60 protein-coding genes, 1 tRNA gene and 1 other RNA gene (1 of these 62 running past the window's edge) are annotated in these 57,671 nt (G+C 34.8%); 9 read left to right on the forward strand and 53 right to left on the reverse strand.

The features are described 5' to 3' along the window. Positions 1-197: 197 nt before the first annotated feature. Positions 198-704 (reverse strand): thiol peroxidase, encoded by a 507-nt coding sequence (tpx, locus tag LF845_RS06945; RefSeq protein ID WP_242820285.1) that lies wholly within the window; start codon positions 702-704, stop codon positions 198-200. A 108-nt stretch (positions 705-812) separates the two neighbouring features. On the opposite strand from tpx, the gene LF845_RS06950 reads away from it, so the two are divergent. Both LF845_RS06950 and LF845_RS06955 read left to right on the forward strand, forming a co-directional pair. Further along, positions 813-1,097, forward strand: a complete 285-nt coding sequence (locus LF845_RS06950) for a hypothetical protein (protein ID WP_242820286.1) — start codon at positions 813-815, stop codon at positions 1,095-1,097. A 347-nt stretch (positions 1,098-1,444) separates the two neighbouring features. After that, positions 1,445-2,758, forward strand: coding sequence for an OmpP1/FadL family transporter (locus LF845_RS06955; protein ID WP_242820287.1), 1,314 nt, complete (start codon positions 1,445-1,447; stop codon positions 2,756-2,758). A gap of 29 nt (positions 2,759-2,787) precedes the next feature. On the opposite strand, the gene LF845_RS06960 is transcribed toward LF845_RS06955, so the two are convergent. From LF845_RS06960 to LF845_RS07130, 35 genes are all read right to left on the reverse strand, one after another. Continuing rightward, on the reverse strand, positions 2,788-3,570 hold the full coding sequence (locus LF845_RS06960) for an RnfABCDGE type electron transport complex subunit B (RefSeq protein ID WP_242820288.1): 783 nt from the start codon (positions 3,568-3,570) through the stop codon (positions 2,788-2,790). Between the two features lie 15 nt (positions 3,571-3,585). Further along, on the reverse strand, positions 3,586-4,164 hold the full coding sequence (gene rsxA / locus LF845_RS06965) for an electron transport complex subunit RsxA (RefSeq protein WP_242820289.1): 579 nt from the start codon (positions 4,162-4,164) through the stop codon (positions 3,586-3,588). A gap of 4 nt (positions 4,165-4,168) precedes the next feature. Then, on the reverse strand, positions 4,169-4,798 hold the full coding sequence (locus LF845_RS06970) for an RnfABCDGE type electron transport complex subunit E (protein WP_242820290.1): 630 nt from the start codon (positions 4,796-4,798) through the stop codon (positions 4,169-4,171). A 1-nt stretch (position 4,799) separates the two neighbouring features. Next, positions 4,800-5,351: an RnfABCDGE type electron transport complex subunit G gene (locus LF845_RS06975; RefSeq protein WP_242820291.1), complete on the reverse strand. Its 552-nt coding sequence runs from the start codon at positions 5,349-5,351 to the stop codon at positions 4,800-4,802. Continuing rightward, on the reverse strand, positions 5,344-6,336 hold the full coding sequence (locus tag LF845_RS06980; protein WP_242820292.1) for an RnfABCDGE type electron transport complex subunit D: 993 nt from the start codon (positions 6,334-6,336) through the stop codon (positions 5,344-5,346). Before LF845_RS06980 ends, LF845_RS06975 begins: the two co-directional genes overlap by 8 nt. Continuing rightward, entirely contained in the window at positions 6,323-7,633 is a 1,311-nt protein-coding gene (gene rsxC, locus LF845_RS06985; RefSeq protein ID WP_242820293.1) for an electron transport complex subunit RsxC, read from the reverse strand. Before rsxC ends, LF845_RS06980 begins: the two co-directional genes overlap by 14 nt. A gap of 15 nt (positions 7,634-7,648) precedes the next feature. Further along, a complete protein-coding gene (locus tag LF845_RS06990; RefSeq protein ID WP_242820294.1) occupies positions 7,649-8,086 on the reverse strand; it encodes a deoxycytidylate deaminase in 438 nt (145 codons plus the stop codon). Continuing rightward, complete coding sequence (glyA, locus tag LF845_RS06995; protein ID WP_242820295.1) at positions 8,083-9,339, reverse strand: serine hydroxymethyltransferase; 1,257 nt, start codon at positions 9,337-9,339, stop codon at positions 8,083-8,085. Before glyA ends, LF845_RS06990 begins: the two co-directional genes overlap by 4 nt. Positions 9,340-9,348: 9 nt before the next feature. Next, positions 9,349-9,810 (reverse strand): ribose 5-phosphate isomerase B, encoded by a 462-nt coding sequence (gene rpiB / locus LF845_RS07000; RefSeq protein ID WP_242820296.1) that lies wholly within the window; start codon positions 9,808-9,810, stop codon positions 9,349-9,351. 147 nt (positions 9,811-9,957) lie between these two features. Next, the gene (gene nadA / locus LF845_RS07005) at positions 9,958-10,866 is read right to left on the reverse strand and encodes a quinolinate synthase NadA (RefSeq protein WP_242820297.1); all 909 of its coding nucleotides are present in this window, start codon (positions 10,864-10,866) and stop codon (positions 9,958-9,960) included. Between the two features lie 4 nt (positions 10,867-10,870). Further along, a complete protein-coding gene (locus tag LF845_RS07010; RefSeq protein WP_242820298.1) occupies positions 10,871-11,671 on the reverse strand; it encodes a TIGR00282 family metallophosphoesterase in 801 nt (266 codons plus the stop codon). Further along, complete coding sequence (rny, locus tag LF845_RS07015) at positions 11,655-13,211, reverse strand: ribonuclease Y (protein ID WP_242820299.1); 1,557 nt, start codon at positions 13,209-13,211, stop codon at positions 11,655-11,657. Before rny ends, LF845_RS07010 begins: the two co-directional genes overlap by 17 nt. Then, a complete protein-coding gene (locus tag LF845_RS07020; RefSeq protein WP_242820300.1) occupies positions 13,211-13,777 on the reverse strand; it encodes a 5-formyltetrahydrofolate cyclo-ligase in 567 nt (188 codons plus the stop codon). The genes rny and LF845_RS07020 overlap by 1 nt, the downstream gene beginning before the upstream one ends. Before the next feature lies 1 nt (position 13,778). Next, complete coding sequence (locus LF845_RS07025; protein WP_242820301.1) at positions 13,779-14,972, reverse strand: AAA family ATPase; 1,194 nt, start codon at positions 14,970-14,972, stop codon at positions 13,779-13,781. 18 nt (positions 14,973-14,990) lie between these two features. Next, positions 14,991-15,174: non-coding RNA, 6S RNA (ssrS, locus tag LF845_RS07030), on the reverse strand. After that, positions 15,172-15,441: a cell division protein ZapA gene (locus LF845_RS07035; RefSeq protein WP_242820302.1), complete on the reverse strand. Its 270-nt coding sequence runs from the start codon at positions 15,439-15,441 to the stop codon at positions 15,172-15,174. Before LF845_RS07035 ends, ssrS begins: the two co-directional genes overlap by 3 nt. An 11-nt stretch (positions 15,442-15,452) precedes the next feature. Beyond that, complete coding sequence (gene zapB / locus LF845_RS07040; RefSeq protein ID WP_242820303.1) at positions 15,453-15,647, reverse strand: cell division protein ZapB; 195 nt, start codon at positions 15,645-15,647, stop codon at positions 15,453-15,455. Positions 15,648-15,757: 110 nt separating this feature from the next. Beyond that, complete coding sequence (locus tag LF845_RS07045) at positions 15,758-17,434, reverse strand: chemotaxis protein CheW (protein ID WP_242820304.1); 1,677 nt, start codon at positions 17,432-17,434, stop codon at positions 15,758-15,760. 9 nt (positions 17,435-17,443) lie between these two features. Then, positions 17,444-18,328 carry a nucleotide-binding protein gene (locus LF845_RS07050; protein ID WP_242820305.1) on the reverse strand — a complete coding sequence of 295 codons (885 nt, stop codon included), beginning with the start codon at positions 18,326-18,328 and terminating at the stop codon, positions 17,444-17,446. Next, entirely contained in the window at positions 18,321-18,758 is a 438-nt protein-coding gene (locus tag LF845_RS07055) for a DUF2062 domain-containing protein (protein WP_242820351.1), read from the reverse strand. The genes LF845_RS07050 and LF845_RS07055 overlap by 8 nt, the downstream gene beginning before the upstream one ends. Positions 18,759-18,768: 10 nt before the next feature. Further along, on the reverse strand, positions 18,769-21,093 hold the full coding sequence (gene lon / locus LF845_RS07060) for an endopeptidase La (RefSeq protein ID WP_242820306.1): 2,325 nt from the start codon (positions 21,091-21,093) through the stop codon (positions 18,769-18,771). A gap of 23 nt (positions 21,094-21,116) precedes the next feature. Next, a complete protein-coding gene (locus LF845_RS07065; protein WP_242820307.1) occupies positions 21,117-21,506 on the reverse strand; it encodes an Hsp20/alpha crystallin family protein in 390 nt (129 codons plus the stop codon). A 1-nt stretch (position 21,507) separates the two neighbouring features. Further along, the gene (gene galU / locus LF845_RS07070) at positions 21,508-22,368 is read right to left on the reverse strand and encodes a UTP--glucose-1-phosphate uridylyltransferase GalU (protein ID WP_242820308.1); all 861 of its coding nucleotides are present in this window, start codon (positions 22,366-22,368) and stop codon (positions 21,508-21,510) included. 11 nt (positions 22,369-22,379) lie between these two features. Next, positions 22,380-23,174, reverse strand: a complete 795-nt coding sequence (gene amrB, locus LF845_RS07075; protein WP_242820309.1) for an AmmeMemoRadiSam system protein B — start codon at positions 23,172-23,174, stop codon at positions 22,380-22,382. Then, a complete protein-coding gene (locus LF845_RS07080; RefSeq protein WP_242820310.1) occupies positions 23,156-23,944 on the reverse strand; it encodes a hypothetical protein in 789 nt (262 codons plus the stop codon). The genes amrB and LF845_RS07080 overlap by 19 nt, the downstream gene beginning before the upstream one ends. Continuing rightward, positions 23,925-24,932 carry an aminofutalosine synthase MqnE gene (mqnE, locus tag LF845_RS07085; protein WP_242820311.1) on the reverse strand — a complete coding sequence of 336 codons (1,008 nt, stop codon included), beginning with the start codon at positions 24,930-24,932 and terminating at the stop codon, positions 23,925-23,927. The genes LF845_RS07080 and mqnE overlap by 20 nt, the downstream gene beginning before the upstream one ends. 12 nt (positions 24,933-24,944) lie before the next feature. Then, complete coding sequence (locus LF845_RS07090; RefSeq protein WP_242820312.1) at positions 24,945-26,354, reverse strand: HD domain-containing phosphohydrolase; 1,410 nt, start codon at positions 26,352-26,354, stop codon at positions 24,945-24,947. A 155-nt stretch (positions 26,355-26,509) separates the two neighbouring features. Beyond that, positions 26,510-28,885, reverse strand: a complete 2,376-nt coding sequence (gene pheT, locus LF845_RS07095; protein WP_242820313.1) for a phenylalanine--tRNA ligase subunit beta — start codon at positions 28,883-28,885, stop codon at positions 26,510-26,512. Positions 28,886-28,894: 9 nt separating this feature from the next. Further along, positions 28,895-29,905: a phenylalanine--tRNA ligase subunit alpha gene (gene pheS, locus LF845_RS07100; RefSeq protein ID WP_242820314.1), complete on the reverse strand. Its 1,011-nt coding sequence runs from the start codon at positions 29,903-29,905 to the stop codon at positions 28,895-28,897. 87 nt (positions 29,906-29,992) lie between these two features. Next, a complete protein-coding gene (gene rplT, locus LF845_RS07105; RefSeq protein WP_242820315.1) occupies positions 29,993-30,340 on the reverse strand; it encodes a 50S ribosomal protein L20 in 348 nt (115 codons plus the stop codon). A gap of 19 nt (positions 30,341-30,359) precedes the next feature. Then, positions 30,360-30,557 (reverse strand): 50S ribosomal protein L35, encoded by a 198-nt coding sequence (rpmI, locus tag LF845_RS07110; RefSeq protein WP_242820316.1) that lies wholly within the window; start codon positions 30,555-30,557, stop codon positions 30,360-30,362. A gap of 13 nt (positions 30,558-30,570) precedes the next feature. Further along, positions 30,571-31,098, reverse strand: a complete 528-nt coding sequence (gene infC / locus LF845_RS07115) for a translation initiation factor IF-3 (RefSeq protein ID WP_341352899.1) — start codon at positions 31,096-31,098, stop codon at positions 30,571-30,573. 3 nt (positions 31,099-31,101) lie between these two features. Beyond that, complete coding sequence (gene thrS / locus LF845_RS07120) at positions 31,102-33,024, reverse strand: threonine--tRNA ligase (protein WP_242820317.1); 1,923 nt, start codon at positions 33,022-33,024, stop codon at positions 31,102-31,104. Positions 33,025-33,048: 24 nt separating this feature from the next. Beyond that, positions 33,049-33,121, reverse strand: a tRNA-Ala gene (locus LF845_RS07125). A gap of 59 nt (positions 33,122-33,180) precedes the next feature. Beyond that, positions 33,181-33,585: a hypothetical protein gene (locus tag LF845_RS07130; protein ID WP_242820318.1), complete on the reverse strand. Its 405-nt coding sequence runs from the start codon at positions 33,583-33,585 to the stop codon at positions 33,181-33,183. An 84-nt stretch (positions 33,586-33,669) separates the two neighbouring features. On the opposite strand from LF845_RS07130, the gene LF845_RS07135 reads away from it, so the two are divergent. Both LF845_RS07135 and LF845_RS07140 read left to right on the forward strand, forming a co-directional pair. Next, positions 33,670-34,431, forward strand: coding sequence for a bacteriohemerythrin (locus LF845_RS07135; protein WP_242820319.1), 762 nt, complete (start codon positions 33,670-33,672; stop codon positions 34,429-34,431). Further along, complete coding sequence (locus LF845_RS07140; RefSeq protein WP_242820320.1) at positions 34,421-35,155, forward strand: acyl-[acyl-carrier-protein] thioesterase; 735 nt, start codon at positions 34,421-34,423, stop codon at positions 35,153-35,155. Before LF845_RS07135 ends, LF845_RS07140 begins: the two co-directional genes overlap by 11 nt. Positions 35,156-35,172: 17 nt before the next feature. Here LF845_RS07140 and lysA read toward each other — a convergent pair whose 3' ends face one another. The 3 genes from lysA to LF845_RS07155 all read right to left on the reverse strand — a co-directional run bounded on the left by lysA (position 35,173) and on the right by LF845_RS07155 (position 37,642). Next, the gene (gene lysA / locus LF845_RS07145) at positions 35,173-36,423 is read right to left on the reverse strand and encodes a diaminopimelate decarboxylase (protein ID WP_242820321.1); all 1,251 of its coding nucleotides are present in this window, start codon (positions 36,421-36,423) and stop codon (positions 35,173-35,175) included. A gap of 62 nt (positions 36,424-36,485) precedes the next feature. Beyond that, a complete protein-coding gene (locus tag LF845_RS07150) occupies positions 36,486-37,292 on the reverse strand; it encodes a ZIP family metal transporter (RefSeq protein WP_242820322.1) in 807 nt (268 codons plus the stop codon). Positions 37,293-37,294: 2 nt separating this feature from the next. After that, positions 37,295-37,642, reverse strand: coding sequence for a cupin domain-containing protein (locus tag LF845_RS07155; protein ID WP_242820323.1), 348 nt, complete (start codon positions 37,640-37,642; stop codon positions 37,295-37,297). 82 nt (positions 37,643-37,724) lie between these two features. Between LF845_RS07155 and LF845_RS07160 the strand changes: the two genes are divergently transcribed. Continuing rightward, positions 37,725-38,708, forward strand: coding sequence for a YhdH/YhfP family quinone oxidoreductase (locus tag LF845_RS07160; RefSeq protein ID WP_242820324.1), 984 nt, complete (start codon positions 37,725-37,727; stop codon positions 38,706-38,708). Positions 38,709-38,736: 28 nt separating this feature from the next. Here LF845_RS07160 and rpsT read toward each other — a convergent pair whose 3' ends face one another. Both rpsT and LF845_RS07170 read right to left on the reverse strand, forming a co-directional pair. Beyond that, positions 38,737-39,006, reverse strand: a complete 270-nt coding sequence (gene rpsT, locus LF845_RS07165; RefSeq protein WP_242820325.1) for a 30S ribosomal protein S20 — start codon at positions 39,004-39,006, stop codon at positions 38,737-38,739. Positions 39,007-39,111: 105 nt separating this feature from the next. Next, positions 39,112-39,765, reverse strand: coding sequence for an acetate uptake transporter (locus LF845_RS07170; protein ID WP_242820326.1), 654 nt, complete (start codon positions 39,763-39,765; stop codon positions 39,112-39,114). Positions 39,766-40,003: 238 nt separating this feature from the next. Between LF845_RS07170 and LF845_RS07175 the strand changes: the two genes are divergently transcribed. Then, positions 40,004-40,519, forward strand: a complete 516-nt coding sequence (locus LF845_RS07175) for a nitroreductase family protein (protein ID WP_242820327.1) — start codon at positions 40,004-40,006, stop codon at positions 40,517-40,519. A gap of 24 nt (positions 40,520-40,543) precedes the next feature. On the opposite strand, the gene LF845_RS07180 is transcribed toward LF845_RS07175, so the two are convergent. Both LF845_RS07180 and LF845_RS07185 read right to left on the reverse strand, forming a co-directional pair. Then, the gene (locus LF845_RS07180; RefSeq protein ID WP_242820328.1) at positions 40,544-41,365 is read right to left on the reverse strand and encodes a nitroreductase family protein; all 822 of its coding nucleotides are present in this window, start codon (positions 41,363-41,365) and stop codon (positions 40,544-40,546) included. 2 nt (positions 41,366-41,367) lie between these two features. After that, positions 41,368-42,747 carry a class II fumarate hydratase gene (locus LF845_RS07185; RefSeq protein WP_242820329.1) on the reverse strand — a complete coding sequence of 460 codons (1,380 nt, stop codon included), beginning with the start codon at positions 42,745-42,747 and terminating at the stop codon, positions 41,368-41,370. Positions 42,748-42,822: 75 nt separating this feature from the next. Between LF845_RS07185 and LF845_RS07190 the strand changes: the two genes are divergently transcribed. Beyond that, positions 42,823-43,305 carry a cyclic nucleotide-binding domain-containing protein gene (locus LF845_RS07190; protein WP_242820330.1) on the forward strand — a complete coding sequence of 161 codons (483 nt, stop codon included), beginning with the start codon at positions 42,823-42,825 and terminating at the stop codon, positions 43,303-43,305. Here LF845_RS07190 and LF845_RS07195 read toward each other — a convergent pair. The 10 genes from LF845_RS07195 to LF845_RS07240 form a co-directional block, all read right to left on the reverse strand. Then, positions 43,298-44,173 (reverse strand): hypothetical protein, encoded by an 876-nt coding sequence (locus LF845_RS07195; RefSeq protein ID WP_242820331.1) that lies wholly within the window; start codon positions 44,171-44,173, stop codon positions 43,298-43,300. The genes LF845_RS07190 and LF845_RS07195 overlap by 8 nt on opposite strands. Continuing rightward, positions 44,163-45,545 (reverse strand): argininosuccinate lyase, encoded by a 1,383-nt coding sequence (argH, locus tag LF845_RS07200; protein WP_242820332.1) that lies wholly within the window; start codon positions 45,543-45,545, stop codon positions 44,163-44,165. Before argH ends, LF845_RS07195 begins: the two co-directional genes overlap by 11 nt. 1 nt (position 45,546) lies before the next feature. Further along, a complete protein-coding gene (locus tag LF845_RS07205) occupies positions 45,547-46,866 on the reverse strand; it encodes a sigma-54-dependent transcriptional regulator (protein WP_242820333.1) in 1,320 nt (439 codons plus the stop codon). Further along, complete coding sequence (locus LF845_RS07210) at positions 46,859-48,115, reverse strand: sensor histidine kinase (RefSeq protein ID WP_242820334.1); 1,257 nt, start codon at positions 48,113-48,115, stop codon at positions 46,859-46,861. The genes LF845_RS07205 and LF845_RS07210 overlap by 8 nt, the downstream gene beginning before the upstream one ends. Continuing rightward, positions 48,116-49,231, reverse strand: a complete 1,116-nt coding sequence (gene dnaJ / locus LF845_RS07215; protein ID WP_242820335.1) for a molecular chaperone DnaJ — start codon at positions 49,229-49,231, stop codon at positions 48,116-48,118. Between the two features lie 98 nt (positions 49,232-49,329). Beyond that, positions 49,330-51,264, reverse strand: a complete 1,935-nt coding sequence (dnaK, locus tag LF845_RS07220) for a molecular chaperone DnaK (RefSeq protein ID WP_242820336.1) — start codon at positions 51,262-51,264, stop codon at positions 49,330-49,332. Next, complete coding sequence (gene grpE, locus LF845_RS07225; protein ID WP_242820337.1) at positions 51,257-51,859, reverse strand: nucleotide exchange factor GrpE; 603 nt, start codon at positions 51,857-51,859, stop codon at positions 51,257-51,259. The genes dnaK and grpE overlap by 8 nt, the downstream gene beginning before the upstream one ends. Further along, positions 51,852-52,883, reverse strand: coding sequence for a heat-inducible transcriptional repressor HrcA (hrcA, locus tag LF845_RS07230; RefSeq protein WP_242820338.1), 1,032 nt, complete (start codon positions 52,881-52,883; stop codon positions 51,852-51,854). Before hrcA ends, grpE begins: the two co-directional genes overlap by 8 nt. 196 nt (positions 52,884-53,079) lie before the next feature. Further along, the gene (locus LF845_RS07235) at positions 53,080-53,280 is read right to left on the reverse strand and encodes a cold-shock protein (RefSeq protein ID WP_242820339.1); all 201 of its coding nucleotides are present in this window, start codon (positions 53,278-53,280) and stop codon (positions 53,080-53,082) included. A 245-nt stretch (positions 53,281-53,525) separates the two neighbouring features. Further along, positions 53,526-55,406: an ABC-F family ATP-binding cassette domain-containing protein gene (locus LF845_RS07240; RefSeq protein WP_242820340.1), complete on the reverse strand. Its 1,881-nt coding sequence runs from the start codon at positions 55,404-55,406 to the stop codon at positions 53,526-53,528. A 117-nt stretch (positions 55,407-55,523) separates the two neighbouring features. Here LF845_RS07240 and LF845_RS07245 point away from each other — a divergent pair, with 117 nt between their 5' ends. Both LF845_RS07245 and fdhF read left to right on the forward strand, forming a co-directional pair. Further along, complete coding sequence (locus tag LF845_RS07245) at positions 55,524-57,020, forward strand: NADH-ubiquinone oxidoreductase-F iron-sulfur binding region domain-containing protein (RefSeq protein ID WP_242820341.1); 1,497 nt, start codon at positions 55,524-55,526, stop codon at positions 57,018-57,020. Next, positions 57,013-57,671: the beginning of a formate dehydrogenase subunit alpha gene (gene fdhF, locus LF845_RS07250; protein ID WP_242820342.1), read on the forward strand. Its footprint extends 2,056 nt past the window's final position; 659 of the gene's 2,715 nt are visible here — the first part of the coding sequence; its start codon is at positions 57,013-57,015; its stop codon lies beyond the right edge, outside the window. The genes LF845_RS07245 and fdhF overlap by 8 nt, the downstream gene beginning before the upstream one ends.

Consider the following 57,671-nt stretch of genomic DNA (forward strand, 5'->3'; position numbering starts at 1 on the left):
TAAAAACATATTTTATTTTAATATCCATTTACATTAATCTATATAAATATTTTTAATTTTCAATAAAATTAATCAAAACTCTATGAGATTTTATAAATATACTTTTTGGTATTCAGAATTAACGCAACATAGAAGAGTCTAATCAAAAAAATATTTTATTATGAGGTCAAAGACGGGGCAAGCTGCCCCATAACAATTTAAAGATTATCCAAAAAAGCAAACAATTTTTCATAATCAGGATGCTCAGTTACCTCTTTTACAAGTTCATAGTAAACAATTTTATCATCTTTATCTATCACCAATACCGCTCTTGCAAGTAACCTGAGCTCTTTAATAAGCAGCCCATAGTTTTGGCCAAAACTTGCATCCTTATAATCAGAAAGCCCTACCACATTTTCAATCCCTGCAGTCGTACAAAATCTTTTTATCGCAAACGGCAAGTCCATACTGATATTAAGCACCACAGCATCTTTATATTTGGATGCTTTTTCATTAAACGTCCTCATCTGCATATCGCATACAGGGGTATCAAGTGAAGGGGTAACACTAATTATCTTCAGTTTACCACTATAGTCCTGCAAGGATTTAGGAGCAAGCCCCATATCTACAACATTAAAGTCCGGAGCATTGTCTCCCACTTTGACTTCATTCCCAAAAAGTGTAACAGGATTGCCTTTCATAGTTATCAAACCTTTTCTTTCCATATTTACCTCCACCAAATTTGATGATATATTTTAGCATCATTTACAAAAATTAAAAACATTATTTGAAATTATTTTTTCATTTTGGTAAAATTAAACAAGAGGTGCAAAATGAAAAGGACATTGATAATCGACGATAATGTTAGCGAAGGTAAATTTCCAAATGCAATAATTATTTCAAGAAAAGACGCTTTCAAAATTATAAATCTTAAAGACGGAGAGGAAATTGAACTTTCCGGGAAATATACTACAAAAGCAAAGCTTGACGGCAATAAATACATTTTCTCCGGGCTGACATTTGAATATATTGAAATTGAAAAGGAAAAGGCAGATGCTATAATCAATAAATTTTATTACATCGGACAAAAACTTGCACCGGATAAACCCAAAAAATAACTTAAAGTACTACTCCAATATATAATGTTTAAACCAAAAACAGGATTAAATATCATATTGTTAGACAATACAAATAATCTAACAACAAATAAGTCTTATATCCCGTGCCCTACAGGTGCGCACGCATTTTATATATAATAAAATATTCAACAAATAAAATAGAATTTAATTACAAAAATATCTTAACGGTTAAATCATAAAATAATCCAACAAAATTAAAAATTAGACTTATTTTACAAAAGGTTGAATAGTCATTCATATCAAAACATAATTTTATAATTAAAAAATAAATCTTGCATTATTAAAAATTATATATTATAAAGTGCTATAATTTTGAAGGAGGTCATATGAAAAAATCATTTTTTCACAAACTGTTTTTACTTTTTACTTTAATTACCCTTCCTGCATTGGTTTTTGCAAACGGTTTTCAAATCAATGAACAGGGTGTAAAATCACTTGGGATGGGTGGAGCTTTTGTTGCTCAGGCTGATAACCCTGATGCTGTTTATTATAACCCTGCCGGAATCACTCAACTTGAAGGTGCTCAAATTTCTCTTGGTCTTTCTCCTATCACACCTACTGTAACATTTGACAGTGACCAAACTGGAAAGTCAACAGATGCAAAAAAACAAACTTTTTATATCCCCATTTTTTATGCTACACTTAAGGCTACCGACAGAGTTAGCGTTGGATTTGGAACTTTTTCCAACTATGGTCTTGCTACCGAATGGCCAAGCGACTGGGAAGGTAGATACATCACAGGTGGTACAAAGGCTGAAATCGTAACCCTTACACTAAACCCGAACCTGGCAGTTAAAGTAACAGATAAATTAAGCCTTGCTGTGGGTGTGGATATACAAAAGATGGAAGTTACACTGGAAAACAAGTTAAAAATAGTTCCATATGAAGAAGGATATATCTTACTTAATGGTGACGGTGATTCACAATTGAAAGCTGATGACTGGGCATACGGTTATAATGTTGCCTTACATTATAGTATTACAAAAAACTGGAAAGCTGGTATATCATATAGAAGTAAGATTAAGCACGAAATTAAAGATGGAACTGCATCTATTTCTTTACCTAGCGGAAATTTATATAATTCAACTTTTACAGGTATTCTTAGTTCAACTCCTGCAATGAGCATTCAAAAGACCGGATCAACTGATATAACGCTTCCAGATATACTTTACATTGGAACATCTTATAAATTAGGTAAATTTACTTTTGAACTTGATGGACAGTGGACAGGTTGGTCTTCATACGACAAGCTTGAAGTAACTTTTGAAGATGGTAGTGTTCAAAGCAAGCCTAAAGATTGGGATGATGTATGGGCTATTAGATTCGGTATGCAGTATAAAGTAAACGACATGCTTGATTTAAGAGCAGGATTAATAAGAGATTACTCTCCTATTCCTGATGAGACTCTTGACCCACTTGTATCATCTGGAGACAGATGGCTTTATGCACTTGGATTTGGCCTGAATTTTGAAAACTTAAGTATTGATTTTGCTTACAACTATCTTGATGACGAAAACAGAACATTTAACAACAAGGTTGGTAGCGAAGCTCCTTATGATGAAAATAATCCAATGACAGGTGAGTTTAAAAGTGCTGACGCTCATATTTTCGGAATCAGTGTAACTTATAGATTCAAATAAAATAAAAGCCGGTCTTTGGGCCGGCTTTTTTAATATCTATTTATTGCCTTCGTCGGACAAACTTCTTCACATTTTCCGCAATTAACACACTTTTCAGGATTAATTTTGGCAACATTACCATCCATATCAATTGCATTTTCTGGGCAATTTTTGATACATAACCTGCAGGCAATACAACCTACTGAGCATGCTTTTTTCGTATCTGCTCCTTTATCCATTGACCTGCAGTTTACAACAAATTTTTTATCAACAGGCAAAAGCTCAATCAAATTTCTTGGACAAGCTTTCACACACATTCCGCAGGCAGTGCATTTATCTTCAATAACGACAGGGATTTTATCATCCCCCATATAGATTGCATCAAAACTGCAAGCTTTCACACAACTGCCGCCGCCAACGCATCCAAAAGTACACTGTTTTATTCCACCTGCCAGAAGGGTAATACTATGGCAGTCAGAAGGTCCATAATAATCATATTTTTCAAGGCATTTATCCTTACCACCGCGACATCTGACCCTTGCAACATTTTTTACCGTAGCTCCAACTTCCACACCCAGAATTACGGCTATTTTTGCAGCAAGCTCTGCACCACCTACGGGGCAAGATGTCGGCTTAGCCTTGCCACTTGCAATAGCATCCGCAAGGGCTGAGCATCCAGGTAGTCCACATCCGCCACAATTTGCCCCAGGCAAAATTTCATTTATCTCCTGAACCTTTGGGTCTTTTTCCACAGCAAATTTTTTTGATGCGTATAAAAGACCAAGACCTGCAACAAAACCGGTTGTACCCAACGTAACCAAAGCTTCTATCATCTTATTTACCTCTTCCTATTTTACAAGTCCGCTAAAGCCCATAAAGGCAAGTGCAAGTATACCAGCAGTTATAAACGCCACGGGCAAACCTCTGAAATATTTAGGAACATCTGACAGGTCTACCCTTTCTCTGATACCTGCAAATAGAATCAGAGCAAGACCAAAGCCAATGGATGAACCTATTGTAAATACCAACATTTGAATAAAAGTATATTGAAGCTGTATATTCAAAAGAGCAGCACCAAGTATTGCACAGTTAGTGGTAATTAGCGGCAAAAATATACCAAGGCTAGCATATAGACCAGGTGAAGTTTTTTCAATAACCATCTCAACCAGCTGTACCAAAGCTGCTATAACAAGAATGAAAACAATTGTCTGCAAATAAATTAATCCGAATGGGTTAAGCACGGTATATTGAATTATCCATGTTACAATACCTGCAACAGTCATTACAAATGTAACAGCCATACTCATCCCGATGGCTGTCTCGAGCTGTTTTGAAACACCAAAAAATGGACATATACCTAAAAATCTGCTTAAGACAAAGTTATTAACCAATACCGCGCTGATAAATATTAATATTAGCCCTGTCATGATTCTACCCTACTGAACAATGCTCTTTTGGAGCATTTTTTATTTTTCTTCTATCTTCAATATAATTTATTGCAAACATTATAAATCCCAGTGCAATAAATGCCCCTGGAGGCAAAATCATAACAATTGCCGGCTTAAACCATTCACCTGTAACAGTAAAACCAAGAATTGAGCCATTGCCCAATATCTCCCTCACACTTCCAAGAATAAAAAGTGCAAAAGTGAAACCTAATCCAATACCTATACCGTCAAAAATAGACTTCACAACAGAATTCTTTGATGCAAAACTTTCAGCCCTTCCCAAAATCATACAGTTAACAACAATTAATGGAATAAAAAGTCCAAGTACTTTATGGATATCATGAAGATAAGCATTCATTACCAAGTCAATTACTGTCACAAAACTTGCAATAATTACAATATAGGCAGGAATCCTTACTTTTGAAGGAATGTAATCCTTTACAATTGAGACCACAATATTTGAACATATAAGCACAGCGGTAGACGCTAAACCCATAGCAATGCCATTAATTGCAGATGTTGTAACAGCAAGAGCAGGACACATACCCAAAACCTGCTTAAAAACAGCATTATTTTTCCACAATCCCTCTTTAAATATTTTAATTAGCGACATTTTACTTCCCCAAAATTTTGTCATCTATAAATTTCAGTCCATTTGCAACAGCCTCGCTGACCGCTCTTGGACTGATGGTTGCTCCACTGAACTGGTCTATAATCCCACCATCTTTTTTTACAGCAATATTATCTTTTGCTGTTAGCCCTTTGAAAAGGTTTTTAAACCACTCATCCTCAATTTTATCACCAAGTCCTGGTGTTTCTGCGTGTCTTAAAATTTCAATACCTGTGATTTTACCATCAGTAGAAACAGCTATAAGTACATCTATGTCTCCACCATAGCCCTTACTGCTCGTCGATTTGATTGCATATCCAACAACTTTATCATTCATTTTAGCAATATATATATTTTGACCATCGACAATATTAATATCTTTGTCGGGCTCATTGTTATAATTTGGAAAAACTTTTACCAGAGCCCTCAAAAATTCCTGTCTGTAAGCCTCTGCTATTTTATCTTTGGTTGAAGAATATACAAAAGATAACACAAAAGCAGCTATTGCAGCAATTACAGTAAGTACTATCACCATTTTAAAGTTATTATCACGCATTGGTAGCCTCGCCAAAACTTTTATGTCTTATATAAAAATCAATTATAGGCACAAAAGCATTCATTATCAAAATCGCAAATGAAACCCCTTCAGGATAACCGCCAAATAGCCTGATTACTGCCGTAAGTACCCCGCAACCTATACCAAAAATAATTTGCCCTTTTTTAGTAACAGGGCTTGTTACCATATCAGTGGCCATATAAAATGCACCTAACATAAGTCCACCAGTAAAAAGGTGCACCATGGGATTTAATGTCTTGTCAGGATTTATTATCCAGTAAGGCACAATTATGATAAGAAAAGAAATGATATAGCTAAAAGGCGTATGCCATGAAATAATCCTTTTATACATCAAAAAAGCTGCACCCAAAATAAGCGCAATCGCTGAAATCTCCCCCATTGAGCCACTCATAAAGCCTATAAAATAGTCGGATACATCGCTAAAATTACTTATAATTTTACCGCTCATCAAAACTTCAGTTTTTGACTGACCAAGCGGAGTGGCGGTAGAGACTGTATCAAAAATAAAGCCTGTTGTAATAGGGTTTGGCTTTACCCAATATGTCATCTGAGCTGGCCAGGAAATAAGTAAAAATACCCTTGCAACCAATGCCGGATTAAATGGATTTTGTCCAAGTCCGCCATAAACCTGTTTCCCCACAACAATTGCAATAAAACTGCCTATTAAAATAAGCCACCATGGACTTACCGGAGGCAAATTCATTGCAAGCAATATTGCAGTTACCAGCGCACTGTTGTCAGAAAGTGTAATTGGCTTTTTCCTTATTTTCTGAAACAATGCCTCAAAGCCAAGTGTAAAAACAGCCGTTAAAATATATGTTTTAAGAGCATAATAACCAAAAAAGTAAATCGACACCGCTACTGCCGGTAAAAGCGAATATACAACATACATCATGACTTTATCAGTCATAAGATTTTCTCTTTCGTGAGGAGAAAAAGTAACTAAATATCTATTTTCCTGCATTTTGCTCTCTCTGTTTTAATATTTTCATAACTTCTCTTTTTGCTGTTTTAAAATAACCGACCAAAGGTCTCCTTGCCGGACAGACATAACTACAACATCCGCATTCAATACAATTTAGCACATGCCAGTCAAGTACTTTTTCATACATCTCATTTAAAGTAAATTGCTCCATAATTGCAGGAACAAGACCCATAGGGCATGCACTAACACACCTTCCGCATCTGATACAATTTGTCATCTTCAAATCGGGCAAATCTTCTTCCCTGTAAACAAGTACACCGCTTGTGCCTTTCATCACAGGTGTTTTAAGAGAAGTAACTGCAAACCCCATCATTGGGCCACCCATTACAATTTTCTTAGGGGTACCTATAAACCCTCCGCATTCTTCGATAAGTTTACCTATAGGGGTTCCTATTTTTACATGTAAATTCTTTGGATTTTTGACTGCACCTGTCACCGTCACCACTCTTTCAATTAACGGCTTTTTCAGGTAAATGGCCTCATATACCGCCAGGGCTGTGCCAACATTCTGGACGACGCACCCAACCTCAAGAGGGAGTTTTCCTTCGGGAACAACTCTGTTTACAGTAGCTTTAATAAGTTGCTTTTCACCACCCTGTGGGTATTTTACTTCAAGGGGTATAATTTCAATATTATTATCTGAAAATTTTCTAAATTTTTCAATAGCGTCAGGCTTATTTTCTTCAATACCTATTATAAGTTTAACATCTTCTCCAAGATTTTCTCTGATTATTTGTGCACCCTTCAATATCTCCTCTGTCTTTTCCACCATAAGTCTGTGATCACAAGTCAGGTATGGTTCGCACTCTGCACCGTTTATAATTAGGTAATCTATTTTTTTTGGAGGCGAAAGTTTCACATGTGTAGGAAAAGTTGCTCCTCCCATCCCAACAATACCAGCTTCAAGAATAACCTCCTGAAATTTCTTATTCGCAGTGATTGGCTCAAAATTGTTGTCAGTTTCAGTAATCTTAATATGCACAGCATCGGTTTTGCCGGAAATAGGATGAGGCACTTTCACAATACCCAATACTTCACCAGTAACAGATGAGTGTACGGAGCTGCTGATAAAACCTGCCGGAGCCCCTATTAGCTGCCCTCTTTTAACTACATCTTTTTTGTTAACAAGAGGTTTTGCAGGTGCCCCAATATGCTGGGAAAGAGGTATAAAAACCTCATCGTCTGCTTTTAGATCAAGAACTTCCACAGATTTGTCACTGGTCAAACCTTTGTTATAACGGGGATGAATCCCGCCGGAAAAACCATAAAAACCCATAATTACACTTCCTGATTAAATTTTTACTAATTCAATGTCTGTTTCAGCCAAAAGCTCATCTGCAAGCTTGTCTGTATAATCAATCTGATAAACTATTCTTTTTATTCCTGCATTTATTATCATTTTGGTGCAAATGGAGCAAGGCTTTGTGTTTGTATATAAAGTAGCATCTTTGATGCTTACACCATGAAGTGCTGCCTGAATAATTGCATTTTGTTCCGCGTGCAACCCTCTGCAAAGCTCATGTCTTTCACCTGAAGGGACTTTCAACTTTTCTCTCAGACATCCAACCTCTGAGCAATGAGTTATCTTTGTCGGAACACCATTATAACCTGTGGACAGAATATGGTTGTCCTTAACAATAATAGCGCCTACCTGCCTTCTTAGACAGGTAGAGCGTTTTTTTACCACGTCAGTAAGTTCCAAGAAATAGCTATCCCAATCTGGCCTCAATACAGTTTACCCTTGTAAAGTGGAAATTTTGAGCAAAGCTCAAGAACCTTTTTCTTTGTATCAGTTATAACACTTTCGTTGTTTATATTATCAAGCACGTCGGCAATGTACTCACCAACAAGGTTCATTTCCTGCTCTTTCATTCCTCGTGTAGTCAGAGCAGGTGTACCTATCCTTATTCCGCTTGTTACAAAAGGGCTTCTTGTTTCAAAAGGGATTGTATTTTTATTAACGGTAATATTTGCCATCCCAAGAGCATGTTCGGCATCTTTTCCGGTAATATCCTGTTTTGTAAGGTCAACAAGCATAAGATGATTATCTGTCCCGCCGGAAACTAACCTGTAACCTCTTGATGAAAGTTTTTCTGCCAGCGCTTTTGCATTTTTTACTATCTGTTTCTGATACTCTTTAAATTCTTCGCCAAGAGCCTCTTTAAAAGCAACTGCCTTTGCAGCTATAACGTGCATCAAAGGACCTCCCTGGATACCAGGGAATATATTTGAATTGACAGCTTTGGCAAACTCCCCTCTACAAAGAATCATACCACCCCTTGGCCCTCTCAATGTTTTGTGAGTAGTAGTGGTAACAAATTCGGCATAGGGGACGGGATTTGGATGAACGCCAGCAGCAACAAGCCCTGCAATATGTGCCATATCAACCATTACGTATGCACCCACTTTATCAGCTATTCTTCTGAACTCTTTGAAATCTATCTCTCTTGGATACGCACTTGCACCAACAACAATCATCTTAGGCTTATTTTCTACAGCAAGTCTTTCAACCTCATCAAAATCTATTGTTTCAGTCTCTTTGTTTACTCCATAAGGGATTACATTAAAAAATTTACCGGAAAAATTTACAGGACTTCCGTGAGTAAGGTGACCCCCATGAGAAAGATTCATCCCCAAAATAGTATCACCGGGGTTCAAAACGGAAAAATATACAGCCATATTAGCTTGACTGCCTGAGTGTGGTTGAACATTTGCATGATCAGCGCCAAAAAGCTTTTTGGCACGTTGTATTGCAAGTTCTTCTGCAATATCTACAAACTCACAGCCGCCATAATACCTCTTTGACGGATAACCTTCCGCATATTTGTTTGTCAAAACAGAGCCTTGGGCTTCCAAAACTGCCGGACTTACAAAATTTTCGCTTGCAATAAGCTCAAGATGGGTTTCCTGCCTCTCAAGCTCTTTTTGCAAAGCATCATAAACTTCCCTATCAACTTTTTTAACTGTTTCATATAAAGACATAGACATCCCCTATTTTATATTATTCCAATACTCTTTAGCTAAAGAATCTATTTTATCAATTCTTCTTTGATGCCTGCCACCTTCAAAATCGTAAGATAGCCATGTCTCAACAATCTCTTTTGCAAGCTCGGGACCAATTATCCTGCCCCCCATTGCAAGTATATTTGCATCATTGTGCAACCTGCTCATTTTGGCAGTATATGAATCCCAGCACAAAGCTGCCCTTATCCCTGGGAATTTATTCGCAGATATAGATATTCCAATCCCCGAACCACACATGATAATAGCTCTATCAACTTCTTTATTAAGTATGCCAAGAACTGCTTCTTTAGCATAATCCGGGTAATCAACAGATTCGCCACCATTTGATGTGCCATAGTCTACTAATTCTAAACCTTTCTCTTGAAGAAATTTCTTGATGATTTCTTTTAATTCGAAACCGCCGTGATCCGAAGCTAAACCTATTTTCACTACAAACCACCTCAATTTATTTAAGAGGTCTTATAAGAAATAAAACACTCTTAGTCAATATCGAACTTGTTGCTCACCACCACAAATATTTAGATGCAATCTCCTATTAAGAGTTGTCCATATATTTAGGAAAATTTTAGCTTTAATTTAATAGTTTCTCGGTACTTGTAGCATCCTTTCAATAGACAATACAGCTTTTTTTCTTATATCTTCCTCAACTTTAATTTCATATTTTTCTTCTACAAGTGAATCATACACTTTTTTTAACGTTGTCTTCTTCATATTCTTGCATTGAAACGGAGAGTAGGCAAAATAAAATTCTTTATCAGGATTCTCTTTTCTCAATCTGTAACCAACCCCTCTTTCAGTACCAATTATAAACTTTTTATGCTTGCTCTCTTTGCAAAATGTATAAACTCCTGAAGTAGAGCAAACGTGATCGGCTAATTCTATAACATCAGGCGGACATTCGGGGTGCAATACCACTATTGCATCAGGATGTTCACTTTTAAGCATTTCTAAATCTCGTCTCGTGACTCTTTCGTGAATAGGACAAAAACCGTTCCACAAAATTATCTCCTTGTCTACAAAACGAGAAACATAATGTCCGAGGTTTCTATCAGGCACAAAAATAACCCTGTCACTGTCAATAGATTTTACCACATTAACCGCATTGGCTGATGTACAGCAAATATCAGATTCTGCCTTAACTTCTGCAGAAGAGTTTACATAACACACTACCGGGACTCCTGGATATTTGGCCTTAAACTCTCTTAATTCCTCAGCTGTAACCATATCAGCCATTGGACACCCTGCGTCAATTTCCGGCAAAAGTACTTTTTTATTTGGTGAAAGCATATACGCTGTTTCAGCCATAAAATGAACACCGGCAAAAACAATAATATCTTCCTTAACTCTAGAAGCCTCAATGCTGAGTCCTAAAGAATCACCCGTAAAATCTGCTATTTCTTGAATATCGTCAATTTGATAATTATGCGCCAGCAAAACTGCATTTTTCTCTTTTAAAAGTTTTCTAATCTCTTGTTTTAAGTCCATAACACTATTCCCCGCAAATATTATAAATTTTTTCAAATTTAACTATTTTTTTTGTGTCTGTATCAATGCTAAAAAACACTGCATTAAATAACATCTTACCTTTTTTTTCAACATCAAATTTTATAGGCACGGATGTTAAAAATTTTTCAATGGAATTTTCCTTAACAACACCAATACAAGAGTCAAGTGCACCACACATCCCTGCATCAGTTATATAAAATGTACCGTTTGGCAACAAACGGTCATCATTGGTCTGCACATGGGTATGAGTCCCGATAACAGCTAAGGCTTTTCCATCAAAATTGTAGGCAAATGCATTTTTTTCACTGGTTGCTTCACCGTGAAAATCTACAATTGGAAGACAGTCAGGGTATTCACTCAATATCTTTTCAAAAGTCTGAAAAGGGCAATCTGATAAAGGCATAAATACCCTGCCCAATAAATTTACAATTAAAAACCTTACCCCTTTCTTTTCTACCACCACAAAACCTTTTCCGGGAGCCTTTGATGGTAAATTGGCAGGTCTTATCAATTTGTCCAGATTATCTAAATAGCCAACAATTTCCTTTTTGTCATATATATGATTTCCGGAAGTGCAAATATCTATTCCAAAACCTAAAAGCTCTTTATAAACATTTAATGTAATTCCAAATCCGCTGGCAGAATTTTCTGCATTTGCGATAATCAGGTCCAAACTAAGCTCTTCTTTTAGTCGAGAGATGGCCGACTTTACAGTTTTTCGACCACCTCTGCCAACTATATCACCTATAAAAAGTATATTTACGGTATTATTTTGCGTATTCAACAGCCCTTGACTCTCTTAAAACATTTACTTTTATGTTTCCAGGATAAGTAAGCTCTTCTTCTATCTTTTTAGCAATATCTCTCGCCAAAGTTATGAGCGCTTCCTCACTTACCACTTCAGGCTCAACCACTATCCTCACTTCCCTTCCTGCTTGAATAGCATATGTCTTTGATACACCCTCAAAACTTGAAGCAATAGCCTCAAGATTTTCAAGCCTTTTAATATATGATTCTAAAACTTCCCTTCTAGCACCAGGCCTTGAAGCAGATATAGCATCAGCTGCCTGAACAAGGACAGATTCAACATATTTAAACTCTTCTTCTCCGTGATGTGATAATATTGCATTGATAACTTGAGGCGCTTCATTGTATTTTTTCATTAAATCCACACCAATTTCTGTGTGAGAGCCTTCAACTTCATAATCTATTGCCTTACCAATATCATGAAGCAAGCCCATCCTTTTTGCCATCTTCTCATCAGCCCCAATTTCTGCCGCCATAATACCTGCTATCCTTGCAACTTCAATAGAATGGCCAAGAACATTTTGCCCATAACTTGTCCTGTATTTCAAACGACCAACTAGTTTAACAATATCCTTGTGAATATCATGTAGCCCCAAATTAAATACTGCTTCTTCACCAACTTCTACAATATGCTTTTCAAGCTCTTCTTTACTCTTCTCATATAATTCTTCGATTCTGGCTGGATGAATTCTACCATCAGAAATAAGTTTTTCCAAAGTCATTTTAGCAATTTCACGTCTGAATGGATCATAAGATGATAATATTACAGCCTCAGGGGTATCATCAACTATTATATCCACACCGGTAACACTTTCAAATGTCCTAATATTTCTACCTTCTCGACCTATAATTCTACCTTTCATCTCATCACTTGGAAGATTTACAACAGATACCGCTATTTCACCAACATATTCAGAAGCACACCTTTGAATAGAAGTAGCTATTACACTCCTTGCTTTTTTATCAGCTTCGTTTTTCAACTCCTCTTCAATCTCTTTAATCTGACGTGCAGCATCTACTTTTGCCTCACTAACCATCTGTTGAACAAGCATATTCTTAGCTTCTTCCCTTGTCATAGAGGCTACTTTTTCAATTTCAAGAAGCAAAGCATCTTTTTTCTTTTCAAGCTCAACATTTAACTCTTCATTAGCTTTTATTTTTTCATCAAGCTCTTTTGTCCTCTTTGATAACATCTCCTCTTTTGAATCAATGAGCTCAATCTTTTTATCAAGACTTTCCTCTTTGCTTATAAGCCTTTTTTCCTGCAGCTGAAGCTCTTTTCTCCTCTCCTTAGCTTCTTTTTCAAGCTCTTGCTTTGTTTTGTAAATTATCTCTTTCGATTCAATTTTTGCTTCTTTTAAAATTTCTTCAGCTTCCCTTTTAGCTCTGCTTATTATGTCTGTTGCCTGTTTATTAAGCTTCTGATTTTCTGCTTCTACTTTTTTCTTTTGAAAAAGGATACCAACTATAAGACCAACTGCCAAACCAGCAATCGCCAATAAAACTGTCAAAATCATCAATTCCTCCTGTAAATATTTTTTTCAGTAATCACAATGTCCATAGGGATGTCAAAATACTCTGTAACAAGTTCATCAACAACTTGAAACTCATAAGCAAACCCAACAATATTCTCACATTTGACTTTAGGTAGAAATCTATCATAGTATCCTACCCCAAAACCAAGACGGTTGCACTTTTTGTCAAAAGCCACACCCGGCACAACAACCACATCAAAATTGCTGCGTTCAAAATAATCAACAGGCTCAAATATTTGATACCTGTTTTTTTCAAGTAGACTTAAATCACTTACCTTGCCAACTTTCAAATCATTGCCAACCAACTTTGGGGCATACACTTCTTTATTTTCTTTAAGCAACTGCTCGGCAAGATAAAAAGTCTGTACCTCATTATCAAAACTAAAATATAAAAGAAAAAACTTCATCTCTTCAAACAAACTCAAAAAATCCTTTACAATTTTCTCGCTTCTTTTTTGGACCTCCTCAAAATCCATTTTTTTTCTTTCAGTCATCATCTTTTTTCTCAAAACTTCTTTACTTAAAACCTCTTTGTCAAACTTTTCCATATTACCCCCAAAGCCTTTTGAGCCTTTCTTTTATTTTAGACTCAAAGCCATATTCTGAAGGGATATAAAATTTTTCATCACCATCAAAATAATTTTGCTTAACAAATTCGCCACTATCAAATGGGTATTTATAACCATTAGAGTTATGGCAAATATTTATCGGGGGATATGGATCATTTTTTTGAAGGTAATCCTTAACCTTCTTGTAAGCAAGATAACTTTTATTGCTCTTAGGGCAACTTGCCAAAAAAGTGACAGCATGTGCCAAAATTATATATCCTTCCGGGACTCCCACATTTAAAAATGCATTAAATGCGGAATTCACGAAAATAACGGCATCAGGATACGCGTTACCGATATCTTCAGATGCCGAAACAAACAAACGCCTAAAAATATCCTCAACGGCAAAACCACAGTTTACAAGCTTAAAACACCAGACAAGAGCAGCATCAGGGTCACTTCCCCTAATACTCTTAATCATAGCGGAAAGTAAATCATAGTGCTCATCACGGGAATAAACAAGATTATGCACCAATTCATCAATATCATTAAGACTTATAATTAACTTTCTATCCTCAATTTTACCTAACTGTGCAGCAGTATCTAAAAATTTTATTAATCGCCTGCCATCCCCACCGGACAGCTGTATAAGCTTATCTTTTTCTAAAAAAGATATCTCTTTAACTCCATATTTTTCCCTTAATACATTGTATGCTCGTTCAATAAGTATTAGCATTGCCTCATTATTTAACGGCTTGAATTCAAAAAGGAAACTCCTTGAGCGCATTGCAGGGGTAAGGCTGAAGTAAGGGTTCTCGGTAGAAGCCCCGATTACAAAAGAGTGTTTTTCATCTATAACTTTAAGAAGCAAATCTTGTTGTGTCTTGTTAAATCTATGGATTTCATCAATAAATATAATAGAAGGTCTGCCGTAATGCTTTGAAACTTCAGCAATATTCTTAATTTCATTTACACTTGTAGCAGCGCCATGAAGGCGATGAAAAGGGAGTGAAAGTTTTTTACCTATAAGTTTTGCAAGAGTTGTTTTGCCTGTACCGGGAGGACCGACAAAAATTATCGATTCAAATTCCCCGCTTTCAATAATTTTTGACAAAGGGGTATTGTCACCCAGCAGGTGCTCCTGACCTACAATATCTTCTATCTTCTGAGGTTCAATAAGCTCATATAATCTCATTTTACTCTAACCAAACAAAAAGCCCCCGAATTGCCGTGTCCATAGTCCATTTGCAGCCCTGGCTAACCAGGTTCTTTGGGAATCACAGGTGCTTTAGGCTTCCTACTACAAGGTAGGCCTGCACACCACACCTCGTATCATCCCATATTTTAGAGGTGTTGGCTCCAAATTTCCTATTTCATCACGAACAATTCAGGGGCTACCCTTTTAATATACTATCTATTTTGTTCTCTATTTCACTAATTTTATCAATGCTCTTATCAATATCCTTTTTTAGTATCAAATATTCAGCAGCAATATCAAAAGCAGCCATAACAGCTATCTTAGAAGTAGTCAACACATTCATACTATCTTGCATCTCACGCATCTTTTTATCGACAAAATTAGCAATGGAAGCAACTGTCTCGCTATCCATATCAGTTTTAAGCCTGTATTTATTCCCGTAAATGTAAACATCAGAAATTTGCAAAAGCCAACTCCCTAAGGTAAACGCTCTAAAATTTTTTCAATCCTTTCAGCAACTTCCTCTCTTTCTTTAATTAATTGTTCCAACTTATCTTTCAGTTCTTTTTGCTCTGACCTTAATTCTTCGTTTTCATTACTCAGTCTTTCATTTTCCATTATAAGTCTATCAATTTTTTCTTCCAAACTAGTCAAAATATCATAAAGTTCCATGAAGTTAATCTACAGTATTATGACTTTTATGTCAATACCGCACTTTCAAAATTAATATTAAATTACTTTTGGCAATAAATAGTTAAATAAAAAGATTAAACAATAATCCCCTATCCGAGTCCAAACTCTCCTAACAACTTATCAATCTCTTCTTGAGATGATGTGTCTTCACTGATAGAATCTGCTGCCTGTATTTTAGCGTAACCTAAAATAGTTCCAAGTCTTACCCCTATTTCCTCAATCTTCTTAATCACTTTTCTTGCTTTCTGCTCTGTAATATCCTGAAATTCCAATGCTTGCAATATATTAAACCCAAGCTCCTCAGCACTTTTCAATTTATCTTCCACACTATCAATAAGTTCATCAAATTTTTCGACATCACCCTTTTGTATTACCTTTTCGATATTTCCCATCTTTTCATTAAGCTCAGCGAAAAAATTAGACATTTTATCCGCTGCTTCCATCAAATTAATAGTAGCTTCTTCTGTATACTCGTTAACATTTTCAAGAGATTTGGCAATATGAGGTACATCCTTATTTGAATCTGCCACGGAAGGTTCAACATTGTCTATTTTTTGTTTTGTTTCAAAAATAAGTTTTAAAAGCTCCCCAATCTCACCTTTGATATTAATATCTATCTCTTTTGCTTCCCCTCTAATTATCTTATTTGCAAGAGATTTTAACTCCTGCAATGAATCTCTTTCAATAATAATTTCATTCTTTTGACTATCGGCACTTTCATTTTCTACAAGCTGCTCTTGAGCAACGGTTGAGACATCCTCCTCACCGACATCAATTATCTTTTTTTTTTCCTCTTCTTTTTTTCGTTTAAGAAGCTCTTCAGTTTCTTTTTCTCTTTTGGCAAGCTCTTCTGCAATAAGTCTGTCAAGGTCATCCTGGTCAACGTGAGTTGCTTCAGGCGATATAGTAGAGTTTGCTTGCGTCAAAGCATCATTTAAAATATCTTCTACGTCATTATTTGAACTATTTAACTTTTCCTCTTTTTTCTTTTTTAATAGCTCTTCTGTCTCTTTTTCCCTTTTTTCAAGCTCCATTGCAATCAGCTTATCAATATCATCAATCATATCTGTCTGATTTTCTTCTTCAGAATCGACAGATTCGCTCGCCACACTTATCTCTTCTTCCTCTTTTTCTATTTCACTATTTACTTCAGAAACAGCACTTAATTCACTAGCTTCAACAGTATCAGAGACTTCAGTAAAATTTTCGTCAGACTCTTCATACTCGTTTAAATCTTCAACCTGTCCCTGAGATTTAACTATTTTCTTCCTTAGGTCACTGGTCAAGTTATCATCGTTATAAACAACTCTATCTATATCAAGAAGAATAATAAGTCTTTTCAAATATTTACATATACCAAGAATATATTCTTGCCCCACCGCACCAACCAATGGGGGTGTAGGCTCAACAATGCTCTTATCTATTCTGATTACTTCAGTAACCTCATCAACAACAAAACCAATATTTTCCTTTTCAAACTTAACAACAATTATCCGTGTTTTTTTATCAAAATCAGACTTATCAAGCTCAAACCTTACTCGCAAATCAACAACAGGAATGACTTTACCTCTTAAATTAATAACACCAAGTATATAAGAATCCATCCTAGGGACAGATGTAATCTCGATAAGTCTTATAATCTCTTGAATCTTCAACACATCAATTGCATACTCCTCATCACCAAGCTTGAAGCCTACAAGCTGAATGCTATCCTCATCTTTAAGCTCTTGTACATCTTCAATGTAAAGATTCTGTTCATTATTCATAAATAACTCCTAAAGTTTTTCAAATACGCAATCTCTAACATCATCAAAAAAATCTCTATAATTCTTATCAACAACATTATTGTAATATGGAAGCAACCTTTTCAAATTATCACTCACACCAATATCATACGGTATAAAACCGATTTTTTCAATAGATATGCCCAAGTACTTCTTAGATACATTTTCAAAACCGTAAAAAATATTTAATTCCTTTTTAAATTTTAACATATTTAAAACAATACCTACTTTGTAATTGCCGATCAAATGCCCTACCTTGTCTTTGACAGCCGTATCTATCTGTCCCAAATCATCCAATATATCAAAAACCTTTTGATAGTTCATACTTCTACTTCTCAATTTCTTGCAAATATTTTCAAACCTCTTGTCACCCATAAGGTATTTTTCTATTTTTCTGTATATGGAAACCTTTAAAAAACCATACGAATTTTCAATAGATGTAGGTTCGCTTGTCATAATTAACAGTTTTTTTTCGGAAAAATTAAAAAAATCTATCATATTGTAACTTGTACCTGCTCCAAGATCTAAAACTACAAACCTATATTTGGTTCTTTTAAGATAATTTAAAATTTTCAACTTTTCAAAATTATTTATATGGGCCATCCCTAAAACGTCACCCGCACCACCAACAAAGTCAACATTGGCAGGAGTTTTTAATATCACATCTTCTATGGGAAGTTTCTCTCTGATAAAATTATACAGACTCTTTCCCGGAGCTTTTAAACCCACAAAATTATGAAGATTTGCTCCGCCCAAGTCACCATCTACAAGTAAAACGCTCTCACCCTTATTTGCTATAGACATAGCAAGATTTGCAGCAAAAAAACTTTTGCCAACGCCACCTTTTCCGCTTGCAATAGCAATAATCTCAGCCAACCACTGCCCCTCTGTATCTCTTAATTATAAAGTAAACAGCAAAATATGTTATAATTGCTGCAAAAACTCCAACTATATGGCATCCAACAAAAAAAGGCCATAATACTTGTTTAACATTATGTAGCATAATATCCCAGTTAAGCTTTGTCCAGTCCAAAACCATATCAACATTAGTATCGGTCAAAATCAACCCAACTTTATAGCAAAAAGCATATATAAATATAAGTGTAATAGGATTTGTGATATAAGCACCTAAAATTAAAGGATAAATTGGCAGATTCAAAAAATATGAAAAAGCAATAGCAAGGACTGTATGAAATCCTACGTAAGGGGAAAAACCAATGATCATCCCTATAGCTGAAGAAAGCGCAACTATATGGGGTGATCTATCTATTGTCAGCAGCCTTGCCAGCTTATCACGTATTTTTATAAACTCCCCCTTAAATCAGAGCGATTTCCGCTACCTCATCAAAGCTTTCTACTGTATAAATCTTAAGCGAATTTTTAATATATTTTGGTAGTTTTATCAAATCATTTTCATTCTTTTTAGGGATGATAACTTTCTTAACGTTCATTCTTTTAGCGGCCAATAACTTTTCCTTTAGTCCACCAATAGGCAATACCTTACCTCTGATAGTTATCTCACCCGTCATTGCTACTTCCTTGTTAACATGCCGTCCTGAAAAAATAGAAAGAATTGCTATGGCCATAGTTATACCTGCAGAAGGGCCATCTTTTGGGATTGCACCGGCAGGAACGTGAATATGTATATCGTATTTTTCAAAATCTTCTTCATTAATATTATACCTATCAGCAATTGATCTGACATATGTCAGCGCTGCTCTTGCAGATTCTTTCATTACATCTCCAAGTTGCCCAGTAATAACAAGATTCCCCTTCCCTTTATATTTAGTGCACTCAATAAACAATACATCACCGCCATAAGGGGTCCAGGCAAGACCAGTTACGACACCAATTTCATTATTTTTTAATTCATCTTCAGGGTAAAATTTCTCCGGCCCCAAAAATTTTACAACATCTGTTTCAGTAATAGTTTTTTTAAACACACCTTCTTCCGCAACTTTTCTTGCAACTTTTCTACAAACAGTGCCGATATTTCTCTCAAGATTTCTTAACCCAGATTCTCTTGTATAGCCTGAAACTACTTTCAAAATTGCACTTTTTCTAAATTTTAATAGATCTATTCCATTCTCTTTACACTGTTTTGGAATTAAATATTTTTCAGCGATATTCACCTTTTCCTCTTCGGTATATCCAGGTATTTCAATAATTTCCATCCTGTCTTTTAATGCGGGGGGGATAGGCTCAAGATAATTAGCTGTAGTTATGAAAAATACTTTGGAAAGATCAAAAGGTACACCGATATAGTGATCTACAAAGCTATTATTTTGCTCTGGATCAAGTACTTCAAGCAATGCAGAAGCCGGATCACCCCTAAAATCATTTCCAAGCTTATCTATCTCATCAAGCATAAAAACCGGGTTATCAGTGCCAACACTCTTCAATCCTTGAATTATTTTACCCGGCATAGCCCCAATATAAGTCCTTCTATGCCCCCTTATTTCAGCCTCATCCCTTACGCCACCAAGTGAAATTCTTAAAAATTTTCTATTCATCGCCCTTGCAATAGATTTGCCAAGGGAAGTCTTACCAACTCCGGGAGGACCAACAAAGCATAAAATAGGACTTTTCATATCTTTCTTAAGTTTTCTAACTGACAAGAAATCCAATATCCTGTCCTTAACCTCTTCAAGTCCGTAATGGTCTTCATCAAGAATCAGTTTTGCATTTTTTATATCAAGGTTATCTTTTGATGACTTTTTCCATGGCAATTCCACAAGCCACTCGATATAAGATCTTACTACAGTTGCCTCTGCAGAATCTGAATGCATCCTCGAAAGTCTTTTAAGCTGCTTTAATGCCTCTTCCTTCACATCCTTTGGCATCTTTAATTTGTTGATTTTGTTATTTAACTCTTCTATCTCTTTATTAAAATCATCTTCTTCACCCAACTCTTTTCTAATAGCTTTAAGTTGTTCTTTTAAAAAATATTCCTTTTGACTTTTATCTATTTCCCCTTTTGCTTCGCTTAAAATCTTCTGTTGCACTTCTAAAATAGAAATTTCCCTATTTAAAAATTCACTCACCTTCTTCAATCTTTCAACAGAGTCTACTGTTTCCAGTACTTCCTGCGATTCACTTATTTTTAGTCCCAAGTTTGACACGACTAGGTCTGCCAACTTACCCGGCTCATCAATAGAATCAATAATTGCCAACAGATCAGGAAGCATAGGTTTGCCAAGACTGACAGCACGATTTAACTGATCTTTTACATGTCTTGTAAGTGCTTCTACTTTCAAATCATCTGTTTTATCATCCTCTTCGATCTGCTCAACTCTTACTTTAAAGTAAGGTTCATCCTTAATAAATTCCTTTATCTTCCCTCTTTTTAACCCTTGGACAAGTATCTTTACCCTACCATCAGGCAGTTTAAGCATTCTAAGAATTACAGCAATAGTACCGATTTCATACACTTCACCCTTACCAGGGTCTTCATTCATTGGATCTTTTTGTGAAGCCAAAAAAATCATCCTCTTTTCGGCCAAAGCATCATCCACAGCTTTGATACTTGCCTCTCTACCAACAAAAAGAGGGATTACCATAAAAGGGAAAACTACTATATCCCTTACAGGCAATAATGGTAACTCTTCAGGTATTTTTATATCACTTTCATTAAATTCCACACTTACCTCCACAATCTCTTACTCTAATTGATTTCCAATCTTATGTGCAATACACCATCTTTAAGCTTGGCAAAGCCATTTTCAAAGCTATATTCAGAAGGTATCTCAATTATCTTTCTGAATGGGAAAAATTCTCTCTCCATAACTAAGTAATTTACCTTCTCAGTATGTTTCATAGACCTTTTTACCCCTTCAATAACAAGTTTATTTTCAACTAAATAGACCTTAAAATCACCAATACCTACACCGGGCAAATCTGCATACACATCGATGTAACCTTTCCCTATAACTACATCAATCCTTGGACCTGAAGGGACATCAAGCCCTTTGTGTTTATAAAGAGTCTGCAATATTTCTTCAATCTTTTTGTTTATTGAGCCGTGAAGCTGATAAATTCCCTTAAACTCTTTCATCTTACATCTTAATTTTCTTTATAACGTTTAAAAAATCATCCCGCAAATCTTCTCTTGCCATAGTAAAATTTACTACAGCTTCCAAATAGCCTTGCTTACTGCCACAGTCAAATCGTTTACCTTCATAAACGAGCCCAAACACTTCACCGCTTTTAGCAACCCTGTTTATAGCATCGGTAAGCTGTATCTCTCCCAAAGCACCACTGCCTGTATTACCAAGCTCCTTCAAAATATCAGGTGTCAAAATATATCTTCCCACAATTGCATAGTTTGAAGGCGGATTTTCTTTTGGTTTTTCCACCATACTTTTCAAGCCGAAAAGATTTACTTCTGTGTTATTTTTTATGTCCACAATCCCATATTTTGAAGTTTCGCTTTCAGGCACCTCCTGAATAGCCAGAACAGGGCTTTTCACCTTTTCATAAGCCTCTTTTAATTGTGCCAATACAGGCTTTTTTGAAAGAAACAGGTCATCCGGTAAAATAACGGCAAACGGCTCATCACCTACCAAATCAGCTGCACAATAGACAGCATGCCCAAGCCCAAGTTGTTCTTTTTGTCTAACAGAAACAATTTTGCATTTTTCTGCGAGCCCAACAACTTCGCTTAAAAGTTCAGTCTTTCCAGATTTTTCAAGAGCATTCTCAAGCTCATAATATCTGTCATAATAATCTTCAATCAAGTTTTTTGACTTACTTGTTATTAAAATAATCTCATCAATGCCTGCAGCAACTGCCTCATCAATTGCATAATCAATGGCAGGCCTATCTACCAATGTAATCATCTCCTTAGGAACTGCTTTAGTAAAAGGGAGCATCCTCGTCCCAAACCCCGCCGCAGGGATAACTGCTTTTTTAATCATATTTACTCCTCCTACCCAATTAAAATACCAGCATATCCGACAACTCTGTGATAATCACCACTTGCTTTTGCACTTGTTGAGTGCTCTACAAGCTTCACATTATTCAATTTTAACATTCTTGCCAAATAAAGTGCAATAGTAACAGGGAAGATACCGCACATCGATATCCTTTTCTCAAAAACGATATTATAAAGTCCTTCCGGGTCAATGTCCAATATTTTTTCAATTGCTAATTTGTCCTTATAGTTAGTAACCTCTTCACTTTCAAAATGATTGAAATCAGTACTTACTACTATCGTAAAACTGCCATCTTTTATTATTTCATATATATCCTTTGCAACATTAAAACACTCATTTTTTGTAAGATGAGAAACTGTAATAGGAACAATATTTATATCATCTTTCAGATATTTTAAAATCGGAAGTAATACTTCAAGTGAATGCTCTTGGATATGAGCCATTGTATCTCTTTTTAAAATAACACTTTTTTCAACAAGCAAATCAACGGTATCTTTATTGACCGTAACATCCCCACAAGGTGTTTGCCACTCACCCTCAGGAAAGACTGCAACCTTTTCCCCCAACCCTGTATGATTTGGACCAAGTAAAATTATATTTTTTTCAATTTTGTTGATAGATTTTAAAGTTTTAACTGCAGTTTCACCGGAATATATGTAACCTGCATGCGGCACAATCGCTATTTTTGCTTCCACTTGTAATTTTACATTACAGCTATCAACAAAATTCTTTATTGCTTTAAAAGACTTTGGATAAAAAACACCCTCAACTACTGCTTTCCTGTGCATAAATAACGCCCCAGTTTATGATACCACTCTTCAGGCATTTTAACTGAAATATTAAAATAGCTGTAATCGTTTAACAGTATATAATTTTTTTCCGATTTTACAAGATATGGGTTTTCGTTTACATAAATGGCAAATTCGCTGAGTTTCTTAAAATTATTCTTTTTGAAAAACTCTAATCTTTTACTAAATAATATATCGGCATCTTTATCGCCAACAACGTACAATTTATTGCCATTTAAAAACATCTCATATTTTAAATCTTTAATAAAAAAAATAAAATAATTAAAATGAAGGGCATTTGAAGTTTCTTTATCGACTTCTAAAATAGTCACAATTTTTCTTTTACAATCTCTCTCACTTAACATGTTTTTAGAGTATGAAAAAATCACTACTTCATCGTCATTTGGCTTACCATTAAAAATATTGAAATCATTCTTTTGTTCAAAAAGTATTTTACCTTTGTTAATTAGATACAGCTCCTTTGAAGTACCCTTAAAAGGAATATTCTCAATAACAGGATGTCTGTAAAAAAGTCCTCTTTTAAATTTAAAAGCATTCTTTTCTAAAAACTCACTCTCCCGATTTTTATCACTATAGAACAAAAATTCATTGTCAAAATGTACCGATAGTTTGTAACAATTTGCTGCCATAATATCTTTATCAACACAAATTTCAGTTTTTTTACCAAACTCCTCTATCTTTTTGGCTACCTTTAGCATATTAGGGGAGGGGTTAATAAATATATACCTATTAATATCTTTTAATTTCATTGTAAAATGCATCCCTTTCAACCGGATTAAAACCGGCAGATTTAATCAGAAAAGCAAGCTCATCAATAGTAAGTCCTTCTTTTGACTTTGCTCCTGCTGCATGAGTAATCTTCTCTTTTACTATTGTCCCATCAAGGTCATCAGCACCAAAATTTAGGGCAACTTGTGCCGTTTTTTCTCCAAGCATGACCCAATAAGCTTTAATATGAGGGATATTATCCAATACTATTCTACTTAAAGCAATAATCCTCAAATCCTCTACACCGGTTACCGGCAACCTTTCCGAGAGAAAAGTATTGTCAGGATGAAAAGACAAAGGGATAAAAGCCGAAAAACCTCCAGTCTTATCTTGCAGTCTTTTTATTTTTAACAAATGTTCCAATATATCTTCCTCAGCTTCTAAATGTCCATAAAGTACTGTTGCATTTGTCCTAATTCCGTTATTATGAGCTGATTCCATAATATACAACCATCTATCAGCATCAATCTTTTCGGGGCAAATCTGATTTCTAATCTTTTTATCCAATATTTCCGCTCCGCCCCCAGGAAGCATTTCAAGTCCTGATAATTTTAATTTATCAAAAACGCCATCAATACTAAGTCCTGAAATTCTTGAAAAGTAATCAATCTCAACTGCACTGAAAGCCTTAATTGTAAGAAAAGGGTATGTCTGCTTAATGCTTTTTATCATATCCAAATAAAACTCAAATGGCTTTGACGGATGAAGCCCACCAACAATATGCACTTCCACACAACCTACAACCTTGTCTGAAAGATATTTCAAAACATCATCGACTGACATTTCATAAGCATTGTCCTCACCTTCATTTTTAGCAAAAGCACAAAATTTACAATGATTTACACATATATTAGTATAATTAAGATGAACATTCCTCACAAAAAAAACATCATCGCCGTAAAGCTGTTTTTTTATATTAAAAGCTTCTTTTCCAAGCTCTAACAAATCTTTTTTCAACAAACTTTTCATTTTACCTTCCAATTATTTATTACCTTTTTTCCTCATAGCAGACTTAAAAGCTGAAACAATCTCCTTGTCAAACTGAGTCCCTGTGCATCTGTCAAGCTCTTCAAAGGCAAGCTTTGGATCTCTCCTCATTCTATAACTTCTATCTGTAGTCATTGCATCATAAGAATCGGCAACATGCAATATTTTTGCTCCCAAAGGGATATCTTCAGCTGTTAGTCCGTAGGGGTATCCGCTACCATCCAATTTTTCGTGATGATATAAAACGTAATACGGTACATCACCCAGAAACTCAATAGGGGACAAGATATCTTTGCCATGAATAGGGTGCTTTTTCATCTCTTCGTATTCTTCATTCGTCAATCTATCAGGCTTAACTATTATTTCAGTGGGGACACCAATCTTGCCAATATCGTGCAATAATCCGGCATATATCATTGCATCTTTAAACTCCTCGTTTAACCCCATCTCCTCAACAATCATCAAAGAGTACCTTTTTACATTCTCCGAATGCCCCATAGTATAATGGTCTTTTGCATCAACCGCTTTTGAAAGTGCTGTTATTGTTTCCAGATAACCTTTGGATAAATCTTCAAAACTATATATATTTAACAAAGAGAGAGAGAATTGGTCAACATAGATACTGTGTACTTTACAGTCCAAATCTGAATAACTTCTGGAACCTTCTCTGAAAACACCTACAATCCCCCACAAACCTTCTCTGCTCTTCATAGGTAATAATAAGAGATTTATATCTTTACCGTTTAACTTTACTGTTGTTTCATAGTGTTCTAAATTTGAAAATATAGTCAATGCTTCCTTATAACTAAAGTTATCGGTAATAAACTTGTTAAGATTTTTATCTACATTCACATCCTTTATATATTCTCTTGTGAAAAGTCTTATAAAATATCCATCATTTTTCAGAAAATCAAAGATAATTGTATTCATTTTCTCAAATATTTCATCAACATGCATAATATTAGCAAAAAATTTGCTCGAATCGTAAATTGATATAATCTGATTTAACTCGACAACTTCTTTTTTTAACTTTTTATTTTCAATTGCCTTTAATATTTTATTTAATAAATCCTCAACTTTAAAAGGTTTGGTAATATAATCGTATGCACCAAATTTGACACTTTCCACGGCTGTGTCAAGGCTTGGAAAACCAGTTATCAAAATAACCTCAACCTGATACTCCCCTTTTATCTTTTTTAAAAGGGTGACCCCATCCATTTCAGGCATTTTAATGTCGGTTAAAACAACATCTATATTTTTCTCCTGCAAAACCTGCAAAGCTTTTGGTCCGCTATTAACAGAAAAAACCTCAAAGCCTTCAGTCCTTAAGATTATTTCAATACTCTCTCTGATATAATCTTCGTCATCAACAACAAGTACTTTATAGTTTCTGGCATCTTTCATTCGGCTCTCCGAAGTGCAATACTCTATTTATAAAAATACAAAAACCACATTTTCCCGACATATTATAAGAAATTAGAAAATTTAACCTATTTGGTCAACAATAAAAATGAATAAAATAAAAAACCTAAAAAAAATGGGGGCAAAGCCCCCACAAACTATCTTAATTTAGCTAAAAAACGTTTTTCCAAATCTGAAACTAGTCTAGTCAAGATTCCATTGGTCTCTTCGTCAGTTAATGTCTTTTCATTATGTGAAAAGTAAATTCTAAAAGCAAGACTGACATTTTCCAAACCAATTTTTTCATCTTCAAACTTATCAAAAACAATACAGTTTTCAATAAGCGGGTCATATGACAATATAAATTTTCTTATATCTTCACTGAAAATATCCTTTTTGACTAATAGAGATAAATCTTTGTAAACAAATGGATACACAGAAAAACTCTTAAACTTAATTTTTCTGTCTTTAACAATATTTACAAGCTCTTCCAACTCCAATTCAGCAACATAGACAGGAAGATCGATATCTATTTTTTCATTAATATCAGGATGAATGCAACCAATAAAGCCGATTTTTTTATCTTCTATATAAATATCAGCTGATTTTCCGGGGTGAAGAAACTCAAAGTCAGACCTCACAAAATTAAAGTTTACATTGAAAAACTTACCTATATTTTCCAAAACCCCTTTCAGGTAATAAAAAGTTTCAGTCTTTTTTATTTTATCCCAATAAAGCCCAAAAAAATCATCTGTAACCGCAATAGAGAGACTAACTTTTTGCTCAGGAAGCCCATCATCCTTTTTTAAATAGGTAGAAGCGACTTCAAAAAATCTGACATTTTTGTAACCATTATTTAAATTGTTTTTAATATTCATCAGAAGGCTTGGAAAAACAAATGTCCTCATTACCGCCAAGTCTTCTGAAATCGGATTTAAAAGTTTGACAAATTTTTTACTGTCGTCAAAATGGCTTAAAAATCTTTCAGATGTAAAAGAATAATTTATAGCCTCCACAAAACCTAAAGCTGCAAGGTGTCTTTTTATATCCATTACTGCTTTTAATAGTGGTTTTTTAACTCTTCCGTCAGCTAAAATTTCAGGAGTAGAAGTTGGTATATTGTTATAACCGTAAACTCTTGCCACTTCTTCAACTATATCTTGCCAAATCTCTATATCCACCCTGTATGAAGGGGGCACCACAACATAATCAGTGCCTTGTTTTGATAATTTAAAATTAAGTCTTTTTAATATGTTGACAATTTCATCTTCTGAAATTTGAAGCCCGATATAAGAGTTTATCTTGTTAAAATTAACTTTAACTTCTTTATCCTCATAACCTTTTGGATTATCACTCAGTGTATTCTTTAAGATTTTACCGCCGGATAGCTTTGATAAAAGGTAAGCGGCATAGTCTACCATCTTATAAGTATTTTTCATATCTATTCCTCTTTCATACCTATAAGAGGAATCTGTCTGCATACCAAGCCTGCGTGCAGTTAACCTAATACTGTCGGGTTTGAAATAAGCACATTCTAAAAACACATCTTTTGTATTGTCATTGATTCCGGAATACTCGCCGCCCATAACCCCTGCCACAGCAACAGCTTTCTTCTCATCTGCAATTACAAGCATCGACTCATCTAAAACTTTCTCTCTACCGTCAAGGGTTACTATTTTTTCACCTTTGTCGGCATTTCTAACTACAATTCCACCTTCTATCTCATTTAAGTCAAATGTATGAAGGGGCTGACCATATTCCAAAAGGACATAATTTGTAACATCTACTATATTGTTGATAGGTCTAATACCGGCCTTACGAAGCCTATTTTGTATATATAATGGAGATTGCTTTATGGCCACATCTTTTATGATTCTACCAAGATATACAGGACATATCTCACTATTTTTCACTTTCACATAGGAATATTTATTTGCATCCTCTTCTAATTCCTGAATTGAAAACTCCCTCTCTTTTACCTGCAAACCATACAATGCAGCTATCTCCCTTGCAACACCTATTACACTTAGACAATCAGCCCTGTTAGGTGTAATTGATATTTCAAGGACATAATCCCCAAGCCCCAAGATTTTGTTAGGGTCATCCCCAATCTTAATATCTTCCGGCAAAACATAAATACCTTCACTTTTTTCTTCAAGTCCAAGCTCACTAAGGGATGCAATCATACCAAAAGACTCCACACCCCTTATCTTAGCCTTTTTGATTTTAAAATCTCCCGGCAACACTGCTCCTATTTTACAAAAAACTATATTTTGCCCCTTATCAACATTTTTGGCACCACAAACTACCTGATACTCTTCTTTGCCATCAAAGACTTTACACACTGAAAGTTTATCTGCATCAGGATGCTTCTGCTTTTCCAAAACATGAGCCACAACAATATTTTCTATTGAAGGGATATGCTCTACAGACTCCACTTCAAGACCAGACATAGTAAGTCTGTCAGCAATCTCATGCGGGTTAATGCCATCTATATCAATAAACTCTTTTAACCACTCTAAACTAACTTTCATAATTCACCTCTAAAATTGACTCAAAAACTTCATGTTGTTTTCAAAAAACAACCTCAAATCATTAATACCAAACTTAAGCATCGTAATTCTCTCTATCCCCATTCCAAATGCATAACCTCTGTATTTTTGAGAATCATAACCGACAGATTTAAAAACGTTCGGATGAACCATACCGCATCCTAAAATCTCAAGCCACCCAGTATTTTTACAAACCCTGCAACCTTTAGAATTACATATTACACAACCCATATCAACTTCAGCGGAAGGTTCTGTAAACGGGAAAAAGCTCGGTCTAAACCTTACAGGCACATCATCTCCAAAAAGTCTCTTTATAAAAAGTGTTAATGTCCCCTTTAAATCACCAAAAGTGACCTTTTCATCCACTAATAAGCCTTCAACCTGATGAAACATAGGTGTATGAGTTACATCACTATCACACCTGTAAACTTTTCCCGGTGCAATTATTTTTACCGGAGGTTTTTGTTCCAACATTGTCCTTATTTGAACAGGGGAAGTATGAGTCCTAAGGAGCACTTCTTCTGATATATAAAAAGTATCCTGCATATCCCTTGCAGGGTGAGCTTTAGGAATGTTTAAAGCCTCAAAGTTATAAAAATCTGACTCTATCTCAGGTCCGGTTGCTACTTCAAACCCCATAGCAGTAAATATATCAACAATTTCGTTGTAAACTTTTGTAATAGGGTGAATACTTCCATAGTTTATAGGAAAGCCCGGAAGCGTAATATCTATTTTTTCAGAAGCAAGCTTCTGTTTTCTTTCAATCTCTTTCAATGCTTTTTCTTTCTCATCATAGCTATTTTCAAACAAAACTCTCAACTCATGTATTTTCTTTCCAAACTCAGCTCTTTTATCGCTTTCTATATCTTTTAGATTTTTATTAAGCTGTGATATTATCCCTTTTTTACCAAGATACTTAACCTTTAGTTGATATAGGTCACTAAGGCTAGATACTTTTTCTATCTCTTCCAAAATACTCTTAATATCGACACCTAAATCCATAAAACACCCCGATTATGTTTAAAGAAAATTTATATTATAAATTTAGATAAAAATAAAGGGGTGCTTTTGCACCCCGTCTAAAAGGTCTTAAGCTGAGACCTTTTTAACCAATTGCTCAAATTCTTGAGGATTATTAACTGCCATTTCTGACAAGACCTTGCGGTCAATATCGATATTTTTATCTTTAAGCATACCGATAAATCTGCTGTAGCTTAAACCATACTGTCTAACAGCAGCATTAATCCTAATAATCCAAAGCCTTCTAAAATCCCTTTTCCTCTGTTTTCTTCCTTTATAGGATTCAGCTAAGGCTCGTTCACCTATTTCACGGCTCTTTTTGTAAACATTATTGGGAACACCAACAAATCCTTTACTGACTTTGAGCCATTTGTTCCTTCTTCTTCTGGTTTTAAAACCACCTTTTGCTCTTGGCACATTTTCCTCCTTTTACCTGTTATGCGTAGGGGAGCAGTTTTTTGATATTTTCTGCATCAGCCCCTGTCAGGATGTCAGGGCGGCGCAAAGCGCGCTTTCTTTTTGCGGATTTTGAGGTGAGGATATGCCTCAATCCGTTTCTTTTGAACTTCACTTTTCCGCTGCCTGTAACTTTAAATCTCTTGGCAGCACCCCTATGGGTTTTCATCTTAGGCATCTAAACCTCCTAACTAATTAGCCTTCGGTGCTAAGACCATTGTCTGCTGACGACCCTGCATCTCCGGTTTTTTTTCTACAACACAGAGATCTTCTAAATCACTAACTAATTTATTTAGTAATTCAAGGCCCTGGTCCATAAACATCATTTCCCGACCTCTATAACGGACCACAACCTTAACCTTATCACCATCTTCTAAAAATCTTCTGACATGTTTTAATTTTACACCGTAATCATGCTCTTCAATTTTTGGTCTAAACTTTATCTCTTTAATATCAATTTGATGTTGCTTCTGTTTCTTCTTGGCTTCCTTCTCTTTCTTACTCTTCTCAAATTTGAACTTGCTATAATCCATTACTTTACAAACCGGAGGTTTAGCTTGAGGAGCAATTTCAACCAAGTCATAACCTTCTTCTTCTGCAATCTTTAGCGCTTCAGCTATAGATACAACCCCTTTTTGAGTACCGTCCGAAAGAATTAACCTAACTTCAGGTGAGGTTATTTCCTCGTTTACTCTTTCCTTATCAACTTCCTTAACTATAACTCACCTCCATAATTGTTGAGTCTTCGATTTATCAAGCTCTCTTAATACACCAATATATTCTGAAAAATCAAGATTATTTTTATTTTCTCCATTTCTCAGCCTTACAGAAACCTTTTTATTTTCCATTTCATCATTGCCAATAATAATCATATGAGGAATTTTTTCCATTTGAGCTTCCCTTATCTTATACCCAATCTTTTCATTCCTTAAGTCAAGCTCTACCCTAAACCCATTGGATTTTAGTTCGTTATAAAGCTCTTTACAATAATCAATCTGCGTGTCACTGATATTCAGTATTTTAACCTGTACAGGAGCAATCCACATTGGGAAAGCACCCGCGAAATGCTCAATCAGTACCCCAAAAAATCTTTCTAAAGAACCTAAAAGTGCTCTATGCACCATAAAAGGCCTCTTTTGCTGACCATCTTTGTCAACATATGACATATCAAATCTTTCAGGAAGATTGAAATCGAATTGTATTGTTGTCATTTGCCATTCTCTACCGATAGCATCCTTTACCTTTAAGTCAATTTTAGGGCCGTAAAATGCTCCACCACCCTCATCTACTTCAAATTCAATCCCTGATGATTTTATAGCCTCAGTTAAAGAGTTTGTAGCCTTCTCCCACATCGACTCATCGCCCACACTTTTTTCAGGCCTGGTTGCAATATAACCTTTTATATTCTCAAATCCAAACGCTTTCCACATTTCAAGGGAAAAACGCAATACCTCTTTTATTTCTGACTCAATCTGATCTTGTGCACAAACGATATGGGCATCATCTTGAGTAAAACCTCTTACCCTTAAAAGCCCATGCAATACACCAGAACGCTCATAACGGTAAACAGTACCAAGCTCAGCCCATCTAAGGGGTAAATCTCTGTAAGATCTTGTCTTAGATTTATAAATCATAATATGGAAAGGGCAGTTCATTGGCTTTATAAAGTAATTTTGCCCTTCTATATCCATTGGTGAATACATATTTTCATTATAAAAATCCAGATGGCCTGAAGTCTGCCACAAATTAGATTTTCCTATATGAGGCGTATACAAGAGCTCATAACCATTTTCGTAGTGTTTTTTTCTCCAAAAATCCTCAATGGTAGCCCTCATCCTACCACCTTTTGGCATCCAACAAATTAAACCTGAACCGATTTCATCAAATGTTGAAAAAAGCTCCAACTCCTTTCCGAGTTTTCTATGATCTCTTTTTTTAGCTTCTTCAAGTCTGTTTAAATAATCATCCAAATCTTCTTTTTTAAACCAAGCTGTACCGTATATGCGCTGAAGCATTTTATTGTTTTCATCACCTCTCCAATATGCCCCGGCGACATTTAACAATTTAAAAAACTTTATTTTCCCCGTGCTTGGTAAATGAGGTCCGCGACAAAGGTCAACAAAATCCCCCTGTTCATAAAGTGAAACTTCGCCCTCCTCAAGCTCATTGATTATCTCCACCTTAAAAGTTTCGCCCATTGAACTAAAAAGCTTTACTGCCTCATCTTTGCTCAAAACTTTTCTTCTTATCTGTATATTCTCGTCGCTAATCTTCTTCATCTCTTTTTCAATTTTCTCTAAATCTTCAGGAGTAAAAGGCCTTTCAATATCAAAATCGTAATAAAAACCATCTTCTATATTCGGACCTATCGTAACTTTTGCTTCAGGAAAAAGTCTTTTAACTGCCTGAGCCATTAAGTGAGCAGTAGAATGTCTAAGAATATCAAGCGCTTCTTTATCCTTATTGGTAACAATTCTGACCTTATCTCCATCTTTCAAATTATGGTATAAATCTACCAATTTACCATTTACCTCACCTGCAATAGCAACTTTGGCAAGGCCATTACTAATTTTTTTAGCCAAATCAATTACAGTAGCTTCTTCCATTAACTCAAACACGTTTCCATCAGGCAAATATATGTTCATACTATCCTCGCTTTATAATTTAGATGGAGCCAAGGGGGGTCGAACCCCTGACCTCATGAATGCCATTCATGCGCTCTCCCAACTGAGCTATGGCCCCTAAAATGAATGTGTTTATATAACATTAGAACAAATCATTCAACCTTTTTTTCTAAAAAATTAAGAAATATCAAATTTTAGTTGATCTATATCAACCCCTCTAAGTATATCGCGATACTTAAAGGTCTTTTCCAATAATTTATTTTTAATAAAATGCTCTATTATTATCTTTTGCATACTATCCAAAATATTTGAATAATCTTGGTTAACATAAGGCTCATTTTCCAATAATGAAATAAGATTTATCTTAACATGTATTAAATTTGTATTCGTGCTTTTATCAAGGCTACATTGCAATATATTGTTACTGTTTGTGTTTTTAGCAACCGCCTCAAAAATACGGTAGAACTCGTCATCAACATATGGCTCAATACTGCCATCATCCTTAACTATTTTTAACTGATAATAACTATTGTAATAAACCCCATCAAGTTTAGAATATCTAAAAGAAGCAACAAGTCTCATAATTAAACCTTTTAATTAAAATATTGACTACTGAACGAATAATAATATAATCTTCCCAATATTTCAATATGAAGGTATATACAAATGACTGAAGAAAATATATTAAAAGTAGAATTACTTACCGAAACTTACGAAGCTTTATGTAGGAAAGTCGAATTCATAGCAAGTAAAGACATTGGTACCATTAGGTTGGATGAGATAAAAGCTCTCATCAATGAGCTCAAAAATTTCCACAAGTTTTTGTGGAATTTAATGACTAGATACAGCTTTGAAAACAGTGAAATATATAGGGATTATACTGATGAGTGTATTAAGACCCTGAATGATATCTATCTGGAAGCAGAACTTTATGGTTTTAAGGATGATTTAAAAATTAGGTTACAGCAAGCACTTGAAAAATACATTGACTCATGCTTCTTAGAACTAGATAATACTTTTCTCCCCTTTCTAAACAAAACAGTTTTTTTGAAAAACCTCTCTTTAGGTATTAAATTAATAGATGCTCAACATAAGTCGCTATTTGTTTTCATTGATAAATTTGTAGCTAAGATAATGGATAACGCATCAAAAGAAGAAACTCTCAAGGTTGTGAATTACCTTGAAAAATATACTGACAAGCATTTTAGTGATGAAGAAAAATTGATGAAAGAAGTAAACTATCCTGAAACTTCAAACCATATTAAAGAGCATAGCAAATTCAAGCAAACAGTATTAAGTATCAAAGACCAGGTTGGCGAAAAAAATACTGAACTAATCGAGGAGATATTTTTAGGGCTTAACGAATGGTTAATAAAACACATTCTCGGCTCGGACAAAAAATTTGCAGATTTTTATCATGGAAAATAAAAAAATCAAATTTAAACATAAAGTCAACTACAATGAGGTTGATAAAAACTTAAACTTAAGAATCGATTCAATTTTTAGTTATCTTCAATATGCCGCTGTCACTCACTCCGAACAGGTTGGCAACGGGACTGAGTTTTTAAAAAGCTTAGGCTACACATGGATTTTGGCTAAATTACAGATCGAAATATCCGATTTACCCACTTTTGGAGATGAGATTGAAATAGTAACATGGTCACTTGGAGCAAAAGGTTTCACTGCTACAAGAGATTTTGAATTAAAAAAAGACGGTATGGTCTTTGCAAAAGCTACATCTGTTTGGTATTTTATTGATTTAGGAAAGCGAAAAATAGTAAAAATTCCAAGTGAGATAATTGAAAAATACAATTCTCTTACTATTAAACCAAACTTTGAGAGTCTTCAAAAAAAGAAGTTTGATTTTGATGGGAATATATCATTTTCTGATAAAATTACACTTAGGTATTCCGATTTTGACTCTAATGAACATGTAAACAATACTGCTTATTTCAATTACCTTCAAACAGGACTTTTTAATTTTAAAGGGGAATTACCATTTATAGAGTCAATATCTTGTCAATTTTTAAAAGAGATACCTCAATCGTATAAGTCTGTAAATATTATACTTTCTGAACAAGATAAAACAGGCAAATTTCTAATTAAAGATGATATAGATTTCTGTACCGGAGAATATAAATTAAGGGGCTAAACTCAGCCCCTTTTTTGTTATAATCTTGAAAAATCTAAGGTAGCAAAAAGGTCATCTATTGTTTCTGCCCTTCTGATAAGCTCTACACCTCCATCCTCTTTAAGCAAAAGTTCTGCAGACCTTAGTTTACCGTTATAATTAAAGCCCATTGCATGTCCATGTGCACCTGCATCATGTATTACAATAATATCGCCTCTTTCTATTTCAGGCAAATTTCTATCAATAGCAAACTTATCATTATTTTCACACAATGAACCAACTACATCGTATACCATATCTTTAGGCTCATTCTCTTTGCCAAGCACAGTAATATGATGATATGCACCATACATACCAGGCCTCATAAGATTTGCCATACTGGCATCAACACCGATATATTTCTTATAAATGTCCTTTTTATGAATAGCTTTGGTTACAAGATAACCGTAAGGTCCTGTAATCATCCTGCCGTTTTCCATATAAAGCTTTAAAGGGTCAAGCTTTGTACCTTTTACCTTTTTATCAAATAAATCTTTAATTTTATTTCCAACATACTCCAAATCAACAGGATTTTGTTCAGGTCTATAAGGGATACCGATACCACCACCCATATTGATAAATTCAAACTTTATCCCAACTTCATTTGTAATCTCATGAGCAACATCAAGGAGCATATTTACAGTATCTACAAAATATTCAGGATCAAGTTCATTAGATGCCACCATCGTATGTAACCCAAATCTCTTTACTCCTCTCTCTTTACAAATCTTATAACCCTCAAACAATTGCTCCTTTGTAAACCCATATTTAGCTTCTTCAGGCTTGCCAATAATAGCATTACCACCTTTAAGAGGACCAGGGTTGTACCTAAAACAGATTAGCTCAGGAAGTCCACAAACTTTATCTACAAAATCGATATGAGTAATATCGTCCAAATTAATTATAGCCCCCAACTGTTTAGCCTTGACATATTCATACTCAGGTGTCTCGTTAGAAGTAAACATAATGTTTTCTCCAACAATCCCTACCTTTTCAGACAAAATAAGTTCAGCCATTGAACTGCAGTCGGCCCCAAATCCTTCCTCTTTTAAGAGTTTTAAAATATATGGATTAGGTGTTGCCTTAACTGCAAAATATTCCTTAAATCCATCATTCCAACTAAAAGCCTTTTTTAATCTTTTAGCATTTTCCCTAATCCCCTTTTCATCGTAAATGTGAAAAGGTGTAGGATATTTTTCAATTATTCTCTCAATCTGCTCTTTAGTAAAAGGCAATTTCTTATCCACCATAAACTGATTCCTCCAAAAAATTTTGCACACATAACATATTTTTAAACTATTTTCAACTAAACTTAACCTAAGGCAACATCAAGAGTCATCATTACGGCAAAACCAATCATAGCTCCTATTGTTGACAAGTCTATTTCATCGCCAAATTGGGACTCCGGAATAAGCTCTTCTACTACGACATAAATCATTGCCCCCGCAGCAAATGATAAAGCATAAGGTAAAATAGGTTTCATCAGCACTACAGCAAAAGCCCCTACCACACCTGCTATAGGCTCTACAATACCTGAAGCCTGACCATACATAAAACTTTTAAATCTACTAAAACCTTCTCTCCTTAGTGGGACAGAAACAGCTGCCCCTTCAGGAAAATTTTGAATACCGATACCTATTGCAAGGGCTATTGCTCCACCAATTGAGGCGGATGTTAAACCATTTCCAATAGCACCAAAGGCAACCCCTACTGCAAGTCCTTCAGGAATATTGTGCAAAGTAATTGCCAAAACAAGTAAAACACTTCGCTGTAAAGATGTTTTAACCCCTTCACTCTCCTGTTTATCCATATGCATATGAGGTAAAAATTTATCAACTATCCATAAAAAAGCCCCACCTGATAAAAATCCAATTACCGGAGGCAACCAAATGATTCCACCTTCTTCCTCAACCATTGTAATTGCAGGAGCAAGTAACGACCAGAAACTTGCGGCAATCATTACACCTGAAGCAAATCCAAGCATCAGATTTAAAATTCTCTTATTAATTGTCTTAAAAAAGAAAACCATTGCTGCCCCAAGAGCAGTTAAAAACCATGTAAAAAGTGTCGCCAAAAGCGCCTGAGCAGTATGTGGCAAACTCAAAAAATACTCAAACATACTTACTTATCACCTTCCTCTGGGACAATGCAGATAAATTTAATAGTTTCACCCTTATTTGCCATAAACTGATGAGCGGTATTATTAGGGACATACGCTATTGAGCCGGCACTAATCTCATACTCTTTACCACTTAAATAAAGTGTCCCCTTACCGCTAATTACATAATTTATATGTGGCCAAGGGTGTGAATGTCTTGGAGTAAAACCGCTTTCTTCAACAGTAAATACCCGCATTATATAACCATCCCAACCTTGGTCAGGCCCAATAAGTGACTGCTTAATTACACCTTTAATATTATCACCATCAAATCCGATTTTCTCAATATCCTTTTCATGCCCTATAAACATATTTCCTCCTAATGTTATTGAAATTAAACTCTTTTTAAATTATGATTATAATACATTTTGAAAAAATTAAAAGGAGGAAGTTATGAAATTTAATGCAATGATAGTAAAAGAGGAAGATGGGAAATATATTAGAAGCATTGAAGAAAAAGATATCAATGAATTGCCGGACAACGATGTAATAATTAATGTAAAATACTCCTCTTTAAACTACAAAGATGCACTATCTGCTATTGGTAATAAAGGTGTAACAAAACAATATCCCCATACTCCTGGAATCGATGCTGCAGGCGTGGTATATAAAAGTAAATCAGATAAATTTAAAGAGGGTGAAGAGGTAATTCTTACCGGCTATGACTTAGGAATGAACACTCCAGGTGGATTTGGAGAATATATAAGCGTGCCAGCGTCATGGGTTATAAAAAAACCTGATAACCTCACATTAAAAGAATCCATGATATTTGGCACTGCCGGCTTTACCGCTGCATTATCTATAATCCAACTTGAAAAATATGGACTTACTCCGGAAAGTGGTGAAATCCTCGTTACAGGGGCAACTGGTGGTGTAGGCTCAATGGCTGTAGCCATGCTTTCTGAGTCAGGATATAATGTTGTGGCTGCCACAGGAAAAAAGGAAAAAGAAGAGATGCTCAAATCCCTTGGTGCTTCACAAATAATAGATAGAAAAGAGATAGATGATGAAAGTGGAAAACCTATGTTAAAACCTCGATGGGGCGGAGTTGTAGATACAGTAGGTGGAAATATACTTGTTACTGCAATTAAATCGCTAAAATACGGCTGCTCTGCCACCACATGCGGACTTACAAAATCACATGAATTAAACCTTACTGTTTTTCCATTCATCTTAAGGGGTGTAAACCTTTTAGGAATAGACTCAGTAGAGCAACCAATTGAAGTAAAAGAGAATGTTTGGAACAATATTTCCCAAAGATGGAATAAAGATTATGTGCAACAGATATACCAGGAAGTTAGTTTAGAACAATTATCAGAAAAAATAGATTTAATACTGAAAGGTCAAATTGCCGGTAGGGTTGTCGTAAAGATTTAAAAAAATTAGGGGCAAATAAGCCCCTTTTTTATGCTGATTTAATTGAATTTAATTTTTTGGCAAGTCTTGAAACTCTTCTTGCAGCTTGATTTTTATGAATAACACCCTTAGTAGAAATCTTTAAAATTTCTCTTGAAACTGTTTTAAAGCTTTCCTCAGCAACAGCTAATTCACCGTTATTAACTGCAGCAACAAACTTCTTGGTAAGTGTTCTCATCTTAGATTTGTAAGCCTTGTTTCTAAGTCTTTTCTTTTCAGATTGCCTAATTCTTTTTTTAGCTGACAATGTATGCGCCATTTAACACCTCATATTTTTCTAAATTGAGCTGTAATTAATAGCAACTCGATAAGATAAAGTCAAGATTTTTTTGGCACAAATGTACTTTTCCCAAAAAAATCATATTCAAAACTCCCCTATCGGCAAAATAGCTCTACCATACATCTCATTAATTATTTGAGCAGCACCTGTATATATTGCACTTATGCCACAAATTATACCTTCATAACCGGCAATAAGTTTGGCAGTATGACTTCCTGTGGCATCTGCATATGCCAAAAGCATAAACAAAACTACTAACAAGGAAAACACAATCATTAAAGCTTTATTAACCTTAAACGTGCCTATCCATAAAATTGTGGAAAACGCTCCCCACATAAACAAGTAAGCAGACATCTCTGTACCACTTGGTTTCTTAGCAACACCCAATTCTGGCAACATAATTATAAAGACAAGGCTAATCCAAAACAACCCGTAAGATGTAAATGCAACTGTACCAAAAGTATTTTTCTTTTTCCACTCCATTACACCGGCAATAATTTGAGCCAAACCACCATAAAAAATACCCATAGCTAATATCATACTACTAATACCAAATAATCCAACATTATGCATATTCAAAAGAATCGTAGTTAAACCAAAACCCATCAAACCAAGCGGTGCTGGATTTGCAGTAGTATCTTTAATGATGGTTTCAGCTATCATTGCACCCTTTTCAATACTCTCCTTAACATATTCATTTCCTTTTGACTCAATACGAGCACTTACTGTTTTACTCATACATCCTCCTTTTTTATCCATTAAAAACAAAATATGTTTTATAAATAATACATTTATTTGTCAATAATAAATTAATTTTAAATTTAAATTATACATATATAATTAATAGCAGTATGTTTTTATAACACAATTATTTTATAACATATCTATAAGGTAAAGTAATACATGTACAATTCTTGCATTTTAACCAAAGAAAACGTATGATAAGAAATTAATTTATCATTGAAAGGAGGTATTTATGGATGTGTTAACTGCAATAAAAACAAGGAGAAGTATCAGACAATTTGAGCAAATTAACGTAGAAGATGAAAAAATAGAAGAATTGCTTAGGCTTGCAATGTGTGCACCTTCTGCGGGTAACCAGCAGACGTGGCATTTTATAGTAGTTAATGATGAAAAAATAAAAAATGAAATAGCTGATATGCACCCTCATGCTAAGATGCTATATGATGCACCTGCTTGCATTATAGTCTTAGGCGATACATCTCTCGAAAGATATAAAGGATTTTGGGTGCAAGACTGCTCAGCTGCAATAATGAATATCTTGACGGCAGCCCCGGCACTTAACCTACAAACTGTATGGTGCGGTATTTACCCAAATGAAGAAAGGGTAAAAGATTTTAAACGTTATTTTAAGTTGCCTGAAAACGTAATCCCACTTGGGCTTATAGTGTTAGGATATTCAAAAAAGAGTGGCTTTCCTGTTGATAGATTCAAGCCCGAAAGAATCCACTACAATAGCTTTAAGCATTAGTTTTTTAAAAAAAACAAAGGGGGCTTATTTAAGCCCCAAAATTTTATGATTTAACTTTTCGTGCTGCACCGTACGATAATACCTGACATCTGGAATACCAAAAGCCATAACATAACCTATCGAATTTTCTTCGGGTATTTTTAAATAATCCTTTAAATTAGGAAGAATTTCAAAAAAATATCTCCCTATACCACTCCAAACAGTCCCTACCCCCAAAGAATTTGCATATATTTCAAAATAGCTCAAAGCAATAATTGTATCTACATAAGAAATAGTAAGCCCCTTAGGAATTGATGTAACTATAATATGAGGTGCGCCTCTAAAAGTAACATCATCACCCTTTTTCTTATATTGATAATGGACATATTTTAAAAAAGAGTAAGCATCAGGAAGAGTATTACTTTTTAAATAAATCTCAAACTCTCTCATCATAAAAGCTAAAAAATTATCTGTTTCTAATTTAGACGCTGTAATCGTCAGGAACGTTTTTTTGCTATTATGACCACTTGGTGCATAACTTGTCGCTTCTATTAGCTTATTGAGAGTCTCTTCTGAAAGCTCATTGTCCTTAAATTTTCTTACAGTCCGTCTAAACTTTATAAATTTTTCAAGCTCGCTACTATCAAGGTTAATCATATCGGCACTAATGCTGTTTTTTGGATCTTTTCCCAATATAGACAATGCACCTGTAGGGCACACCGCAAGGCAGTGCTGACATTTCAAGCAATGGGTCTCATCTTTCATAAAAGGAACTTTATCAAAACCGATTATGCTTACAGGGCAATCAGTTACACACTTTTTACATCCAATGCATAAATTTTCATCAATCTTAAAATTAATCCCCATTTTTACACCATACTTTTTGGATCGAAAATTTTCTCTACTTCATCATCAGGCAATATGTTCATTGATTTTACAACATCCTTAACTGTCTTCCTTTCATTGAAAGCCTTATATGCAATTTCAGCTGCTTTATCATAACCAACTACCTTAGCCAAAGGGGTAACAATTGCCATAGACCACTCAACAAGCTCACTGCACCTTTGGATATTAGCTTTAATGTCTCTCACACAAAATTCATCTAAATGTTTAGATACATTAGTTAATAAGGTTAGTGAATATATAACGCTATCGGCAATCAAAGGCATCATAACATTCAAATCCAATAAACTGCTGGCTCCTGCAATAGAGATTGTGTGGCACTTACCCATTACCTCTGCAGCCACCTGAATAGTTGATTCAAGTATCACAGGATTAACTTTTCCGGGCATAATAGAACTTCCGGGTTGTAAAGAAGGTAGAGTAATTTCAGCGATGCCGCATCTTGGTCCTGAGCTTAACAAACGCAGGTCGTTTGCAATCTTCATTAAACTTACAGCCAGTGTGTTCATGGCACCCGCAAGAGATACTACCCCATCTTTTGTAGCAATCGCTTCAAAAAGATTGTCTGCCTGTTTAAATTTTATTCCGGTATATTCTGATATTTCATTTATAGCAATATTTGCAAAATCTTTGTGAGTATTAATGCCAGTGCCAAGTGCTGTACCCCCCAATGGCAATTCAACAATCCATTTCTCCTGATCTAAAAACCTCGTTATAGCCTTATCTATCTGTGAAGCATAACCTGAGAACTCCTGCCCTAAAGTCATAGGGACAGCATCCATCAGGTGAGTCCTACCTATCTTTATGACTTCATTAAATTCTTCTGCCTTAGCCATAAACGATTTTTTTAGACCTTCCAGAGCGGAAATCAAGTTTTTCATAAGTAAAGCAGCAGAAATATGTATAGCCGTAGGGATTACGTCATTGCTCGATTGCCCCATATTGACATCATCGTTAGGATGACAAAGCCCTTTGTCACCCAACTTACCACCAAGTATTTCAACAGCACGATTGGCAATCACCTCATTGACATTCATATTGGTAGAAGTACCTGAACCTGTCTGAAAAATATCGAGTGGAAATTGGTCATCGTGTTTACCGTCAATAATCTCAAGGGCAGCCTTTACTATGGCATAGGCTTTCTCTTCATCAATTAGCTTTAGTTTCAAATTGGCATTGGCAGCTGCCATTTTAACAATAGCTACTGCATTTATAAAATCTTTTGGAAGTGATTTTCCACTTATATTAAAATTCAACTTTGCTCTGGCAGTTTGAGCGCCCCAATAAGCATATTTTGGGACTTGCATTTCCCCCATACTATCCTTTTCAATCCTATATTCTGACATTATTACCCCCTTTTTTATTGCCTTTAATAATTTTATATCATATTATATGTACAATTGGCAAGCTCGGGGGTAAAAATGACAGCAGAGAAATATTTTTCCATATTAAAAACTGATCCAAAGTTTATAGATTTAACCCAAGATGAATTGAGAGAAGTCCTATCGTACTGCGAAGTGCAAACCTTTAAAAAAGGGGACGATATTATAAAAGAAGGTCAACACGGAGATAAGCTTCATATAATTGTCGAAGGTGAAGTTGGTATATCAAAAATAATATCAAATCAGGTAGTCTTTTTTATAACTACTCTCAAAGTAGGAGAAATTTTTGGTGAGATGGCAATAATTTCTGACTATCCTCGCTCTGCCAACGCATTTGCAAAGACTGATACTGTTATTTTAAGCTTGTCAAAGGAGATCTTTAAAAAAATTAAATCTGAAAACCCTTTACTATTTGGTAAGCTATCTTTTGTGCTTTCAAAAGTTTTAGCTGAAAGACTATTTAAGATAGAAGACAGAATTAAAAGTATCTTGAAAGCAACCTTAAACCACGAAGTTATTTAATACTTTTACCACAAATATTTATTATTGATAGATTGCTTTCTGTGTAGTCATTAAAAGCTGAAATACCAAAGACACATCTGCCATTTTTTTGTAACACCCGAAAATTTTCTTTTGACATTTCGATAAACTTTTTATCTGTATTTTCAATAAGATAAATTTTGTAACCAGTGGCACCTCTAACACTATCCCAACTCAAAATAAACGAGCCCCCCTTGTCTATAAATTTAACCCCCTTGACATTTGGTAAAAGATATTTTGAATATGAAATAAAATCTTTTTTAAATACTATACCTTTGTTAAAGTACTTATCATAAGGAATAATTTCAACCGTATTGATATCTTTATCTTCAAGAGGCAACTCCAACTGCATCTGTTTTGATTTTTTTACTAATTTTGAATTGAGATACACTTCATAATAACCAATTTCGTCACTAAAATATAATTCTGCCTTTAAATACTTATCCGATAGAAGAGAACTCTCAAACTTTTCCACTTTAACAGGATAATTAAAAGTTATTTTCTTCGTCACCTCTTTTGAGGCAACCTTTATATTTTCATCCACGTTAAAAAGCCTGTAAATATAATCAACACCTTTAGTCACATTGTTATCAATGTAATTCCCTTTAGGCTCTATTTTAGCTATCACACTAAATTCTTGTGCACAATCGCCAATTACCTCTGCTTTTTCCACATAAAGAACATATTTTGAAATATTTTTTATCAAAACTCCATTATCGTCAAGTTTCAAAACCTTTTCCACTTCAACTTGCGGTAATATAAGTGTGTCAAGAGGGATAGGGTCAGTTTTTTTTCCACAAGCAAGCAGTAAAAAAAATATACTTAGTAAAATAAAAGTTTTAATTTTCACTCAAAAACTCTTGTCCAAGCTTAATCTGATGCTCTACAGATACTTTTGCAGTCCCACCTGTGGCTTTCCTGCTGTTAACAGAAGCTTCAAGCGTAATATAATCATATATATCATCTTTTATAAGCTCAGAAAAACCTTTTAATTCTTCAATAGTTAAGTCTGAGAGGTCTACCCCTTTGTCAAGACAATATGCCACAGCTCTGCCGACAACATGATGCGCATCTCTAAAAGGCAGCCCCCTTCTTACCAGATAATCAGCCAAATCCGTTGCAGTTGAAAATCCTAATTTTGCAGAAGAATACATTTTACTTTTATTAAGTTTCATCTTTTCTATCATAGGGGAAAATATTTTTAATGACGCCTTTAAAGTGTCAACCGTGTCAAATACGGGCTCTTTGTCCTCTTGCATATCCTTATTGTATGCAAGTGGCAGCCCTTTCATCGTAGTAAAAAGGCTAATCATATTTCCATACACTCTGCCTGTTTTGCCCCTTATTAGCTCAGGAATATCCGGATTTTTCTTTTGAGGCATTATGCTGCTGCCAGTGCAATAATCATCGCTAAGCTCTATAAAAGCAAATTCTGACGTTGAAAATATAATAAACTCTTCCGACATCCTTGAAAGATGCATTTGACATATGGAAGCGGCTGACAAAAATTCAAGGGCAAAGTCCCTATCACTGACAGAGTCCAAACTATTTAACGTAGGAGCTATAAATCCGAGCTCTTTCGCAGTAAATTCCCTGTCTATATTAAAAGTGGTGCCTGCCAAAGCGCCCGCACCAAGTGGTGAATAATTCAATCTATCAATAATATCTGTAAATCTTTGGTAATCCCTTTTAAACATTTCAAAATAAGCCATCATATAGTGAGAAAAAAGTATAGGCTGAGCGGTCTGAAGATGGGTATATCCAGGCATGACTGCGTCAATTTCATTTTTTGCTTTATTCAAAATAGTTTCTAACAAAAGTTTGAGGTAATTTTTTATCTCAAATATTTCCTGTCTCAAATACATTCTAAAATCAACAGCTACTTGGTCATTTCTGCTCCTTGCAGTATGAAGCTTTCCTGCCACTTGCCCAATAAGCTCCCTCAACCTTTTTTCAACTGCCATATGTATATCTTCATCTTCAGTTTTAAATTCAAATTTTCCTGATTCAATCTCTTCCAGCACCGTTTTTAAACCTTCCAATATTTGCTCGGACTCACTTTCAAGGATTATTCCTTGCTTTGCCAACATCCTTACATGAGCCATACTCCCTTTGATATCATATTCGGCAAATCTTTTATCAAAATGTATTGATGCATTAAACTCTTCAACAAATTTATCTGTAGGAAGTGAAAATCTTCCAGCCCACGGTTTCTCACTCATCTTACACCTCAATCTCATATTCCTTTATTTTGTTGTGCAAAGTCTTTCTTGAAATACCAAGTATTTTAGCTGCATTTGACTTATTATTATTTGTTTCTTTCAATGCTTTTATAATTAACTGTTTCTCATTTTCCTTTACGTCTAATGTGTCAATATCCTCGTTATCCTCAATTTTAAGTTCAGGTAAAACATCTGCACTTAATTTATCCGAAGTACAAAGAATTATACTTCTTTCTATAATGTTTTCAAGCTCTCTTATATTGCCGGGGAAATTATAACTGCTAAGCTTCTCAATAAATTCCTTTGTGTATCCCTTTATTACCTTTGAAAACCTCGACGCATACTTTTCCAAAAAATAGTTAACTAAAAGCGGTATTTCCGTCTTTCTTTCCCTCAAAGGGGGCAACTTTACAGGGAATACATTTAACCTAAAGTAAAGATCCTCTCTAAAATCACCGCTCTTAACCATCGCTTCCAAATCTCTATTTGTAGCGGCAATTACCCTTGTATCTGTTTTTATAGTCTTTACACCCCCAACCCTTTCAAATTCCCTCTCCTGTAATACTCTTAGTAGTTTTGCCTGAGTTGAAAGGGGCATCTCCCCTATTTCATCTAAAAAGATTGTCCCACCGTCGGCTAACTCAAATTTCCCTTTTTTAAGACTTGTTGCTCCTGTAAAAGCACCTTTTTCATGCCCAAAAAGTTCACTTTCTATCAAGTTTTCATTTAAAGCCGCACAGTTTACCGCAAGAAATTGGCTATTTTTTCTTGGTGAATTATTATGAATAGCCTTAGCTACCAATTCTTTACCAGTCCCTGATTCTCCGTAAATCATAACAGATGCATCAGTCGGAGCAACCATTTTTAATAAATCTACAATTTTGCCAAGCCCTTCTTTTGAATAAACACCTTCAAATATAAAGTCATCAGGTATATTGTTAACCTTTATCTCCTCAGTAACAACCTTTTCCAGATTATCAAGGCTTTTAAGAAGCATATCTATATCAACAGGCTTAGTTATAAAATCGACAGCTCCCAGCTTCATCGTTTCAACCGCTGTCCTAACATTGTTAAAAGCTGTAATCATTATTACAGGTGTATTTAATCCCTTTTCTTTGAGCTTCGTCAAAACGGTCAAGCCATCCATAACACTCATTTTTATATCCAACAAAATAGCATAAAGTTCATTTTCTTCAGCCAGATAAAGACCATCAAGCCCGTTTTCCGCCTCAAGTATTTCATATCCTGCATCTTCAAGATGTATTTTAAGCATCAATCTATGGTTTTGTTCATCATCAACTATCAATATCTTTTTACCCATTTTTACCCTCAAAATTTACCGATATTGTGAAGGGGTAGATATTTTCAACCTCTACCTTACCACCGTGAAGCTCGATAATCTTTTTAGATATGGCAAGCCCAAGCCCGCTCCCCTTTGCCTTAGTTGTATAAAATGGTTCGAATATTTTATTTTTATCAAAATCCATATTTACAACATTATTTATTATTGTAATTTTTTTAATATTTGCGTCTAACCTTGCAATAATTTTATCTCCAACAGGTGAAGCACTTATTGCATTTAAAAAAAGATTAATTAAAACTTGAAAAATCTTATCCTCGTCGCCATTAATTTGAAAACTTTCACCTAACACTTCAATAGTCAGAGTCTTATCATTCAAATCGTATTTTAATATATCAACCGCCCGATTAATTAAATGTCCAATATCTAAAAGCTTAGTAGAAAGCCTTATATGCCTGCCAAAATCCAAGAAATCATTTACAATCTTGTTTAACCTGTCAATTTCCGTTAGTGACCTTGATAAATAATCTTTTAGCTTTTCATCACTCTCTTTCTTCAAACTATATTCCACAAGCCCTTTCATTGAGCTAAGGGGATTTTTTATCTCATGGGCAAGAATATTGGCAAACTTTCCAAGCTCGGCTTCCTTTTCAGCTCTTTTTAAGTCTTCCTGAGTCTTGATATAGCTTTTAAAAATTTTAAATAGAAAAACAGCAATCAGTATCAATAAAACTTCCGACAACACAGTAAAAAATATATTAAAATAAATTTCTCGCTTAATTTTGTTGTAGCCTGACAAATCCATTATTAGATAAGCAGTTAGAGAAATATTAGAAGCAGGAAGCTCAGGGGAACTCATCATCCCCATCCTCCACCTTGAGGGGTTAAATTTTATCACCCTTTTAAATACAAGCTCATTTTTCGTTTCAAAAATATTTTTTTCCAAAAGGTTTTGCTGATAATCATCCGGAGTAGACAGACTGAAGATTATCTCATTTTGGCTGTCAGTTACAATAAGATTTTTAACATTTTCGTTTTTGGCAAGCTCATTGGCCAGCAGTCTAAAGTTATTACGGGAATATCCCATTTGCATCATAAATACTCTATTGCCACCCTCAAGAGTTTTCATTATAAAATTTGCATATTCGTGCAAATGGGCTTTAAAATGCTGCAGGTTTCTATTTGCAGAAGAAACATATGAAAATATCAATATTAAATTCAAAAATATAGCTGCAAAAAGTAATAGTCTTACCTGCTTAAAAATATTCATCTAACTATTAAAAAAACTCTTCATCTTTTCCCACAGACTTTTCTCAGATGAGTATGTATCCTCATTTGATTCCTTTTTAAATGTCTCCAAAAGTTCTTTTTGTTTTTTGCTCAATTTCGTAGGAATTACAACCTTTAAATTGATTATCATATTTCCTATTCCATAACCCTGAACATCCGGGACACCTTTCCCTTTTAATACTATTTTTTCATCAGGTTGAGTGCCTGGTTTAATCTTAATCGTTTCACTGCCATCTATTGTAGGAATATTAAGAGAGGTACCAAGAGATGCATCAACAAAAGAGATGGGAACATCTAAGATAATATTTCTGCCTTCTCTTCTAAAATATTCATGCTCTTTAACCTTAACATGCACAAACAAATCTCCAGCCGGTCCCCCATAAATTCCATCGTTACCGCCGCCTGAAATTCTTAAGGTCATATTGTTTTCTATCCCGGCAGGAATTTTGACTTCAAGTGTCTTATATTCTCTTACGGAACCTTCACCTTTACACTCTTTACATCTGTCTTTTATAAATTCCCCTGTACCGCCGCACTGTGGGCAAGTAGTGGATAATGTGAAAAAACCTTGTCTTTGAGTTATCTGCCCCGTACCATGACATGTATTACATGTAGTAACTCCACCCGGCTCGGCACCAGTACCATCGCAACGCTTGCAGTTAGCAGTTTTAGGAACTTTAACTTTTTTTGAAATACCAAAACAGGCCTCAAGAAATTCTATTTCAACGTTTACTTCAATATTGGAGCCTTTTCTTGGTCTTTTCCTTTGTCTTGCACCCCTTGCTCCACCAAAAAAATCTCCAAATACATCTCCAAAAAACTCTTCAAATATTGTAGACCCAAAGTCTTGGCCTGAAAATCCTGATGAGCCGTTTTCATCAAAAACTCTACCGAATTGATCAAACTGAGCTCTCTTTTGAGGGTCACTCAATACTTGATATGCTTCATTGACCTCTCTAAACTTTTCTTCTGCTTCCTTGTTATCAGGGTTTCTATCAGGATGATACTGTAGCGCCAATTTTCTATACGCTTTTTTTATCTCAATTTCAGTAGCATTTTTACTTACACCTAATATTGCATAGTAATCTTTGGACAAATTAAACCCTCCAAGACCTTATTTATTGTGAATCAGACCGTATATCATTATTTGAAAAAAAATAAAAGGGGCAAAAATGCCCCTTCATGATGTTGTTATTATTTATCGTCTTTAACTTCTTCAAAGTCTGCATCGACAACATTTTCATCTTTGTTGTCAGATTGTTCAGCACCGGAACCTGCTTCAGCTCCTGCTCCTGTATTTTGTCCTTGCTGTGCCCCTGCTGTTTTGTAAATCTCTTCAGCAAGTTTATGAGAAGCATTGGCAAGTTTTTCGATGCCAGCCTTTATTTTTTCAGCATCATCGCCAGCTTGTAATTGCTTCAATTCTTCTAAAGCCTTTTCAATACTCTCTTTGGTAGCAGCATCTACTTTATCACCATGCTCTTTAAGAGATTTTTCTGTCGAGTATATCAAAGTATCAGCTTGGTTTTTTACTTCTATTAACTCTTTTTTCTTTCTGTCAGCTTCAGCATTAAGCTCAGCATCCTTAACCATCTTTTCTATCTCTTCTTCACTCAAACCGCTACTTGGTGTAATTCTTATAGACTGCTCCTTACCTGTACCCAAATCTTTTGCATAAACACTTAAAATACCGTTTGCATCTATGTCAAAAGTTACCTCAATTTGAGGCACCCCACGTGGAGCAGGTGCTATACCTACAAGGTCAAATCTTCCGATAGATTTGTTGTCTTGAGCCATCTCACGCTCACCTTGGAGCACGTGGATGGTAACTGATGTCTGGTTATCCTGTGCAGTAGTAAATACCTGGCTCTTCTTTGTTGGAATAGTGGTATTTCTATTGATAATTTTTGTCATTACCCCACCAAGAGTCTCAATACCAAGTGAAAGTGGAGTAACGTCCAAAAGAAGTACATCTTTAACGTCACCTCTTAACACACCACCCTGAATCGCAGCACCAATAGCAACAACTTCATCAGGGTTAATCCCCTTATGCGGCTCTTTACCGAAAAATTCTTTAACCTTTTGCTGTACAAGTGGCATCCTTGTCATACCACCAACTAGTATAACTTCATCTATATCAGCTGCAGTAAGACCGGCATCTTTAAGAGCCTGCTTACATGGCTCCAAAGTACCTTCAACAAGATCCATTACCAAACCTTCAAGTTTTGCCCTTGAAAGCTTTTTAACAAGGTGCTTAGGACCTGTCTGGTCAGCAGTGATAAACGGCAAGTTAATTTCTGTCTCAAGTGCAGTTGAAAGCTCGTGTTTAGCCTTTTCTGCAGCCTCTTTCAAACGCTGTAATGCCATTTTATCATTTTTAAGATCAATTCCATTCTCTTTTTTAAATTCATCAATTAACCAGTTTACAATCCTTAAGTCAAAGTCATCCCCACCAAGGAAAGTATCACCATTTGTAGATTTTACTTCAAATACACCATCACCAAGCTCAAGTATTGAAATATCAAAAGTACCGCCGCCAAGGTCGTAAACTGCTATCTTTTCATCCTTTTTCTTATCCAATCCATAAGCAAGTGCTGCTGCTGTCGGCTCGTTTATAATTCTTAACACATTGAGCCCTGCTATTTTCCCTGCATCCTTAGTAGCCTGACGCTGAGCATCGTTGAAATAAGCAGGCACTGTTATTACAGCATCTGTTACTGTTTCTCCGAGATACTCTTCAGCAGTCTTTTTTAGTTTTTGCAATATCATAGCAGAAATCTCTTGTGGGGCATACTTTTTACCCTTTACCTCTACCCAAGCATCATTATTATCTGATGGAACTATCTTATAAGGAAGTATCTTCTTCCCTTTTTCAACCTGGTCAGAGTCAAACTTCCTACCTATCAACCTTTTAATACTAAAAATAGTATTTTCCGGGTTTGTAATTGCCTGCCTTTTTGCAAGCATACCTACCAATTTTTCTCCGCTGTCTGTAAATGCTACAACAGAGGGTGTTGTGGCCATACCTTCTGCATTTATAATTACCTTAGGCTGTCCACCTTCCATTACTGCGACAACTGAGTTTGTAGTACCTAAGTCGATACCGATTACCTTTGAACTGTTACCCATTTGAGTCCTCCTTCTCTATATTTTCTACTTTATTTACTCTAACCTTTGTGGGTCTTATAACCCTGTCATGTAGAGTGTAACCTTTTTGCATGACAAGCGTAATAGCATTATTTTTATGATTATGATCTGCATCTAACATTAATGCATCATGCAAATTAGGGTTAAATTCATCACCTATGTTTGTTTCAATCTCTTTAGCACCATATTTAGCCAAAGTATCCTTAAACTGCTTAAGTGTAAGCTCCACCCCTTCTTTTAAAGCCTTTATCTCTTCTGACTCTTTAATATGAGACAGAGCCATCTCCAAATTATCGATAATAACTAAAAAATCTAATATTATCTGTTGATTGGCATATTTTAACTTTTCCTCTGTCTCTTTTGAAAGTCTCTTCCTAAAATTATCAAGCTCAGCGGCAAGTCTAAGAGAATGTTCTTTTTTCTCTTCAACCTCCTTTTTTAATGATTCTATCTCTTTTTTTAACAAAATTTTCTCAGTATCCTCATTTTCATCAATTACTATTTCTTCCTCTTGAATATTTTCTTCAGGAATGCTTTGTTCTTCTTGAAAAGCCTCATCCCTCTTCTTTTTACTCATCAGCTCCTCCAATTTTATTCATAAGTTTTGACATTATTTCAGCAGTATAATCTACTATTGGTATTATTTCCGGATATCGCATCCTTTTTGGTCCAATTACTCCAAGTGTCCCAATTACATTTTCATCCCTTTTATAAGGCTTAGCAACAAGGCTTATATTCAGATTTTCATCATTAATTTCAGAACCGATGAAAATTTTTACTGTCGGCTCATGGATACATTTATCAATAATTTCATATATCAAGGTTTTTTCTTCAAAAAAATCAAGCAAGTTTTTAAGGCTATCGGCATCCTTAAATTCAGGCAAGCTCAGCACATTTTTAGTACCATAAATTACCAACTCTCCACCAAAATCATGTGTGAACAAATAATCACCGGCTATCTCTTTTGCTTTTTCAGCCACCTCATCAAACTCACTTTTTTTAGAAGCAATATCCTGAAAAAGCTTATTTTTTATATCCATCAAGCTTTGATTTTGAAAATGTGTATTTAAATAGTTAGAAACCTTTTGTAAATCTGATTCAGTATAATTTTCACCTAAATTCATAATTAAATTATGGACTATACCTGATTTTGTAACAACTATACAAAGTACCCGTTCACGGTTAAGTCTTAAAAACTCAATATGTTTCAGGTACATACTGTTTATTTTAGGTGAGACTACAAAACCTACTGAATGAGAAACTTCGCCAAGCTTTTTGCTAATCTCTTTAAAAAGAAACTCCATATTTAAAGGACTTACATTCTCAATCTCTTTTATCTTTTCTATCAAACCCTTATTAAATGTAACAAACTGGTCAACATAGTATCTAAACCCTTTGTCAGTAGGAATCCTTCCTGAAGATATATGAGTCTGAGATATAAAACCTTTTTCTTCCAAATCGCTCATTATATTTCTGATTGATGCAGGACTAAGGTTTAAGTCACTGTTTTTAGATATAAATCTTGAGCCGACAGGTACGCTGCTGTTTATATACTCATCAACAATAATCTTTAAAACCTTGGCCTCTCTATCTGTTAGCACGCTAGCCCTCACCAACCTTATTTATTAGCACTCTCTTCCGCCGAGTGCTAATCTAAAGATATAAAGAGAGCTTATTTTTGTCAAGATAAATTTGGATTAACTTCTAACTATTTTTGAACACTATTTTTAGATTTTTAATTTGAAACTTAAGTTGAAATAACAAAAAAAGGCGGGTGAATTACCCGCCTTTAGTTGTTTAAAGACCTACAACATTTATAGCTGCCGGACCTCTGTTTGTTTTATCAATGTCAAATTTGACCCTTTCATTCTCTACTAAAGACCTAAAGCCTTCTTTTTGAATTGAAGTATGATGTACGAATACGTCCTCTCCATCTTCCGTAGTAATAAATCCGAATCCTTTTGAATCGTTAAACCATTTTACTGTTCCTTTAAACATTGTGCTACCTCACTTAAATTTTGTCTGATTGGGGCATAAAAAAAAGCCGCACAAGGTATGTACGGCTTAAGTTCTCTTTTAAACTGCTACACAACCAAATCTTATGGTTAAGATACAGTATTTAAACTTAATAGCAAGCATTATTTTTAAAATAAATAAAATAATTTAAATATAATTAAATTACTCTTTACCATTAATGAGTAACATATTACAAAAATTTTAGATTATCTTTTAAAAGATAATATTTAGTCATTATTTTCACTTTTTTCTATCAAAAATTCCCATCTTTCTATCTTATTTAATATTTCCTCTTCTATTTTTTCAAGCTCACTTTGATACTCCGCTAACTCGGCATAATTAGTCCCACCTGCAGCAAGTTTGGCTTCCAGCTCTTCTTTTCTTTTTTCAAGCTCTTCAATTTCAACTTCAATAGTCTCAAACTCTTTCTTCTCCAAATATGTAAGTTTATTTTTGTTTGATTTTTGTTTTACTGCACCTTTACTGTCATTTTGTGACTTACTATCAGATTTTGACCGCTTTTCAGATTTTTTGGCAATATAATCGGTAAAATTTCCTGGAAATTCATCGATATTGCCATCTCCATCAAATATAAAAAGGTGGTCAGTTACCCTATCCATAAAATATCTGTCATGAGAGATAACTAATAAACACCCTTGAAAATTATCCAGATAATCTTCCAAAACTGATAATGTTTTTATGTCTAAATCGTTTGTTGGTTCGTCCAAAATAAGAAAATTGGGATTTTTCAATAGAAGAAGCACAAGGTGTAGTCTCCTCTTTTCTCCCCCTGATAATTTTGAAACAGGGGTATGGTGCATATTTGATGGGAATAAAAACATTTCCAAAAATTTTCCGGGAGAAATAAACTTTCCATCAGGAGTATCGATAACCTCTTTTTCCTCTTTGATAATATCTATAATCCTCTTATCAGGGTCAAGTGCTGCACTATGCTGATCAAAAATAGCAAATTGTGTATTTACCCCTTTTATAACATCCCCTGAATCTGTCTTTTCCATTTCAGTAATTAGTTTAATAAAGGTAGATTTACCGGCACCATTTGGCCCTACAATACCAAGTCTTTCATTGTGCTTGAAAGTATAGCTGAAGGGCTTAATGATTTGTTTACCATCATAACTTTTGGAAATATCTTTAATTTCTAATATTTTATTACCAAGCCGCCTTGACTTGCTTCTAAATTCGGTTATGGTTTCTTCAGTAAAGGAAGGTTTTTGCTGCAACTCTTCAATTCTTTCGATTCTTGCTTTTTGTTTAGTTGTCCTTGCTCTTGCCCCTCTGCTAAGCCACTTTAGCTCATTTCTCAATATATTTTGTATTTTGAGATTTTCCCTTTTTTGTGTATCAATCATTTCACTTTTCTTCTCTAAATAAAAAGAAAAGTTTCCATTAAATTGGTAAAGGGTTTTGTTATCAATTTCTAAAATTAAGTTACATACATTGTCTAAAAAGTAGCGGTCATGAGTTACCATGATAATTGTTTTTCTTGTTTTAACTAAATATTCTTCAAGCCAGCAAGTAGTATTTATGTCGAGATGGTTTGTAGGCTCATCTAATATAAGTAAATTTCCGCTATCAATCAGTGCCTGAGCAAGAGCTACTTTCTTAATCATCCCTCCTGAAAGCTCTTTCATCTTGAGATTTAAATCTTTGATACCAAGCTCAGCAAGTATGGACTTTATTTCAGACTCAAACTGCCAAGCTTCAAGCTTATCAAGCAAAGTAATCATTTCATCTAACTTTTTTACATATTTATCATCATTTGTTGGATTATTACATAGAAATTCATATTCTTTAATTGCCTGAACAACAGGTGAATTACTCTTAAATATGTGATCTATAATTTTTTCTTCCGGGTCAAACTTTGGAAACTGCCTAAGGTAATTTATATAACAGTCATTATTAACGGCAACTTTACCGCTATCAGGCTGCTCAATACCTGCCAAAATATTTAACAGTGTTGTTTTGCCAGAACCATTTATCCCTATCAAGGCAACTTTTTGCCCTTCATCTATCCCAAAAGAAATATTTTCAAAAAGTACTTTTTCACCAACAGATTTTGAAATTTTGTCTACCGATATTATGTTCACTTTATTCTCCTATTGTCTACAGGGTGATAGCAGATTCAAAATTTTATTTCAAACTTATTTTTGTTTAAAAATGTAATATAATCCTTTATAATGTGAAAAAATCTACAAGGATGTTACATGCCAATTACAAGAAAAAAGATAAAATCTCTTTCATCCATAAAAAATAAGGAAAACTTGTCGTTTTTTTTAAATATGGCAAAAGATATCCAAGAAAAACAAGGTTTTCTTAAAAATGAAGACATTAAAAGTCTCGCTAACAGATATGGCATTGCCGATTCAGTTGCAATTTCAATATTAAGCTTTTATGAAATGATAAAGTTTGAAAAATCTGATGTAAAATATGTGTGCAAAGCACCCGGATGTAACACATATAATGGTAAAGACTGTAATTTTATAAATTGCTTAGGGCTATGCGACCATAATAGTCCGGGTATTTTTAATGGTGAGCAAGTTTCTTTTCAAAGCGATAAGATATCAAAAATCGGCAAAACAAAAATTTTAAATAGTGACAATAAAAACCTCTACTTATTAAATATTAAAGATGTTGAGTATTATTTAGATAAACTTAATAAGTTATTAGAGGTAAACCCAAATAACCTTATAGATAATATAATCTCTTCAAACCTGACCGGAAAAGGTGGAGCAGGATTTCCTACCGGTAAAAAATTGCAACTTACAAGGCAAAGTAAAGGGGAAAAAATTGTAATATGTAATGCAGATGAGTCTGAGCCTTTTGTATTTAAAGATAGAGGCATAATAGACAATAACCCTTTTGCTGTTGTTTCAGGTATGATTTTAGCAGCTCATATGGTTAATGCTAAAGATATTTATATTTATATCAGGGGAGAATACATAAAACAAAAAGAAATTTTAAAAGAAACTGTCGATATTTTCCAAAATAAATTTAAAGGATTTAATTTTACAATTGTTTCAGGAGCAGGAGCTTATATTTGCGGCGAAGAGACAGCCTTATTAGAGTCTATTGAGGGTAAAAGAGGGCATCCGAGGATAAAACCTCCATTTCCGGGGGAATCAGGACTTTTTAACAAACCTACTATTATCCAAAATGTTGAAACTATGGGGTGGATATTTGAAATTCTTGCTGAGAGGCCATCTATTGCTGACAGACGAATTTTTTCTATTGCCGGTGAAGTTAACTCAAAAGGGATATTTGAAACGGATGGCTCTAACTCTATAAATGAAATTGTAGCTAAGTTTGCGGGCGGCTTTGCTAATAAAGAGAATGATTACTTTGCAATTATTGGTGGGGCTTCAGGTTTTTTTGTAAATAGCAAACAGTTTGAAAAACCATTAAAAAAATTACTTGAAAATAAATCAGGTGCAGGCTCAATATATATTTTTAGTAAATATGATAAATTAAAGGAAATAATGCTTTATATATTAGATTTTTTTGCTGAGCAGTCGTGCGGGCAGTGTAACCCTTGCTTTTTAGGCTATTCAAAGCTCAAAAATTTAATTAGTAATAATAGGTTTGAAGAGGCAGTCAATTTATCATCTTCTATTTCCAAATCTACTCTTTGTGGACTTGGCAAAGCAGGTTTTCAACCTGTATCATCATTTATAAAAATTGTTGAAGGGGAATATTTTGATTAAAATAACTATTAATGGAAAAGACATAAATACACCTGAAGGTATTACAATCTTTGAAGCATGCCAACGGATAGGCATTGAAATTCCAACTATCTGTTATGACAAATATCTGCCACATATCGGCAGGTGTAAAGTATGTATTGTAAAGGCTGATAATAGATATGTAACTTCTTGTAATACAAAAACATATGAAGGGATGAATATAATAACGAATACTGATGAGTTAGTAGAAATTAGAAATACAAATATACAGTTAATGTTTGAAAATGTGGATTTTGAAAAGCTTCCTGAAAATTTAAAAAAACTTGCTGCAGCAAATATTAAAAATATTACCAAAAATAGTAGTAACCAAATGGTTGAAAATTTATTTTTTAACTTTAATCCTGATTTATGCTTTCTTTGCGGGAAATGTGTGACGGCTTGTAGTAATTTACAAGGACGTTTTATCTGGAATTTTAGAAATAAAGGGGTAGATTTAGCACTTAATATCGGCATTGACGAATCATTTGAAGATGGAGGTTGTGAATTTTGTGGCACATGTGTAGACTTTTGCCCGACTGGTGCCATCTCTAATAAGAAAAAATTATCAAAGGTGACAACAAAATGTGAAACAATCTGTAGTTATTGCGGTGTGGGATGTCAGCTTGACCTTTC

Source organism: Deferrivibrio essentukiensis, assembly GCF_020480685.1.
In the GTDB taxonomy this organism is placed as follows: Bacteria; Chrysiogenota; Deferribacteres; order Deferribacterales; family Deferrivibrionaceae; genus Deferrivibrio; species Deferrivibrio essentukiensis.

Bases quoted from the DNA above. Each gene is read 5' to 3' on its own strand.
- tpx (WP_242820285.1), bottom strand. From the start codon at position 704: ATGGAAAGAAAAGGTTTGATAACTATGAAAGGCAATCCTGTTACACTT.
- LF845_RS06950 (WP_242820286.1), top strand. From the start codon at position 813: ATGAAAAGGACATTGATAATCGACGATAATGTTAGCGAAGGTAAATTT.
- LF845_RS06955 (WP_242820287.1), top strand. From the start codon at position 1,445: ATGAAAAAATCATTTTTTCACAAACTGTTTTTACTTTTTACTTTAATT.
- LF845_RS06960 (WP_242820288.1), bottom strand. From the start codon at position 3,570: ATGATAGAAGCTTTGGTTACGTTGGGTACAACCGGTTTTGTTGCAGGT.
- rsxA (WP_242820289.1), bottom strand. From the start codon at position 4,164: ATGACAGGGCTAATATTAATATTTATCAGCGCGGTATTGGTTAATAAC.
- LF845_RS06970 (WP_242820290.1), bottom strand. From the start codon at position 4,798: ATGTCGCTAATTAAAATATTTAAAGAGGGATTGTGGAAAAATAATGCT.
- LF845_RS06975 (WP_242820291.1), bottom strand. From the start codon at position 5,351: ATGCGTGATAATAACTTTAAAATGGTGATAGTACTTACTGTAATTGCT.
- LF845_RS06980 (WP_242820292.1), bottom strand. From the start codon at position 6,336: ATGCAGGAAAATAGATATTTAGTTACTTTTTCTCCTCACGAAAGAGAA.
- rsxC (WP_242820293.1), bottom strand. From the start codon at position 7,633: ATGGGTTTTTATGGTTTTTCCGGCGGGATTCATCCCCGTTATAACAAA.
- glyA (WP_242820295.1), bottom strand. From the start codon at position 9,339: ATGTCTTTATATGAAACAGTTAAAAAAGTTGATAGGGAAGTTTATGAT.
- nadA (WP_242820297.1), bottom strand. From the start codon at position 10,866: ATGGACTTAAAACAAGAGATTAGAAAACTTTTAAAAGAGAAAAATGCA.
- rny (WP_242820299.1), bottom strand. From the start codon at position 13,211: ATGATTTTGACAGTTTTATTGGCGATTGCTGGTTTGGCAGTTGGTCTT.
- LF845_RS07020 (WP_242820300.1), bottom strand. From the start codon at position 13,777: ATGGAAAAGTTTGACAAAGAGGTTTTAAGTAAAGAAGTTTTGAGAAAA.
- LF845_RS07025 (WP_242820301.1), bottom strand. From the start codon at position 14,972: ATGAGATTATATGAGCTTATTGAACCTCAGAAGATAGAAGATATTGTA.
- zapB (WP_242820303.1), bottom strand. From the start codon at position 15,647: ATGGAACTTTATGATATTTTGACTAGTTTGGAAGAAAAAATTGATAGA.
- LF845_RS07045 (WP_242820304.1), bottom strand. From the start codon at position 17,434: ATGAATAATGAACAGAATCTTTACATTGAAGATGTACAAGAGCTTAAA.
- LF845_RS07065 (WP_242820307.1), bottom strand. From the start codon at position 21,506: ATGAAAGAGTTTAAGGGAATTTATCAGCTTCACGGCTCAATAAACAAA.
- galU (WP_242820308.1), bottom strand. From the start codon at position 22,368: ATGATTAAAAAAGCAGTTATCCCTGCGGCGGGGTTTGGGACGAGGATG.
- amrB (WP_242820309.1), bottom strand. From the start codon at position 23,174: ATGCACAGGAAAGCAGTAGTTGAGGGTGTTTTTTATCCAAAGTCTTTT.
- LF845_RS07080 (WP_242820310.1), bottom strand. From the start codon at position 23,944: ATGAAATTAAAAGATATTAATAGGTATATATTTATTAACCCCTCCCCT.
- mqnE (WP_242820311.1), bottom strand. From the start codon at position 24,932: ATGAAAAGTTTGTTGAAAAAAGATTTGTTAGAGCTTGGAAAAGAAGCT.
- LF845_RS07090 (WP_242820312.1), bottom strand. From the start codon at position 26,354: ATGAAAGATGCCAGAAACTATAAAGTACTTGTTGTTGATGACGAAGAT.
- pheT (WP_242820313.1), bottom strand. From the start codon at position 28,885: ATGAAAGTTAGTTTAGAGTGGTTAAAAGAGTTTATTGATATAGATGGC.
- pheS (WP_242820314.1), bottom strand. From the start codon at position 29,905: ATGGATTTAGGTGTCGATATTAAGAGTATTTTGGAAGAGATAGAAAAA.
- rpmI (WP_242820316.1), bottom strand. From the start codon at position 30,557: ATGCCTAAGATGAAAACCCATAGGGGTGCTGCCAAGAGATTTAAAGTT.
- thrS (WP_242820317.1), bottom strand. From the start codon at position 33,024: ATGAACATATATTTGCCTGATGGAAACGTGTTTGAGTTAATGGAAGAA.
- LF845_RS07130 (WP_242820318.1), bottom strand. From the start codon at position 33,585: ATGAGACTTGTTGCTTCTTTTAGATATTCTAAACTTGATGGGGTTTAT.
- LF845_RS07135 (WP_242820319.1), top strand. From the start codon at position 33,670: ATGACTGAAGAAAATATATTAAAAGTAGAATTACTTACCGAAACTTAC.
- LF845_RS07140 (WP_242820320.1), top strand. From the start codon at position 34,421: ATGGAAAATAAAAAAATCAAATTTAAACATAAAGTCAACTACAATGAG.
- lysA (WP_242820321.1), bottom strand. From the start codon at position 36,423: ATGGTGGATAAGAAATTGCCTTTTACTAAAGAGCAGATTGAGAGAATA.
- LF845_RS07150 (WP_242820322.1), bottom strand. From the start codon at position 37,292: ATGTTTGAGTATTTTTTGAGTTTGCCACATACTGCTCAGGCGCTTTTG.
- LF845_RS07155 (WP_242820323.1), bottom strand. From the start codon at position 37,642: ATGTTTATAGGGCATGAAAAGGATATTGAGAAAATCGGATTTGATGGT.
- LF845_RS07160 (WP_242820324.1), top strand. From the start codon at position 37,725: ATGAAATTTAATGCAATGATAGTAAAAGAGGAAGATGGGAAATATATT.
- rpsT (WP_242820325.1), bottom strand. From the start codon at position 39,006: ATGGCGCATACATTGTCAGCTAAAAAAAGAATTAGGCAATCTGAAAAG.
- LF845_RS07170 (WP_242820326.1), bottom strand. From the start codon at position 39,765: ATGAGTAAAACAGTAAGTGCTCGTATTGAGTCAAAAGGAAATGAATAT.
- LF845_RS07175 (WP_242820327.1), top strand. From the start codon at position 40,004: ATGGATGTGTTAACTGCAATAAAAACAAGGAGAAGTATCAGACAATTT.
- LF845_RS07180 (WP_242820328.1), bottom strand. From the start codon at position 41,365: ATGGGGATTAATTTTAAGATTGATGAAAATTTATGCATTGGATGTAAA.
- LF845_RS07185 (WP_242820329.1), bottom strand. From the start codon at position 42,747: ATGTCAGAATATAGGATTGAAAAGGATAGTATGGGGGAAATGCAAGTC.
- LF845_RS07190 (WP_242820330.1), top strand. From the start codon at position 42,823: ATGACAGCAGAGAAATATTTTTCCATATTAAAAACTGATCCAAAGTTT.
- argH (WP_242820332.1), bottom strand. From the start codon at position 45,545: ATGAGTGAGAAACCGTGGGCTGGAAGATTTTCACTTCCTACAGATAAA.
- LF845_RS07205 (WP_242820333.1), bottom strand. From the start codon at position 46,866: ATGGGTAAAAAGATATTGATAGTTGATGATGAACAAAACCATAGATTG.
- LF845_RS07210 (WP_242820334.1), bottom strand. From the start codon at position 48,115: ATGAATATTTTTAAGCAGGTAAGACTATTACTTTTTGCAGCTATATTT.
- dnaK (WP_242820336.1), bottom strand. From the start codon at position 51,264: ATGGGTAACAGTTCAAAGGTAATCGGTATCGACTTAGGTACTACAAAC.
- grpE (WP_242820337.1), bottom strand. From the start codon at position 51,859: ATGAGTAAAAAGAAGAGGGATGAGGCTTTTCAAGAAGAACAAAGCATT.
- LF845_RS07235 (WP_242820339.1), bottom strand. From the start codon at position 53,280: ATGTTTAAAGGAACAGTAAAATGGTTTAACGATTCAAAAGGATTCGGA.
- LF845_RS07245 (WP_242820341.1), top strand. From the start codon at position 55,524: ATGCCAATTACAAGAAAAAAGATAAAATCTCTTTCATCCATAAAAAAT.